The 55,090-nt window shown below is 68.0% G+C and carries 56 protein-coding genes (2 of these 56 only partly in view); 34 read left to right on the top strand and 22 right to left on the bottom strand.

What is annotated here, in order from left to right; translation table 11 throughout:
* Positions 1-10, top strand: the final stretch of a protein-coding gene (locus APZ15_RS32220) for a nuclear transport factor 2 family protein (RefSeq protein ID WP_370448695.1). The gene continues 317 nt to the left of window position 1, outside the view; only the last 10 of its 327 coding nucleotides appear in the window; its start codon lies off the left edge, out of view; the stop codon is at positions 8-10.
* A 58-nt stretch (positions 11-68) separates the two neighbouring features.
* On the opposite strand, the gene APZ15_RS32215 is transcribed toward APZ15_RS32220, so the two are convergent.
* Positions 69-1,004, bottom strand: coding sequence for a helix-turn-helix transcriptional regulator (locus APZ15_RS32215; protein WP_027791517.1), 936 nt, complete (start codon positions 1,002-1,004; stop codon positions 69-71).
* A gap of 87 nt (positions 1,005-1,091) precedes the next feature.
* Here APZ15_RS32215 and APZ15_RS32210 point away from each other — a divergent pair, with 87 nt between their 5' ends.
* From APZ15_RS32210 to APZ15_RS32200, 3 genes are all read left to right on the top strand, one after another.
* Positions 1,092-2,531, top strand: coding sequence for a cytochrome P450 (locus APZ15_RS32210; RefSeq protein WP_027791518.1), 1,440 nt, complete (start codon positions 1,092-1,094; stop codon positions 2,529-2,531).
* Positions 2,532-2,719: 188 nt separating this feature from the next.
* Positions 2,720-3,025 (top strand): Panthothenate synthetase, encoded by a 306-nt coding sequence (locus APZ15_RS32205; RefSeq protein WP_021159202.1) that lies wholly within the window; start codon positions 2,720-2,722, stop codon positions 3,023-3,025.
* Positions 3,026-3,038: 13 nt separating this feature from the next.
* Positions 3,039-3,221: a hypothetical protein gene (locus tag APZ15_RS32200; protein ID WP_027791519.1), complete on the top strand. Its 183-nt coding sequence runs from the start codon at positions 3,039-3,041 to the stop codon at positions 3,219-3,221.
* Positions 3,222-3,324: 103 nt separating this feature from the next.
* Here APZ15_RS32200 and APZ15_RS32195 read toward each other — a convergent pair whose 3' ends face one another.
* Positions 3,325-4,125, bottom strand: coding sequence for a helix-turn-helix transcriptional regulator (locus APZ15_RS32195; RefSeq protein WP_027791520.1), 801 nt, complete (start codon positions 4,123-4,125; stop codon positions 3,325-3,327).
* A gap of 124 nt (positions 4,126-4,249) precedes the next feature.
* Between APZ15_RS32195 and APZ15_RS32190 the strand changes: the two genes are divergently transcribed.
* Together APZ15_RS32190 and APZ15_RS32185 are read left to right on the top strand one after the other, a co-directional pair.
* The gene (locus tag APZ15_RS32190; RefSeq protein ID WP_027791521.1) at positions 4,250-5,656 is read left to right on the top strand and encodes an APC family permease; all 1,407 of its coding nucleotides are present in this window, start codon (positions 4,250-4,252) and stop codon (positions 5,654-5,656) included.
* 64 nt (positions 5,657-5,720) lie between these two features.
* Positions 5,721-6,830 carry a DmpA family aminopeptidase gene (locus APZ15_RS32185; RefSeq protein WP_027791522.1) on the top strand — a complete coding sequence of 370 codons (1,110 nt, stop codon included), beginning with the start codon at positions 5,721-5,723 and terminating at the stop codon, positions 6,828-6,830.
* A gap of 144 nt (positions 6,831-6,974) precedes the next feature.
* Here APZ15_RS32185 and APZ15_RS32180 read toward each other — a convergent pair whose 3' ends face one another.
* Both APZ15_RS32180 and APZ15_RS32175 read right to left on the bottom strand, forming a co-directional pair.
* Positions 6,975-7,187: a hypothetical protein gene (locus tag APZ15_RS32180; protein ID WP_027791523.1), complete on the bottom strand. Its 213-nt coding sequence runs from the start codon at positions 7,185-7,187 to the stop codon at positions 6,975-6,977.
* A 191-nt stretch (positions 7,188-7,378) separates the two neighbouring features.
* On the bottom strand, positions 7,379-9,562 hold the full coding sequence (locus APZ15_RS32175; protein WP_027791524.1) for an FUSC family protein: 2,184 nt from the start codon (positions 9,560-9,562) through the stop codon (positions 7,379-7,381).
* A 201-nt stretch (positions 9,563-9,763) separates the two neighbouring features.
* Here APZ15_RS32175 and APZ15_RS32170 point away from each other — a divergent pair, with 201 nt between their 5' ends.
* A complete protein-coding gene (locus tag APZ15_RS32170; RefSeq protein WP_027791525.1) occupies positions 9,764-10,711 on the top strand; it encodes a LysR family transcriptional regulator in 948 nt (315 codons plus the stop codon).
* A 142-nt stretch (positions 10,712-10,853) separates the two neighbouring features.
* On the opposite strand, the gene APZ15_RS32165 is transcribed toward APZ15_RS32170, so the two are convergent.
* The gene (locus APZ15_RS32165) at positions 10,854-11,156 is read right to left on the bottom strand and encodes a DUF4148 domain-containing protein (RefSeq protein ID WP_027791526.1); all 303 of its coding nucleotides are present in this window, start codon (positions 11,154-11,156) and stop codon (positions 10,854-10,856) included.
* Positions 11,157-11,370: 214 nt separating this feature from the next.
* Positions 11,371-12,513 (bottom strand): porin, encoded by a 1,143-nt coding sequence (locus APZ15_RS32160; RefSeq protein WP_027791527.1) that lies wholly within the window; start codon positions 12,511-12,513, stop codon positions 11,371-11,373.
* Positions 12,514-13,150: 637 nt separating this feature from the next.
* On the opposite strand from APZ15_RS32160, the gene APZ15_RS32155 reads away from it, so the two are divergent.
* The 4 genes from APZ15_RS32155 to APZ15_RS32140 all read left to right on the top strand — a co-directional run bounded on the left by APZ15_RS32155 (position 13,151) and on the right by APZ15_RS32140 (position 17,094).
* Complete coding sequence (locus APZ15_RS32155) at positions 13,151-14,485, top strand: chloride channel protein (RefSeq protein ID WP_027791528.1); 1,335 nt, start codon at positions 13,151-13,153, stop codon at positions 14,483-14,485.
* A gap of 302 nt (positions 14,486-14,787) precedes the next feature.
* Positions 14,788-15,225 (top strand): STM2901 family protein, encoded by a 438-nt coding sequence (locus APZ15_RS32150; RefSeq protein WP_027791529.1) that lies wholly within the window; start codon positions 14,788-14,790, stop codon positions 15,223-15,225.
* The gene (locus tag APZ15_RS32145; RefSeq protein WP_027791530.1) at positions 15,218-15,565 is read left to right on the top strand and encodes a DUF1493 family protein; all 348 of its coding nucleotides are present in this window, start codon (positions 15,218-15,220) and stop codon (positions 15,563-15,565) included. The genes APZ15_RS32150 and APZ15_RS32145 overlap by 8 nt, the downstream gene beginning before the upstream one ends.
* A 206-nt stretch (positions 15,566-15,771) precedes the next feature.
* Positions 15,772-17,094 carry a TIGR00366 family protein gene (locus APZ15_RS32140; protein WP_027791531.1) on the top strand — a complete coding sequence of 441 codons (1,323 nt, stop codon included), beginning with the start codon at positions 15,772-15,774 and terminating at the stop codon, positions 17,092-17,094.
* 58 nt (positions 17,095-17,152) lie between these two features.
* On the opposite strand, the gene APZ15_RS32135 is transcribed toward APZ15_RS32140, so the two are convergent.
* From APZ15_RS32135 to APZ15_RS32120, 4 genes are all read right to left on the bottom strand, one after another.
* Positions 17,153-18,481, bottom strand: coding sequence for an MFS transporter (locus APZ15_RS32135; protein ID WP_027791532.1), 1,329 nt, complete (start codon positions 18,479-18,481; stop codon positions 17,153-17,155).
* Between the two features lie 228 nt (positions 18,482-18,709).
* Positions 18,710-19,642, bottom strand: coding sequence for a 3,5-dioxohexanoate:acetyl-CoA acetone transferase (kce, locus tag APZ15_RS32130; RefSeq protein ID WP_021159186.1), 933 nt, complete (start codon positions 19,640-19,642; stop codon positions 18,710-18,712).
* A 35-nt stretch (positions 19,643-19,677) separates the two neighbouring features.
* Complete coding sequence (locus tag APZ15_RS32125; RefSeq protein WP_027791533.1) at positions 19,678-20,484, bottom strand: SDR family oxidoreductase; 807 nt, start codon at positions 20,482-20,484, stop codon at positions 19,678-19,680.
* 73 nt (positions 20,485-20,557) lie between these two features.
* Complete coding sequence (locus tag APZ15_RS32120; RefSeq protein WP_027791534.1) at positions 20,558-21,268, bottom strand: GntR family transcriptional regulator; 711 nt, start codon at positions 21,266-21,268, stop codon at positions 20,558-20,560.
* A 289-nt stretch (positions 21,269-21,557) separates the two neighbouring features.
* Between APZ15_RS32120 and APZ15_RS40200 the strand changes: the two genes are divergently transcribed.
* Both APZ15_RS40200 and APZ15_RS32115 read left to right on the top strand, forming a co-directional pair.
* Positions 21,558-22,058 carry a type VI secretion system amidase effector protein Tae4 gene (locus APZ15_RS40200; protein ID WP_080982028.1) on the top strand — a complete coding sequence of 167 codons (501 nt, stop codon included), beginning with the start codon at positions 21,558-21,560 and terminating at the stop codon, positions 22,056-22,058.
* The gene (locus APZ15_RS32115; RefSeq protein WP_027791535.1) at positions 22,055-22,507 is read left to right on the top strand and encodes a type VI secretion system amidase immunity protein Tai4; all 453 of its coding nucleotides are present in this window, start codon (positions 22,055-22,057) and stop codon (positions 22,505-22,507) included. Before APZ15_RS40200 ends, APZ15_RS32115 begins: the two co-directional genes overlap by 4 nt.
* Positions 22,508-22,561: 54 nt before the next feature.
* On the opposite strand, the gene APZ15_RS32110 is transcribed toward APZ15_RS32115, so the two are convergent.
* Positions 22,562-23,353, bottom strand: a complete 792-nt coding sequence (locus APZ15_RS32110; RefSeq protein WP_027791536.1) for an IclR family transcriptional regulator — start codon at positions 23,351-23,353, stop codon at positions 22,562-22,564.
* Between the two features lie 159 nt (positions 23,354-23,512).
* On the opposite strand from APZ15_RS32110, the gene APZ15_RS32105 reads away from it, so the two are divergent.
* The 5 genes from APZ15_RS32105 to APZ15_RS32085 all read left to right on the top strand — a co-directional run bounded on the left by APZ15_RS32105 (position 23,513) and on the right by APZ15_RS32085 (position 27,904).
* Entirely contained in the window at positions 23,513-24,289 is a 777-nt protein-coding gene (locus APZ15_RS32105; RefSeq protein WP_027791537.1) for an ABC transporter substrate-binding protein, read from the top strand.
* A gap of 88 nt (positions 24,290-24,377) precedes the next feature.
* A complete protein-coding gene (locus APZ15_RS32100; protein ID WP_027791538.1) occupies positions 24,378-25,034 on the top strand; it encodes an amino acid ABC transporter permease in 657 nt (218 codons plus the stop codon).
* Positions 25,031-25,786, top strand: coding sequence for an amino acid ABC transporter ATP-binding protein (locus tag APZ15_RS32095; RefSeq protein ID WP_027791539.1), 756 nt, complete (start codon positions 25,031-25,033; stop codon positions 25,784-25,786). Before APZ15_RS32100 ends, APZ15_RS32095 begins: the two co-directional genes overlap by 4 nt.
* The gene (locus APZ15_RS32090) at positions 25,783-27,093 is read left to right on the top strand and encodes an NAD(P)/FAD-dependent oxidoreductase (protein WP_027791540.1); all 1,311 of its coding nucleotides are present in this window, start codon (positions 25,783-25,785) and stop codon (positions 27,091-27,093) included. Before APZ15_RS32095 ends, APZ15_RS32090 begins: the two co-directional genes overlap by 4 nt.
* A 79-nt stretch (positions 27,094-27,172) precedes the next feature.
* A complete protein-coding gene (locus APZ15_RS32085; protein ID WP_027791541.1) occupies positions 27,173-27,904 on the top strand; it encodes a class I SAM-dependent methyltransferase in 732 nt (243 codons plus the stop codon).
* A gap of 36 nt (positions 27,905-27,940) precedes the next feature.
* Here the strand turns inward: APZ15_RS32085 and APZ15_RS32080 are convergent, their stop codons facing one another.
* Both APZ15_RS32080 and APZ15_RS32075 read right to left on the bottom strand, forming a co-directional pair.
* Positions 27,941-29,359, bottom strand: a complete 1,419-nt coding sequence (locus tag APZ15_RS32080; protein ID WP_027791542.1) for a cytochrome-c peroxidase — start codon at positions 29,357-29,359, stop codon at positions 27,941-27,943.
* A 103-nt stretch (positions 29,360-29,462) separates the two neighbouring features.
* Positions 29,463-31,136 (bottom strand): phospholipase C, encoded by a 1,674-nt coding sequence (locus tag APZ15_RS32075; protein WP_027791543.1) that lies wholly within the window; start codon positions 31,134-31,136, stop codon positions 29,463-29,465.
* A 357-nt stretch (positions 31,137-31,493) separates the two neighbouring features.
* On the opposite strand from APZ15_RS32075, the gene APZ15_RS32070 reads away from it, so the two are divergent.
* Positions 31,494-32,405: an EamA family transporter gene (locus APZ15_RS32070; RefSeq protein WP_049097555.1), complete on the top strand. Its 912-nt coding sequence runs from the start codon at positions 31,494-31,496 to the stop codon at positions 32,403-32,405.
* Positions 32,406-32,418: 13 nt separating this feature from the next.
* Here the strand turns inward: APZ15_RS32070 and APZ15_RS32065 are convergent, their stop codons facing one another.
* The gene (locus tag APZ15_RS32065; protein ID WP_021159174.1) at positions 32,419-32,892 is read right to left on the bottom strand and encodes an Lrp/AsnC family transcriptional regulator; all 474 of its coding nucleotides are present in this window, start codon (positions 32,890-32,892) and stop codon (positions 32,419-32,421) included.
* Positions 32,893-33,211: 319 nt separating this feature from the next.
* Here APZ15_RS32065 and APZ15_RS32060 point away from each other — a divergent pair, with 319 nt between their 5' ends.
* From APZ15_RS32060 to APZ15_RS32035, 6 genes are all read left to right on the top strand, one after another.
* Positions 33,212-34,597: an amino acid permease gene (locus tag APZ15_RS32060; RefSeq protein ID WP_021159173.1), complete on the top strand. Its 1,386-nt coding sequence runs from the start codon at positions 33,212-33,214 to the stop codon at positions 34,595-34,597.
* Between the two features lie 45 nt (positions 34,598-34,642).
* Positions 34,643-35,845, top strand: coding sequence for an amino acid aminotransferase (locus tag APZ15_RS32055; protein WP_027791545.1), 1,203 nt, complete (start codon positions 34,643-34,645; stop codon positions 35,843-35,845).
* Between the two features lie 164 nt (positions 35,846-36,009).
* On the top strand, positions 36,010-36,408 hold the full coding sequence (locus APZ15_RS32050; protein ID WP_021159171.1) for a DUF488 domain-containing protein: 399 nt from the start codon (positions 36,010-36,012) through the stop codon (positions 36,406-36,408).
* Between the two features lie 161 nt (positions 36,409-36,569).
* Positions 36,570-36,854 (top strand): DUF1488 family protein, encoded by a 285-nt coding sequence (locus APZ15_RS32045; RefSeq protein WP_027791546.1) that lies wholly within the window; start codon positions 36,570-36,572, stop codon positions 36,852-36,854.
* 22 nt (positions 36,855-36,876) lie between these two features.
* Complete coding sequence (locus APZ15_RS32040; protein WP_006479066.1) at positions 36,877-37,116, top strand: hypothetical protein; 240 nt, start codon at positions 36,877-36,879, stop codon at positions 37,114-37,116.
* A gap of 155 nt (positions 37,117-37,271) precedes the next feature.
* Complete coding sequence (locus APZ15_RS32035; RefSeq protein WP_027791547.1) at positions 37,272-37,622, top strand: hypothetical protein; 351 nt, start codon at positions 37,272-37,274, stop codon at positions 37,620-37,622.
* A 48-nt stretch (positions 37,623-37,670) separates the two neighbouring features.
* Here the strand turns inward: APZ15_RS32035 and APZ15_RS32030 are convergent, their stop codons facing one another.
* The 3 genes from APZ15_RS32030 to lhpI all read right to left on the bottom strand — a co-directional run bounded on the left by APZ15_RS32030 (position 37,671) and on the right by lhpI (position 39,974).
* Positions 37,671-38,450 (bottom strand): helix-turn-helix domain-containing protein, encoded by a 780-nt coding sequence (locus APZ15_RS32030; RefSeq protein ID WP_027791548.1) that lies wholly within the window; start codon positions 38,448-38,450, stop codon positions 37,671-37,673.
* A 16-nt stretch (positions 38,451-38,466) separates the two neighbouring features.
* Positions 38,467-38,871, bottom strand: coding sequence for a response regulator transcription factor (locus APZ15_RS32025; protein WP_027791549.1), 405 nt, complete (start codon positions 38,869-38,871; stop codon positions 38,467-38,469).
* 167 nt (positions 38,872-39,038) lie between these two features.
* Complete coding sequence (lhpI, locus tag APZ15_RS32020; RefSeq protein ID WP_027791550.1) at positions 39,039-39,974, bottom strand: bifunctional Delta(1)-pyrroline-2-carboxylate/Delta(1)-piperideine-2-carboxylate reductase; 936 nt, start codon at positions 39,972-39,974, stop codon at positions 39,039-39,041.
* Between the two features lie 263 nt (positions 39,975-40,237).
* On the opposite strand from lhpI, the gene APZ15_RS32015 reads away from it, so the two are divergent.
* The 6 genes from APZ15_RS32015 (at position 40,238) to APZ15_RS31990 (ending at position 47,569) form a co-directional block, all read left to right on the top strand.
* On the top strand, positions 40,238-40,975 hold the full coding sequence (locus tag APZ15_RS32015; protein WP_027791551.1) for a FadR/GntR family transcriptional regulator: 738 nt from the start codon (positions 40,238-40,240) through the stop codon (positions 40,973-40,975).
* 121 nt (positions 40,976-41,096) lie between these two features.
* Positions 41,097-42,218 carry a branched-chain amino acid ABC transporter substrate-binding protein gene (locus tag APZ15_RS32010; RefSeq protein ID WP_027791552.1) on the top strand — a complete coding sequence of 374 codons (1,122 nt, stop codon included), beginning with the start codon at positions 41,097-41,099 and terminating at the stop codon, positions 42,216-42,218.
* Positions 42,219-42,288: 70 nt separating this feature from the next.
* The gene (gene lhpH / locus APZ15_RS32005; protein WP_027791553.1) at positions 42,289-43,296 is read left to right on the top strand and encodes a trans-3-hydroxy-L-proline dehydratase; all 1,008 of its coding nucleotides are present in this window, start codon (positions 42,289-42,291) and stop codon (positions 43,294-43,296) included.
* Between the two features lie 173 nt (positions 43,297-43,469).
* Entirely contained in the window at positions 43,470-46,058 is a 2,589-nt protein-coding gene (locus APZ15_RS32000) for a penicillin-binding protein 1A (protein WP_027791554.1), read from the top strand.
* Between the two features lie 79 nt (positions 46,059-46,137).
* The gene (locus APZ15_RS31995; protein WP_027791555.1) at positions 46,138-47,019 is read left to right on the top strand and encodes a PilZ domain-containing protein; all 882 of its coding nucleotides are present in this window, start codon (positions 46,138-46,140) and stop codon (positions 47,017-47,019) included.
* 223 nt (positions 47,020-47,242) lie between these two features.
* Positions 47,243-47,569 (top strand): DUF4148 domain-containing protein, encoded by a 327-nt coding sequence (locus APZ15_RS31990; RefSeq protein ID WP_027791556.1) that lies wholly within the window; start codon positions 47,243-47,245, stop codon positions 47,567-47,569.
* Between the two features lie 135 nt (positions 47,570-47,704).
* Here APZ15_RS31990 and APZ15_RS31985 read toward each other — a convergent pair whose 3' ends face one another.
* The 3 genes from APZ15_RS31985 to APZ15_RS31975 are packed head-to-tail and all read right to left on the bottom strand — an operon-like array spanning position 47,705 to position 50,021.
* A complete protein-coding gene (locus tag APZ15_RS31985) occupies positions 47,705-48,598 on the bottom strand; it encodes a DMT family transporter (protein WP_049096640.1) in 894 nt (297 codons plus the stop codon).
* Positions 48,599-48,606: 8 nt separating this feature from the next.
* Positions 48,607-49,395, bottom strand: coding sequence for a DUF2182 domain-containing protein (locus APZ15_RS31980; protein WP_027791558.1), 789 nt, complete (start codon positions 49,393-49,395; stop codon positions 48,607-48,609).
* Between the two features lie 23 nt (positions 49,396-49,418).
* Entirely contained in the window at positions 49,419-50,021 is a 603-nt protein-coding gene (locus tag APZ15_RS31975; RefSeq protein ID WP_027791559.1) for a DUF1326 domain-containing protein, read from the bottom strand.
* A gap of 348 nt (positions 50,022-50,369) precedes the next feature.
* Here APZ15_RS31975 and APZ15_RS31970 point away from each other — a divergent pair, with 348 nt between their 5' ends.
* Complete coding sequence (locus APZ15_RS31970) at positions 50,370-50,774, top strand: lysozyme inhibitor LprI family protein (protein WP_021159155.1); 405 nt, start codon at positions 50,370-50,372, stop codon at positions 50,772-50,774.
* Positions 50,775-50,828: 54 nt separating this feature from the next.
* Here APZ15_RS31970 and APZ15_RS31965 read toward each other — a convergent pair whose 3' ends face one another.
* Together APZ15_RS31965 and APZ15_RS31960 are read right to left on the bottom strand one after the other, a co-directional pair.
* Entirely contained in the window at positions 50,829-51,476 is a 648-nt protein-coding gene (locus APZ15_RS31965) for a response regulator (protein WP_006483707.1), read from the bottom strand.
* Positions 51,473-53,581, bottom strand: a complete 2,109-nt coding sequence (locus tag APZ15_RS31960; RefSeq protein WP_027791560.1) for a PAS domain-containing sensor histidine kinase — start codon at positions 53,579-53,581, stop codon at positions 51,473-51,475. The genes APZ15_RS31965 and APZ15_RS31960 overlap by 4 nt, the downstream gene beginning before the upstream one ends.
* Positions 53,582-53,903: 322 nt before the next feature.
* Between APZ15_RS31960 and APZ15_RS31955 the strand changes: the two genes are divergently transcribed.
* Entirely contained in the window at positions 53,904-54,374 is a 471-nt protein-coding gene (locus APZ15_RS31955) for a universal stress protein (RefSeq protein ID WP_021159153.1), read from the top strand.
* Positions 54,375-54,751: 377 nt separating this feature from the next.
* On the top strand, positions 54,752-55,090 hold the 5' portion of the coding sequence (locus APZ15_RS31950) for a cupin domain-containing protein (RefSeq protein WP_027791561.1). It continues 168 nt past the right edge of the window; only the first 339 of its 507 coding nucleotides appear in the window; the start codon lies at positions 54,752-54,754; its stop codon lies off the right edge, out of view.

Raw genomic sequence — 55,090 nt, 5'->3', positions numbered from 1 at the left:
TTTCGGCTGAAACATGCCGCACGATGCGCGTGACGGCGGGTTCGTCGAACCACGCGGTTGAGCGCGGGTCACACCCACAGCCGGTACATCCAGAACGATTCGTCGTCGATGAAGCGCTGCGTGAATTCGCTCGGCGAGAATCCCGTGATGCGCTTGACCTCGCGGCTCAGGTGCGCCTGGTCGGCGAATCCTTCGTCGAGCGCGAGCGTCGCCCAGTTGAACGCGGTGCCGGCTTCGAACCGGTCGCGCGCCGCGAAGAACGCGCTTTCCGTCCTGACGAGCGCCTGCCATTCGCGCAGCGATCGGCCGCTGTAGGTCTTGATGCGCCGTTCGACCTGGCGCGGGCTGTGCGTGCCGCGCCACTCGCGCGCCTGCAGCGCGAGACGCTCGACCCAGCTGCGCCCTGCATTGCGAAGCGAAGACAGCGGCGTCGCGGGCCGCAGCGCCTGCCAGCGAGGCGCGAGATGGCGATCGATCGCCGCCAGCATGTCCGCGTCGCCATCCGCGCCGAGCAGTGCATCGAGCAGCGGGTGCCAGTCGCGGCCGAGGCACGCGTGTGCGTCGAGCACGCGGTCGTGGACGTCCGGCAGCGCGATGCCGAACAACGTCCGCGCGGCATCGGCGGTGAAACAGATCATGCCGATCAGCCCGCCCGTCGGCGCCCACGCGACGGTGGGGGCCGAATGGCTGCCCGACAGCGTCGCCGCCGCGCCGAAGGGGCGCCATCGCGGGCCGTCGGGGGCGGGTTCGATGAAGCCCACGTCGAGACCCCGGTACCACGACACGCAGACGAGCGGCGTGGCCGGAAAATGCGAAAGCCGTTGCGCGTCGCTCGACGCGACGCCGCGCGTGTCGGACAGAACGATCGCGACCACCGCGCCCTGCAGCGCGGCAGGCGCGGGGTGCAGCCGTGCATGCGGCAGCGGCCCGCCGCCCGCGACGCGAGGGGCGCGGGCAAGCGGATCGGGACATGACGGCGGAATCGATGGCGGGCCGGAGAACATGACGCCGCAGTATAGGGACGGGGCCAACGCGTGTCGATGTCGTTTGCGTTCAAGACCGCCGGCGCGCCGATGCGGAGAATCCGGCACATGAACACACGATCCTCTTCCCCATGTCCATTCCACGCGGGCACCGCTGCGCCGGCGCCCGTGCTTCACCCACCCGGCGTATGGCCGCCGGGGCCGCCCGTCGGCCTGACGGGTTGGGGGTTGCTGCGCACGATGTCGCGCGACCTGATCGGCGCGCTTGGCGACTGGCAGCGCACCTACGGCGACGTCGTGCACTTGCGCGTGTGGCCCGAGCATGCCGTGGTCGTGACCGATCCGGCGCTCGTGCGCGAGCTGCTGGTCACGCACCACGATGCGCTCGGGCGCTGGGAGCGCGCCATCCGCGTCTTCGCGGAGGTCCACGGCCAAAGCGTGCTGGTCGCCGAGGGCGATGCATGGCGCGACAAGCGGCAGGCGCTGCAGCCCGGCTTCATGCCGAAGCCGGTTCAGGCGTTCGTTCCGGCGATCGCGGCGACGGCCGGTCACGCCCTCGCGCAATGGCCCGCGCATGATCCGGAGTGGCCGATCGAAAGCGCGCTGACGTCGCTGGCGATGGACGTGATCATGCGCACGATGTTCTCCGATACGATCGGCGACGATGCGCGCGCGGCCGAAGAGGCGGTGCGCGCGGTGAGCGCCGCGGCGAACGCGGCGTTTTACCAGCCGGTGAACACGCCGAACTGGGTGCCGTGGAAGCGCCGCACGGCCCGCGCGATGGCGGTGCTGAAAGGGGTGATCGACCGGCAGCTGCATGCGCGCCTCGACCGGCCCGAGCGTACCTGGCCCGACGATCTGCTGTCACGCCTGTTGCGGCTGCATCGGGCCGATGCGCGGAAATGGCCGCTGCGGGCCGTGCACGACGAATGCGTGACGGCGTTCCTGGCCGGCCACGAGACGACCGCCGGGGCGCTGACCTGGTGGGCATGGTGCATGGCCGCGAATCCGGCCGTGCAAGCCGCCGCGCGCGACGAGGTGTCCCGCGTGCTGGGCGGTCGTGCGCCGTCCGCCGAGACGCGCGCGTCGTTGCGTTACCTGTCGCAGACGCTCGACGAAACGCTGCGCCTGTACCCGTCCGCGCCGATCCTGATCAGCCGTCGCGCAGCGCGGCCGATTGCGCTGGGCGCGTGGCAGTTTCCCGCGCGCACGCTGTTCATGCTGCCGCTGCAACTGATGCAGCGCGATCCTCGATGGTTCCCCGAGCCCGATACGTTCCGTCCCGAACGCTTCGGCGCCGATGCGCCGGCGTTGCCGCGCGGTGCCTACATGCCGTTCGGCACGGGCCCGCGCGTGTGCCTCGGGCAGCATCTGGCGATGACGGAGATGACGGTCGTGGCCGCCATGGTCCTGCAGCGCTACGTGCTGTCGGTGCCGCCCGGCATGGCGCCGCCGCGCGCGGTGCTGAACGTGACGCTGCGACCGCAGCGGGCGTTGCATCTGGCGATCGCGCCGACGGAGCTGGCGGCCGATACGGTCTCCGAATGACGGGGGCACGAGCGGCCGATTCAACGGGGCCTGCATCGCGCGAGCGCATGCCGTGCGCGCGATGCGGTGTCGTCGAATCGTCGGAATGTGAAGGCGTGCCGCCAACCGCTTTCGGCGCCACTGGCGCGGCATCGCGCAGCACCTATGCTTGAAGAGCCCAGGCCGGGTGACGCCCAAGGAGGATGGTCATGCGCATGCTTCTCAACATACGAATCCCTCACGAGCCGTTCAACACGCTGGTGCGGGACGGCAGCGTCGGCGACGTGATCTCGCGAATACTCGAAGCGGTCAAGCCGGAGGCCGTGTATTTCACGGAGCAGGGCGGCGGTCGCGGGGCGGTCGCGATCGTCAACGTGGATGACCCGTCGCAGATCCCCGCGCTCGCGGAGCCGTGGTTCCTGATGTTGAATGCCGACTGCGAGTTCCGCGTGGTGATGTTGCCGGACGATCTCCGGAACGCCGGGCTCGCGCAACTCGGCGCGAAGTGGCGGTAGCGGGGAGCCGCGCATGCGCATGCCGCTGCCCGAAGGCCGGGTGAGCGGCATCGCGCGGCGTTCGCGTGCCGGTTATCGCGCAGCCGGCGGCGGCTCGACGTTCGCCGCCTGCCTGTCCTTCGGTCGCAACAGCAACAGCAGGCCGCTCAGCGCCGCCGTGGCAACGCATACGAAAAAGAACCGTTCGTTCCATTGAATCTCGCATGTCGGATGCTGCGCCGCCGGCATTCCCGGCCGTGGCGTCGAGTTCCGGCAGGAACGTGAAGACCGCCGGTTGCCATCCGTCCGGATCGGGGCGGTCATCCGGCCGCGTCTTCCCCCAGCGCCTGGATGAAGCGCGAGAACAGCTCGGGCTGCGATGAAATCCCGAGCTTCGCGTACAGGTGCCGCCGGTGCACCTTCACCGTTTCCGGCGAAATCGCGAGCCGCTCGGCGATCGCCTTCGACGAGTTGCCGCGCAGCACCATTCTCGCGATCGACATCTCGCGATCGGTCAGCACGCCTGCGCCGAAGCGGGCGAGTGCCTGCTCGACCCGCGCGCCGAGATCGGCGTCGGGCGTCGCGCGTGCCGCGTCGCCCACCAGCCGCCAGTGCTGCCGGATCGCCGCGAGCACCCACGGCATCGCGGCCGTCAGCTTGCCGAGCGGCTCGACGTCGAAACGCGTGCTCGCGCCGAGCGACAGCGACAGCAGCATGTCGGCGCTCGGCCGCACGAGGATCTGGATCTCGTCGTCGCCCACCGCATCGCGGAAATAGCTGAGGAAATACTCGCTCTGCCGGAACAGGTCGGGTGCGACTTCCTCGAGCCGGTAACAGCCGTCGGCCAGCCCGTCGTGCGCGGCCTGCAGGAACGGGTCGAGCAGATACACGCCGTTCAGGTAGAGCGGCACGGGCGACGCGGCATCGGTGCCTCCCGTGTCGTATTCCTCGAGCACGAGCGGCACCCCGTCGGGGCCGATCGCGGTCGCGAGCGCATTGTCGAACGGCGCCATTTCATTGAGCAGCAGCACCAGGAAGCGCCAGAAGCGCGGCTGGCCGAGGTGATCGATTGCGCGGCCGAGCGCCTGGTGCATCGCGATTTCGGAAAAGAGACGATCCATACCACCACCGGAAGGGCGTAACACGAAGGGGGAATAGCGGTCCTGAAATTGGCTTCCTAGACTGCCACGCAATCAGTCGGGCCCGAGTATGGGCGTTCAAAAAAGTGCAGCACAGGAGAACGAGATGGCGATGATGTCGGAATCGACGGGCACGCTGCAAGCGGCGCCTGCAACGGAGGACGCGCCGCGCGCGCTGTCGCAGACGCTCAGTGTGCGCGACGCGGTGATGATCACCGTATCGGGCGTGACGCCCGCGAGCTCGATCTTCGTGATCGCGCCGTTCGCGATCCAGCAGGCCGGCAGCGGCGCCGTGCTGTCGTTCCTGCTCGGCGGCGTGCTCGCGCTCGCGTTCGCGCTCTGCTACGCGGAACTCAGCGCCGCGCACCGCAGCGCGGGCGGCGAGTACGTGATGGCCAAGCGCGTGTTCGGCACGCTGCCCGGCTACCTCACCTTCATCACGGTGCTGTCCGTCAGCGTGTTCATCCCGGCCGTGCTCGCGAGCGGCGCCGCGCCTTACCTGAACAGTGCGCTCGGCACGCACTTCAGCAACCAGTCGGTCGCGTTGACGATCGTGCTGCTCAGCTACCTGCTCGGCATGCTGAACATCAAGACGAACGCGTGGATCACGGGCGCGTTCCTGGTGGTCGAGATCGGCGTGCTGATGCTGATCGCGGGCCTCGGCTTCGGTTCCCCGCATCGCGGCGCCGACGCGCTGGTCGCGCCGGTCGTCGCGAGCGGCAACGCGCTCGTGCCCGCGACGCTGGCCGCGATCGTTCCGGCGATCGGCACGGCGATCTTCTGCTACAACGGCTTCGGATCGGCCGCGTATCTCGCGGAAGACCTGCGCGGCGGCAACCGCAACGTCGCGAAGGCGGTGATCTACTCGCTGCTCGTGATCCTCGTCGTCGAACTGATTCCGCTCACCGCGATCGTGCTCGGCGCGCCGTCGCTGACCGAGCTGACGAAGAGTGCCGACCCGATCGGCTATGTCGTGCGTTCGCTGAGCAACCCGGCGGTGTCGCGCGTGGTCAGCGGCGGGATCTTCCTGTCGGTGTTCAACGCGATCATCGCGATCGTGATCACGATGGGCCGGCTGCTGTACAGCAGCGGCCGGCACGCGCTCTGGTCGCGTACCTGCAACCGTGCCTTCTCGACGATCCACCCGCGTCTCGAATCGCCGTGGCTCGCGACCCTCGCGCTCGCGGTGCCGTCGGCGGGGCTCGTGTTCGTGTCGAGCCTCGACGAGCTGACCGCGTTCACGGTCGACCTGCTGCTGCTGATCTACCTGGTCGTCGGGCTGGCCGCGCTCGCGAGCCGGTTCGTGCGCCGCGACGTCGAGCATCATTACCGGATGCCGTTGTGGCCCGTGACGCCGCTCGTCGCGGTGGCGGGCGCCGCGTACACGCTCTACACGACGCTGGCCACAGCCACGAAACCGACCGACCTCATCATCATCGCCGGCCTGCTGATTGCCGCGCTCGCGATGTACGCGGTCTGGGCACGCCACAGCGAAGCGTTCCGCGCGCTCTGAGCGACGGATCGAAGCCTTGCCGTACCGAAACACCGAACCATTGAAAGACGGGAGGAATTGCATCATGCGCACGAGGGATCTCGGCATCCGCATCGGACTCGGCACGCCGGGCCGCTTCAACGCGATCACGGACGTTCCGGGCGTGCGGGTCGGACATTGCACGCTGAACGAGGAGAACGGCGACGCATCGATCCGCACCGGCGTCACCGTCATCGAGCCGCGCGCGGGTGCCGCGCACGATTCGCCCTGTTTCGCGGGCGTGCACGTGCTGAACGGCAACGGCGATGCAACGGGGCTCGAATGGATCCGCGAAGCCGGCCTGCTCACCACGCCGATCGCCTATACGAACACGCACAGCGTCGGCGCGGTGCGCGATGCACTCGTCGCGAACGAGCGCGAAGCGGCGGCGGGCCGCGTGTACTGGTGCATGCCGGTCGTGATGGAAACCTACGACGGCCTGCTGAACGACATCTGGGCGCAGCATGTGAGCGCCGCGCACGTGCAGCGCGCGCTGGCCGCCGCGCAGACGGGCCCGGTTGCGGAAGGCGGCGTGGGCGGCGGCACGGGCATGATCTGCCACGAGTTCAAGGGCGGCATCGGCACCGCATCGCGCGTGCTCGCGGCCGATGCGGGCGGCTGGACCGTCGGCGCGCTCGTCCAGGCGAACTACGGCGTGCGCGAGATGCTGCGCGTGGCCGGCTACCCGGTCGGCGAAGTGCTGCGGCACGTGCCTTCGCCGTTCCGCGCGCCGGACGCGCAAGGCGAGGCCGGGATGGGCTCGATCGTCGTGACGATCGCGACCGACGCGCCGTTGCTGCCTCATCAATGCACGCGGCTCGCGCAGCGTGCCAGTGTCGGGCTCGCGCGGGTCGGCGGCGGCACGGAGGATTCGAGCGGCGACATCTTCCTTGCGTTCGCAACGGGCAACGACGGCCTGCCGGCGGCGAACTACGGCAGCAAGGGGGCGCCGACCACCGGCGTGAAGATGGTCAACAACGACCATATTTCCGCGCTGTTCGTCGCGGCGGCGGAAGCGGTGGAGGAAGCGATCGTGAACGCGCTCGTCGCGGGCGGCGACGTCGAGTCGCGCGGTGCGCGGGTCGAAGGGCTGGGGCAGGCGCGCTTGCTGGATGCGTTGCGCGAGGTGGGCTGGCGGCCGGGGCGCGGCGCCTGAAACGGCATGCGCCGCTTCAATCGAAGCGGCGTGGGGCGGAGCGGCGATGCGGCGATCGGCCGGGCCGCGATCGGCCGGGCCGCCGCTCGCCCGCGCAGGTCATGCGGGCGGTGCGGGCCTGGCCGTGACGACGCGGCGTCATGCTCAGCTGCCGAAGTAGATGTTGCAGAAGCTGACGGGGCCGACGCAGGCGTTCGGGTCGTCCTGCTTCGATTGCGAACGATCGACGCGGCCGGCGGCCTTCACGGCTTCGACGCGGTTCGCCTGTTGCGGTGCGTCGTCTGCCGGTGCCGGCTGTGCGTGAGCGACAGCAGCGGTGAGCGACAGGGCAACGAGGGCGAGGTGCAGCGGCTTCATTTCGGTTTCTCCTGGGTGAGTGCCAGTCTCGCTGGCAGTGAGGAAACTATAGGCTCGCACTGCTTAAAGATTAATCACCGCGCCTGTAGAGCATATTTCCATCCGGAACAAGGATCCCGTTGCGCACGCACCGATCGTCAAGGGCGTCGATGGCATCGATGGCATCGATGGCATCGATGGCATCAATGGCATCAATGGCGATGCCGGTTGAACGGCGCGTCCTTGTCCAGCAGCGCGCTGCGCATGAAGTGCAGGCAGCCGACGATGCGCTGCATGCGGTGCCGCTCGTCGGGCACCGCATACCACGCCTGCAGCGCGTGCTGCGCGGCGCGGATCGCGAGATTCACCGATTTCAGCGTGCGTGCATGATGGCCGGGCGTCGGATCGTCGAAGAAGCGCGGCAGTTCGTGCAGCACCGCGTCGATCGAGCCGGTCCAGCGCAGCGTCTGCGGCGGTTTCGATGCGCGGAACGCGTTCATTTCGTCGCGCAGGTCGATCACCGCGTGGCCGACTTCGAGCGTCGACAGCATCCAGCGCAGCGCGTCGCGATGCTGCCGCGTGCGCCGCACGAGCAGCGTGCGCAGTTGCGCCATCAGGTCGTGGGTACTCGACTGGAAGCGCTGCGCGAGGCCGTCCGGCGCGCCTTCGCACGCCAGCGTGACCTGGCGGCGCAGGTCGTGCGCGATGCGGCCCGTGAGCCACGGCATGTGAGTCGGGAACACGACCGCGAACACGAGCGAGCACGCGAGCATCGCGATGACGACGGCCAGGCCGTTGTTGATCAGCACCTCGGGCGTATACGCGATCACGTTGTCCGGCCCCGCGAGCAGGCAGAAGAACACCGCGAAGCCGATCCCGTAACCGGACAATCCCGGCCGCATCGCGAGAAACGCGCCGACGCCGAGCACCGGCGCGAGCGCCGCGCACAGCAGCGGAAAGCCTTCGATGTTCGGATACACGTAGCACAGGAACAGGTAGCCGATGGCGGTCGCGAATGTCGCGCCGACGCTCATCTGCGCCACGAACTTCGGCGCGCGCGGCGACGTCGAGCTGAGCGCGCACGCGATCGCGGTGGCGGTCACGGCAAGCGGGCCGCTTGGCCATTCTGAGGCGATCCAGAACACGCTCATCGCACCGACGGCGACGACCGTGCGCAGGAACGCGAAGCCGACGAAGAACGTATTGGTCTTCACCGCGTAATGCGTGACCGAGCGCTCGAACGCATGGTCGTCCTGGTCGAGCGATGCATAGGTGTCGGCGTAGCCGAGGTATTCGCCGATGAAGCGGTACAGCAGCTCGATCGCGGTATCGAAGTCGAGCAGGCCGCCGGGCGCATGTTCCTCGATGTTTCGCCGCGAGGCGCGCGCGGCTTTCGGCAACGCGCTGTGGAAGCGGCGCAGATCGACCAGCGCACCGGCGGCCGGCGCGATGCCGCGCTGCCGCTCGTCGCGCAGCGCGGCGAAACGCTGCGCGAGCGCATCGACGTGCGGCGCGAGCGCATCGAGCACCGCGTCCGAGCCGTTCGCGCGCAGCCGCTTGACGAGCTGGTGCAGCGCATGCAGCCGCGTGCACGCGTTCATGAACTCGCTGTTCAGCCGCGCGAGCCGGCGGCTGCGCGCGCGAATGTGCGGGTCCTCGAACGATGCGAACGCGCGATTGGCCTCGAAGCCGACGATGTCGTCGACGAAATCCGCGAAGCGCCGCTCGAAATCGGCGCGCGCGACGTCGCCCGCGAGTGCGCCGGCCGTGAACGCCGCGAACGTCGCATGGCGGGTGCCCAGCGAGCGCATCAGCGCCTTCGCGGAGCTGAGCGGCAGGATCAGCGCGCTGACCGCGCCCGAGCAGGCGATGCCGAGCGCGACTTCCGCGGCGCGCGTGAGCGCGGACTGGAACAGCGTCTGCGGCGTCATCACGGCCGGCAGGCCGATCAGCGCGGCCGTATAGCCGGCGAGTACGAAGCCGTACCAGCGGAAGTGGCGGTTGCGCACCGCGAGTGCGATGCAGCTGCCGATCCACAGCGTGATGCCGGCCATGTACAGCTCGGGCTGCTGCGCGAACAGCCCGCCGAGCGCGAGCGCGGCGACGAGACCGGCCGCCGTGCCGAGCACGCGGTAGAAACTCTTCGCGAACACCATCCCCGACAGCGGCTGCATCAGCACGAACACGGTCGTCATCGCGGTGCGCGGCTGCGACATCTCCAGGCGCATCGCGATGCCCATCGCGAGCAGCGCCGCGAACACGGTTTTCGCGAGGTGCAGCCAGATCAGCCCGTCGCTCGCGGCCCAGTCGCGTGCCGCGTCGCCGAGTGGATCGAGCCATGTCCTCCATCGTGCCGGTTCGATGGAAGGTCGCTCGATCGCAGGTTGTGGCTTCATGAAAAGAGGGGGCCGGTACGGGGCCGGGCACGGTGCCACGGCACGTCCGAACGGGTCCGTTCGACTGGTGAGGCGCCGATTGTAGGAGCGCGGCGCCCGTGCATTAACGCAGCTGCGGGGAAACGATAGTTGCAGCCGGAGTAACAATCTGTCGCATCCGGTAGAGGAAAATAGCGGCTCCGCTACAGGTTGCTCACAGGAATGGATACCCTACAAAACATGCGGGTGTTTTCGCGTGTCGTCGAGACGGGCAGTTTCACTGCCGCCGCGCAATCGCTGAATTCGACGACGGGCGCGATGTCGCGCGCGGTGTCGGAGCTCGAGGCGCGCCTGCGTACCCGTCTGATGAATCGTTCGACGCGCCGTCTCGCACTCACGTCGGCCGGCGAAAGCTATCTGCGGCGCTGCCGCCAGATCCTCGCCGACGTCGACCGCGCGGAAGAAGAGGCGAGCTGCGCGCACGAACGGCCGGCCGGCGTGCTGCGCATGCACAGCTTCGCGAGCGTCGGCCATCACTATGTATTGCCCGCACTGACGCGCTATCACGCGCAGTTTCCGGACGTGTCGATCGAGCTGTCGCTGTCGCAGCGCATGCCCGACCTGTTCGACGGGACGAGCGACATGGCCGTCGTGACCGCGTCGTCGCTTCCCGATTCGGAACTCGTGTCGCACCTGCTCGGCTCGACCTTCAGCATCCTGTGCGCGTCGCCCGACTACGTGAAGCGCCACGGCGCGCCGGCCCGTCCGCAGGATCTCGCCGCGCACGCGTGCCTGACGCTGTGCACGCCGGCGTTCCCGACGCACGAATGGGTGCTCGAAGGGCCCGAGGGCGTCGAGCAGATCCACGTCGCGGGGCCGGTGCAGACCAATACGGCCGAATCGCTCGCGCTCGCGATACGCGACGGCATCGGGATCGGCATGCTGCCGCTTTACTCGGCGATCGACGCGCTGCGCGACGGCACGCTCGTGCGCGTGCTGCCCGCGCACATCCTGCAGAAGATGAACGTGTACGCGCTGTATCCGTCGCGCCGCTTCGTCGATGCGAAAGTGCGGACGTGGGTCGAGATGCTGCGTGCACAGGTGCCGGGGATGATCGCGCGCGACGTCGAGATGCTGAACGCGATCGACCGCGAACCGCAGGCCGCCTGAGCGGCCGACGCGTATCGGCGTATCGCCGGCTTCTTCTCTTCAGCCGGCTTCTTCTCTTTACGCGAATTTCGCCAACCACGCCAACGCGACTCGCCGCGCCCACGGTACATCGTCTCCGTGGGCGCGGCGCATCGTCATGACGTTACAGCGCGGGCTTTGCCGCCGTGCCCGATTCCGTTGCCGGCTCGCCGGCCGGGCCGTATGCGGCGCGCGCGGCCTTCTGTTGCGCGAGGCGCTTTTCGTGGAGCCGCTCCTGTGCCGCCAGGATGTCGTCCGGATAGTTGATGGATTCGCCGCGCGCCGGGTTGTAGCCGACCGATTCGAGGTCGCTCAGCTCCTGCAGCACTTGCGCGCGCGTGACGGGCGACTTTGCCGACTGGGCGAACGACAGGGCCGGTGCAGCGAGCAGGACGGCAGCGGCGGCGGTAACGACGAGCGATTTCACGAGGTTCTCCTGGGTACGGGGTGGGTGGCCGGCGCGACGCGCGATGCGCGCCCCCGACCTTCGCTGGCAGTCTACGCAGCGCCCGCGCGCGTAAAAACCCCGATTCCAGGCAGGCTGCCTTCCAGATGGAACAACATTGATGCGCCGCCCGCCGCGAACGAACCCGCATGCAGACGCAGGTGCGTGACCGTCGGGCGGCGATGCATCGCGTCGATCAGAAGCGCGTGCGCATGCCGATCGTGCCGACGATCTGGTTCGCGGTGCTCGATGCGCCGCCCGAGCCGTCGATGAACGCCCGGTAGCCGCGGCCCGATGCGTGCTGATACATCGCTTCCGCGTAGACGTCCGTGCGGCGCGACAGCTTGTAGACGGCCTGCAGGTCGACCTGGTGCCACTTCGGATCGGTGCCGTGCCTGCTGTCGGGGTTCGACACGCTGGCGTCCGTGTACACGTAGGCCGCGCCGAGACTGACGGCCGGCGTCACCGCATAGCGCACGTTCACGTCGTAGTTGTTGAACGCGACCTGGCCGGTCGAGCCGAACGAGCCCGTGTTGTCGTACTGCGAGCGCGTATAGACGAAGCCGACGGTGGCCGGGCCGAACCCGTAGCTGATGCCGCCGCCGTACGAACGCATGCGGTCCGAGCCGATCGACCAGCCGCCCTGGTTCAGGCTCTTCGCTTCGGCCGCGTCGGTCGCGCCCGGGCTCGCGCTCGTCGAGCCCTTCGTGCCGTTCATCTGCAGGTACGCGCCGGCCAGCTTCAACGGGCCGTTCGTGTAGCTCGCCGCGACGCTGTATGCGCGGTTCGCGCCGAAGCTGGTCGCGTTCGAGAACGCGTACATCGCGCCGACCTTGAAGCCCGCATACGTCTCGCTCGTGTACTTGACCGCGTTGTTGATGCGCAGCGAGTGGTTCAGGTTGTCGTTGTCGAACGGGTGCGCGAAGCTCGTGTCGCCGAGGTCGCCGGCCGTGGCGGACAGCGGCGCGACGAAATCGACCATCGTGTCGTACTGGCGGCCGAGCGTCAGCGTGCCATAGCCGCTCTGGCTCAGGCCGACGTACGCGTGGCGGCCGAACAGCTTGCCGTCCTGGCCGAGCCCGCCGTTGTTCACGTTGAAGCCGTTCTCGAGCACGAACAGCGCCTTCAGGCCGCCGCCGAGATCCTCGGTGCCGCGAAACCCGACGCGGCTGCCGTTGACGGTGCCGCTGTTCAGGCGCCACAGCGATGCGCCGTTGGCGTTGTTGGTGTAGACGATGCCGGCATCGATCAGGCCGTACAGCGTGACCGAGCTTTGTGCGTGAGCGAGCGGGGCGAACAGCGTGGCGGTGCATGCGCCGGCGACGAGGGTTTTTTTCAAGTGAGGCTCCTGCGTGTGGAAGGGGAACGAAAGTTCGGCGCAAGTATAGGAACGCAACCCGCGCGCAAGGCCGCCGGGGGCCGCGAGCGCACCTTTCCGGATCAGGCAAGAGTCGTTCACAAAACTGACACGACGCGCGGTGCGCGCGTGACGGTGGTGGTTTTTGCACGGTCGCACGCGGGCGGTATGTGTCCGTCGCGGGCGTGCTGTAGCGTCGGTGCAACATGAGCGGGGCGTGGCGCGGCGGTGGGTCGGTGCGACTGGCGCGCGGAGAATGGCTCGCCTGCATCCACGCTCGCGACCGGCATCACTCGCGTTCAAAGGCGGGCGCGTGCACACATTCCAGGCTCGTCAACCGGATCGCGCGACCTGCCGACTCGAAGCACTCGGCCGTTTTCACGAATACGCCGCAACGGGAAGGCGATCCTGCGGCGTGAACCGGAACGCATATCCGGTATCCGGGTTGAAGCGGACGGTGAACTTCGGGCTGCCTCGACCCGCCGGTCTTCATGTATTCATCGAATGCATGAGTCGATTCGAAAAATACGTTTGTCTCATGATTGTCGCCGGCCTACGATGCGGTCCTGACGACGGCGCGAGTGGCGCGCCGTCTTTTTCGATCCCATTCGCGAACCCCATGCGCCCCGATCTCCCGTCCGCCCCCGCATTCCCTTCGCCGGCCGCCACCCCGTTCGCGCGCATGGCCGTCGTCACGATCCTGACCGGCGTCGGCGCTGGCCTCGGCGGCATGCTGCTCGCGCTGCTGCTGCATGCGATCCAGCACGTCGCGTTCGGCTACAGCGTCGCGCACGTGATCGGCACCGAGAGTTTCCTCACCGGCGTGACCGGCGCCGATCCGCTGCGCCGGCTCGCGGTGCTGATCGTCTGCGGGATCGTCGCCGGCGGCGGCTGGTGGGCGCTGTACCGGTTTGGCCGACCGCTCATCAGCATCCGCCGCGCGGTGCGCGCGGCCGATCCGCGGATGCCGGTCGTCAGCACGACGATTCACGCGCTGCTGCAGATCGTCACCGTCGCGCTCGGCTCGCCGCTCGGCCGCGAAGTCGCCCCGCGCGAGATCGGATCGCTGCTGGCGGGGCAGCTTGCGCATCGTGCGGGGCTCACCCCCGACGATTGCCGGCTGATGGTCGCGTGCGGTGCGGGCGCGGGCCTCGCGGCCGTCTATAACGTGCCGCTCGGCGGCGCGATCTTCGTGCTCGAAGTGCTGCTCGGCACGTTCGAACTGCGTGCGCTGGTCGTGGCGGTCGCGACGTCGGCTATCGCGGCGGCCGTCGCGTGGATCGGCCTCGGCAACGAACACCAGTACACGGTGCCGCCGTTCGTGCTGAGCACGCCGCTGGTGGCATGGTCGATCGTCTGCGGGCCGCTGTTCGGCTTCGCCGCATACGGCTTCGTGCGGCTCACGACGCGCGCCCGGGCGAACGCGCCGAAAGACGGGCGGCTGCCCGTGCTCGCGCTGATCAACTTCGCGGTGATCGGCGTGCTCGCGATGCGGTTTCCGCAACTGCTCGGCAACGGCAAGGGCCCGGCGTCGCTGGGTTTCGACGGCACGCTGACGATCGGCCTCGCCGCCGCGCTGCTCGTGCTGAAGGTGCTGATCGAGGCCGGCAGCCTGCGGGCCGGCGCGGAAGGCGGCCTGCTGACACCGGGCCTCGCGAACGGTGCGCTGCTCGGCGTCGTGCTCGGCGGGCTGTGGAGCCTCGTGTGGCCGGGTGCGTCGATCGGCGCTTGCGCGCTCGTCGGCGCGACCGCGTTTCTCGCCGCGTCGATGCAGATGCCGATCACGGCGGTCTTGCTGCTGCTCGAGTTCACGCGCGCGGATCACGACAGTCTCGTGCCGATGCTGCTTGCCGTGGCCGGATCGCTCGTCGCGTATCGGGTGGCGCAACGGTGGAGTGAGGGGCGGGCGAAGGCGATGGAGGTGGTCAACGAGCGTGCGGTGGCGATGCGTTAATGCGCACATGCAGCCAGGAGGCGAACGACGTTTGCCTTTTTTGTCGCCAACAAATCACCGAAAGTTGACGATTTGTATCCGTTCCGAAGCAAGCTGTTGCCGCGGTGATCCACGCAGGACGATGAAGCCGATACGATCGGAGGCGCCAAGCGTGGGGCCGCTTTAGAGGAACGGCATCCCGTCGATCACCTGCGCCCGGATGCACGCGTGCAACAGTCATTGCTTCCCTGGGTCGGTTGTCCTTCCCGAGTCATTCACGATAGCGTTTTCCGCTCATTCAAATTCAAACGATCTGAGGGAAAATGTCGAATTCGTACAAGTACGGCGTTCATGACGGCTTGAGCCGCGAAGCGTTGCTTTTCCTGATCTTCATCGAAGAGACTGGCAAGGCGGCGGGTGTAGATGACGCGATCGGTATCGCGATGGTGTTGCTGGGCCAGCGCTTTATCCGCACGCGCGGCAAGTTCGCAAACGCCGTCAAGGGCACCTCGATCGCGTCGGTGGTTTCTCGTCGCTTGCTGCCGTACGAACTGAAGCATCGGATTTTGCCAACCGTTACGTCGTTCACGAGTCTTGTCATGTTGCGGATCAAGTTCACGCGGAATATCGGCGCTTTTGTCGGGCGCGCCATTCCAGGAGCAGGTTGGGTCCTCCTGGCAACGGATATCTCGCTGATCACTCATCGCACGATCGGCACGTACAACAGCATCGTGAAGCCCGAGGATCGTTTGTATGGCTGACGCCTGGAAAAACCTCGAAGCGTTCATTGCGACCGATATCGGCAAGCTGCCAGTCGGTCGGATCGAGCTCACGCGGGACACGGATCTCCATCACGATCTCGACATGGAGCCGGAGCACATCGATGCGTTCGTCCGGCGATGGGCCGTGACGTTTGACGTCGACTTGTCCATGTTCGACATCCACGATTACTACCCGTCGGCGAAGCTCGGCATCGGTTCGTTCCTTGCCACGGTCGTCAGATCGCCATTCAGCAACAAGGCGCGCGAAATCCTGGGCGGCCGGTCGCTCACACTCGGCATGATGGTCGAGGCGATGGAGCGCGGGCGCTGGGAGGCGTGACGAACGCAGTGCGTTGATCGAGGCTGCGAAGCGACGTAAGGGCTGCCTGTCATTTATCCCCGTTTTCCTGTCGATACGACCGCGCGATCGCGGCCCCCCGCATACCAAAGCGCGTCCGCCGGTTCTATGCAAGAATCCGCGCGTTTCCGCGCATCCACCCACAACGACACGCGCGGACGTCCCTATCAGGAAACGAGGAGCTCAAGTTGATCCAGCGCATTTCCCGCTTTTTCACGCAGGTGGTTCACCGCGTGTTGCCCGACCCGTTGATTTTCGCGATCCTGCTGACGATCGTCACGTTCGCGCTCGCGTTCGGCCTCACACCCAATACGCCCGCCCAACTCACGACGATGTGGGGTTCGGGTTTCTGGAACCTGCTCGCGTTCTCGATGCAGATGGTGATGATTCTCGTCACCGGTCACGCACTCGCGAGTTCGCCGCCCGTGAAGCGCATGCTCGTCGCGCTCGCGAGCACCGCGCGCACGCCGGGGCAGGGCGTGATGCTCGTCGCGTTCGTCGGCGCGCTCGCGTGCGCGATCAACTGGGGCTTCGGCCTCGTGCTCGGCGCGATGCTCGCGCGCGAAGTGGCGCGTCGCGTGGCCGGCAGCGATTACCGGCTGCTCGTCGCGTCCGCGTACATGGGCTTCCTGAGCTGGCACGGCGGATTGTCGGGTTCGGTCCCGCTCGTCGCGGCCACGAAGGGCAACCCGATGGAAAAGACCATCGGGCTGATTCCCGTGTCGCAGACGATCTTCACCGGCTACAACGCGTTCATCACGATCGGCCTGATCGTGATGCTGCCGTTCCTCGCGCGCCTGATGATGCCGAAGCCGGGCGACGTGGTCAGCGTCGATCCGGCGCTGCTGGCCGAACCGCCGAGCGTCGAGCGCCAGCTCGGGCCCGACGCGACGTTCGCGGAGCGGATGGAGGAGAGCCGTGCGTTGTCGGTGTTCGTCGCGGCGCTGTGTGCGGCGTTCCTCGTGCTGAAGTTCGTGCAGAAGGGCTTCGCACTCGACATCGACACCGTGAACCTCGCGTTCCTCGCGGCCGGCATCCTGCTGCACCGTACGCCGATGGCCTATGCGCGCGCGGTGGCCGGCGCGGCGCGCGGCGCGTCGGGGATCATGATCCAGTTCCCGTTCTACGCCGGCATCCAGGCGCTGATGGATCATTCGGGGCTCGCGGGCGTGATCACGAAGTGGTTCGTCGATATCGCGAACGTGCATACGTTCCCGCTGCTCGCGTTCCTGAGTTCCGCCGTGATCAATTTCGCGGTGCCGTCGGGCGGCGGCCACTGGGTCGTGCAGGGCCCGTTCGTGATGCCGGCGGCTCAGGCGCTCGGTGCCGATCTCGGCAAGGCGGCGATGGCGATCGCGTACGGCGAGGCCTGGACCAACATGGCGCAGCCGTTCTGGGCGCTGCCCGCGCTGGCGATTGCCGGGCTCGGGGTGCGCGACATCATGGGGTACTGCGTGACGACGCTGCTGTTCTCGGGCGTCGTGTTCGTCGCGGGGATGTATCTGTTCTGACCGCGTGAGGCGGGCGGGGCGGAGCCCGTCTCACGCCGGTCTGGTTCCAGACTGCCTTTCAGCCGCGCGACCGCACGTCGGCGCGCTCGTGCCCGTGACGCAACGCGAGGCTCGCGAATGCCGCGACGACGAGCGCGGCCGCCAGCAGCGTCAGCCCGTTCTTTGCATTGCCGGTCGCCTGTTCGATCGCGCCGACGACGGTGGGCCCGACGAAGCCGCCGAGCAGCCCGCACGTATTCACGAGCCCGAGCCCGCCGGCCAGCGCACTGCCGGCGAGCCGCGACGCCGGAAACGTGAACACGATCGACTGCACGACGAAGAACATCGACGCGGACACGCATACGCAGAGCAGGCCCGCCAACGGTGACGCATGCGCGGCACCGACCATCCCGGCCGCCATGATCGCGAGCCCCGCGCACAGCATCCGCCGCGAATGACGCGACTCGCGTGCGAAGCGCGGCAGCGTCCCGGCCCCGAGCGCGGCGGCGAGCCAGGGCAGCGACGTCAGCAACCCGACCGCGACCGGCGACAGACGTCCCGACGCGCCGATGATCCCCGGCAGGAAGAAGATCACCGTGTAGATGGTCAACTGGTGGCAGAAGTACACGAAGATCGCGAGCCAGATCTGCGGGTCGCGCAATGCGGCGCCGAACGCGTGGCCGCCGTGCGCGGCGACGCCCGCGTCCTGTTCGGCGGCCAGCTTGCGCTCGAGCGCGCGGCCGGTTTCCGGGGCGAGCCACGGCGCGGCGCTCGGACGGTCCGGCAAGCGTGTCCACACGACGAACGCGAGCAGGATCGCCGGAATGCCTTCGACGACGAACAGCCATTGCCAGCCGTGGAAACCGAGCGTGCCGTCGAGTTCGATCAGCGCACCGGCCAGCGGCCCGCCGACGATATTCGCAATGCACACGCCGAGCAGGAAATAGCCGGTGGCGCGTGCACGCTCCTCCCGGCCGAACCAGTACGTCAGATACAGCATCACGCCGGGAAACAGGCCGGCTTCGGCCACGCCGAGCAGCAGGCGCATCACGTAGAACGATGTCTCGCCGCGGACGAACGCCATCGCGATCGACAGCGCGCCCCACGTGATCATGATCCGCGTGATCCAGAAGCGCGCGCCGACGCGATGCATGATCAGGTTGCTCGGGATCTCGAAGAGCGCGTAGGTGAGAAAGAACAGCCCCGCGCCGAGCCCGTACGCGGCCGATGAGATGCCGAGATCGACGCCCATCGAATGTTTGGCGAACGCGATGTTGGTGCGGTCGAGAAAGCTGATCACATACGCGGCGATCAGCAGCGGCATGAGTTTGCGGAACAGCAGCCGGTTCAGCGACGCGTTCGCGTCGGTCGCGGTGGACGACAGGGCCTGAGCGTGATGAGTGGACATGCGGACGACTCCGGTAAGGGCGAACCGGCGCGCACGGCAAGCACGGCGCGCCGCGTTCGGCAAATGCCGCTGCGCGGCAGGCAGCGGATGGGCAGTCGACGGAGCCGCGCCGGCGGCGCTCGAACGGAGCGGGGCGATGAAGGGCGTCCTGGCGCCGGCCGGTTCGGGCCGGCGCCTTGTCACTGCGCTTGCGGATGCGGATGCGGGTGTCGGGGGGCGACCCGGCGATCAGAAATTCACGGCGTCGCCGCCCTTGAGCGCGAGCATCGCGCGCGCCTCGGCCGGCGTTGCGATCTCGAGCGACAGGCCTTCGAGCACCTGACGCATTTTCAGGACTTGCGCGGCGCTCGATTCCGCGAGCTTGCCGGGCGCGATCCACAGCGAATCCTCGAGCCCGACGCGCACGTTCGCGCCTTGCGCGGCGCCGATCGTCGCGAGCGGAATCTGGTTGCGGCCCGCGCCGAGGATCGACCACACGTAATCGCTGCCGAACAGGCGGTCGGCCGTCCGGCGCATGTGCATCAGGTCTTCCGGGTGCGCGCCGATCCCGCCGAGCAGGCCGAACACGCTTTGCACGAAGAACGGCGGTTTCGCGAGCCCGCGATCGACGAAGTGCGCGAGGTTGTACAGATGCGAGATGTCGTAGCACTCGAATTCGAACCGCGTGCCGTTCGCGCCGCAGCGCGTGAGGATCGTCTCGATGTCCGCGAACGTATTCTTGAACACGAGATCGCGGCTTTTCTCGAGATGTTCGCGCTCCCACGGATGCTTCAGCTCGCGGAAGCGCTCGAGCATCGGGTACAGCCCGAAGTTCATCGAGCCCATGTTCAACGACGCGACCTCGGGCTGGAAATGCAGCGCGGGCTGCAGCCGTTCGTCGACCGTCATGTGCGGGCTGCCGCCCGACGTGAGGTTGATCACCGCGTCGGTCTGCGCCTTGATGCGAGGCAGGAATTCGGCGAACACGGCCGGATCCTGTGTCGGCTTGCCGTCGGACGGGTTGCGTGCGTGCAGGTGCAGGATCGCCGCGCCGGCCCGTGCGGCCGCGACCGCGGCCGTTTCGATTTCGTGCGGTGTGACAGGCAGGTACGGCGACATCGACGGCGTATGGATCGCGCCGGTCGGCGCACAGGTGATGATGACTTTACGAGCGTTTGCCACGGATGGATTCCTTTCGATGAACGATGCAGGACGCGTCAGAGCACTTCGACGTTGCCGCAGACGGAGATCGCCTGCCCTGTGATGCCATGCCCGCCCGGCGAGCACAGGAACAGCGCGGTCGCGGCGATCTCGGCCGGATCGGTCATGCGCCGCAGCGAGATCTTCTCGAGATAGCGCTTCTCCATGTCGTCGTAGCCGATGCCGAGCTGCTGCGCGCGCGCCTCGATCACGCGGCGCATCCGCGGGCCGCGCACGATGCCGGGCTGGATCGCGTTCACGCGGATGCCGAGCGGCCCGAGTTCGATCGCGAGGCTCTTCACGAGGCCGACCACCGCCCATTTGGTGGCCGCATACGGCGTGCGGAACGCATAGCCCAGCCGGCCGGCGACCGACGACAGTGCAATGATCGCGCCGCCGTGTTTCGACTCGCGCAGCAGCGGCACCGCGCGGCGCGCGAACTGGAATTGCGCGTTCAGGTTGATCGCGACGGTTTGTTCCCACTGCACGGGGTCGATTTCGTCGATGCCGCCGGTCGGGCCGGCGATACCCGCGTTGTTGACCAGCACGTCGAGGCCGCCGAGCCCGGTCGACACGTCGGCGAACACGCGCTCGACGGCGGCCGGGTCGGATACATCGGCCAGCGTCGCGCTGATCGCGCCGGCCGCGGCGCGCGGCGGCCGGTCGGCGAGCGCCGCGATCGCGGCTTGCGAGGCGTCGCACACGTGCACGCGCGCGCCGCATTCGGCGAACGCGTCGGCGATTTCGAGACCGATGCCCGACGCGCCGCCCGTCACGAGGACGCGCAGGCCGTCATAGGGTTTCAGCAGGTCGGAAGCTGTCATGCCGGGTTGTCTCCATCGTTGGTGTAGTCGGATTGCGGCCGATCGCGATTCGGCGGGTCGAGGCGGGCGGCGGCTACGGTTTCGCGTTCACGGTCCGCGGTGTCTGTTCGGCCCGCAGCGTCTCGGCGAGATCGTGCGCGGCGCCGCCGATGTCGAGCGCGATGCCGGCCCGCACGCCCGCGCCGTCGCGTCGCTCGAGTGCATCGACGATGGCACGGTGCGCATCCATCGAGCGCCGCATGTGCGGAATGTCGAGCGCGACCATGTTGAGGAACGGGCCGACACGCATCCACAGGTTCTCGACGATCGCGAGCGTGTTTTCGCTGGCGCCGTGCGCGTAGATCGCGCTGTGGAACGCGAAATTGCTTTGCAGGTAGGCGCGCGAGCGGCCGGCCTCGACGTGTGCCTGCATCGTCTCGCAGGTCTTGCGCACGACCGCGATCTGCGCGTCGTTCATCCGGGCGCACGCGCGCTCGGCGATGCAGCCTTCGAGGGCGATCCGCACGTCGCGCAGTTCGTCGAGCATGTCGAGCGTCATCGGCGGAACGACGAGCGCCCGGTTCGGGCCGTCGACCAGCGCGCGCTCGGCGCGCAACCGCGTGAGCGCGGCACGCACCGGCATCGTCGACGAGCCGACTGCCTCGGCGACGCTGCGCAGGCTCAGCGCCTGGCCGGGCGCGAAACGGCCGCTCATCAGCGCTTCGCGCAGTTGCTGGTAGACCTTGTCGGCCATCGTTTCCTGTTCGATGGCTTTCAGTGCGGGCGGGACGATACGAGGCGCCAAGGCGGGGTTCTCCTGGGATTGATCTGCGATCTGTGATCACACTTGCGATGTGCGAAGTGTTGACGATCGGAGGAACCGAGTCAAGGCGAACGGGATCGGGGAAAACGAGGGGGTGAAGCAGAAGAAGGATCGGCGTCCGGCAAACTGGAATTATTACAAAAAACTTTCAAATCGCTCATCATAACGCCCTGATTCGATGGATTCGAAGGTTCTCGGAGCACATGAGCCGTAGCGAGTCTTCGATGCGTTTGCCCTCGAGTCGAATTCATTTCAACAACAAGGAGCCAAAGTGAAACGACCATCATTTGCCGTTGCATGGGCGGCATCTCAGCGAATCTACGACCCGGCAAATTCCGGTGAGCGCGTTGCGAAAGTGATAGGTGGATATGTCGAGAGGAACGTCAACAATCCGAATCCGACAGAGCGATGGAGCAATACTTGCGCGGTGAGGATGAGTTATATCCTGGGTGAAGCCGGTATGGTGATACCGAGAATCCCCGAGCAAACGGTATCGGGCAGAGACAATCGGCAATACTTTTTTCGTGTCCGGGACTTGATTCGTTTTCTCGAGCAACGCTGGGGGAAGGCTGAGGGCGTCAAATACCCGCCGTCGAACGGAGGGCCGCTTGCGGGTCGGCAGGGCGTCATCCTGTTCGAGGTGTCGGGGTGGAGCGATGCACAGGGCCACGCCACGCTGTTCAATGGGCGGACGTGTTACGACCATTGTTACTTCAACGAACCGGGCGCGCGGTATCGTACCGATCGCGCAAATTTTTGGAGCCTGTCATGAGGGGAGTCCGGATCGCTGCCGCGTTAGTGTGCATCGCGTTTCAACCGGCGATGGTCGTGGCGAAGGACGCCGCACAAGCGGCGCCTGAGGCAGGCTCACGAACTTATCTCCAGAACTTCAAGGACATGGTGCTCGCGGAATGTCTGGCTACCGCATACAAGCAGGCGCCCGGCGCGAGCAAGGACATCGGCAGCAGCACCAGCGCGTTGCGTGACTGGACCTACTACGACATGGAACGTGCGCCGGACGTGATCCACGCGCTGGTCGCGAAGTATCTGGCCCGTGACTATCGAAATCCGGTTGTCGAATCTGAGGTCAGGGATGTGAAGTTCGACTTCCTGAAATGCATCGATCTGTATCACGGCAAGGAACTGGACGTTGCAGCGAAGCAACTCGTATCGCGCCCGAACCGTACCTATCGGACCGAGCATTCGCCCAAGCCACAGTAGCGATCGAACGCCGTTGCGCAATGCAACGGCACGCCGTGTGCCATTTCGCCGACGCTATTCAAGCGTCCGGATCGAATTGCTGATCCCGCGCGCGCAGTCGATCACCGCCGGCGCGAGCTTGCGGCGCGCGTCATCGAACGTCCAGCGGCTCGTCGGCGCGACCACGTGCACGGCCGCGACCGGCTGCCCCTGACTGCCGAGCACGGGCGCCGCGATCGACATGTCCCCGATGAACAGTTCTTCCTGGTTGGTCGCGTAGCCTTCCCGTCGCGCGCTGTCGAGCAGCGCGACGAGATCGTCGAGCGCCGTGACCGTGCGCGGCGTATGCGGCGTGCGCGCCATGTCGTCGAGCCGCGCGCGTGCTTCTTCCGGCGCCAACGCGCTCAGGAACGCGCGGCCGCTGCCGGTGCAGTACATCGGGATGCGGCTGCCGATCGGCATGTGAATCGGCACGAACTTGGTCGACACGAAACGCGCGACGTACACCATTTCGTCCTCGTCCGGCTCGGTGAGGTTGGTGGTTTCGCCGGTCAGGTTCGTGAGCTCGGACAGGAACGGATTCGCGACGTCGATCAACGTGTCGGCGGCGAGATAGTTGAAGCCGATCCGCATCACGTGCGGCGTGAGCTGGTAACGCCGCGTGACCGGATGCTTGCGGATGTAGCCGAGCTTCTCGAGCGTATAGACCATCCGCTGCGCGGAGCTTTTCGTCATCCCCGCCGCGTCGGCCACCTCCGCCAGCGTCATCGTGCGCCGTTTCGCGCTGAACGCGCGCAGCACGTTCAGCCCTTTTTCCAGCGACTGGTTGAACAGCAGATCGTTTGTTTGGTCGGGCGACGTTTCCATGGCGAGGAGCGGAATCGATTCGATATCGCATCATAGCGTATCGAATATCGATACGCAAAAATCTATTTGCGATGTTTTTGATTCGTTTTAAGATCGGGCCATCGTCGCAGTGTCGATCAGCGACCGGCCGGCGCCCGGATTATTCGAGAAGGAGTCACCATGGTTCCGTTCATCAAGCGGTTCGGCGCACTGGCCGCCGGTTTCGCCACCTGTATTGCCCTCTCCACGGCATCGGCGGGTGCCGTTGCGGCCGAGCCGACGCTGAAGGTCGGCGCGACGGCCACCGGCGTGCCGTTCACGTTTCTCGACGTCAAGAGCAATTCGATCCAGGGGATGATGGTCGATGCGATCACGGCAGCCGGGAAGTCGGCCGGGTTTCGCGTCGACGTGCAGCAGACCGTGTTCTCGGCGCTGATCCCGTCGCTCACCACGCAGAAGATCGACATCATCTCGGCCGCGATGCTGAAGACGCCGGCGCGCCAGCAGGTCGTCGATTTCTCCGACACCGTCTACTCATTCGGCGAAGGCCTGATCGTGAAGGCCGACGACCCGGGCCGCTATACGTCGATGGACGATTTCAAGGACCAGGTGGTCGGCGCGCAGGTCGGCACGGCGTTCGTCGATGCGCTCAACAAGAAGGGCATCTTCAAGGAAGTCCGGACCTACGATTCGATCGCCGACATCATGCGCGACGTCGCGCTCGGGCGCATCAAGGCCGGCTTCGCCGACCAGCCGATCGTCGCGTACCAGATCGAACACGGCGTCAATCGCCAGGTGCGGCTCGTGCCGGAATACCAGAGCGTCGTGAAGGGGCAGGTGTGCTTCATCGTGCGTAAGGGTGACACTGCGACGCTCGAACAGCTCAACGGCGCGATCCGCAAGATGAAGAGCGACGGCACGCTGCAGCAGATCCTGCAGAAGTGGCACATGAGCTGAGCGTCGGCATTCGATTCCCGACCGGCATCGCCCGCGCGTCGCGGGCATTCCCGGCGGCGGGCCGTCCGGCCGTCGCATAGGAGGCCTCATGTTTTTCCAGAATGCGATCGATTTCCTGCCGATCCTGCTGAAGGGCGCGGTGGTCACGATCGAGATCACCGCATGCGCGTTCGTGCTCAGCTCGGTGCTCGGGCTGATCTTTGCGCTGCTGAAGGTGTCGCGCAATCGTGCCGTCTCGACGGCCGGCAGCACGATCGTCAACGTGATCCGCGGGCTGCCGATCATCGTGCAGCTGTTTTACATGTACTTCGTGCTGCCTGATCTCGGCGTGCAACTGTCGGCATTCCAGGCTGGCGTGCTCGGTCTCGGCATCGCGTATTCGGCGTATCAGGCCGAGAACTTCCGCGCGGGCATCGAGGCGATCGACCGCGGCCAGATCGAGGCCGCGCACGCGATCGGCATGCGCGGGCCGATGATCATGCGGCGCGTGGTGCTGCCGCAGGCGTTCCGCATCGCGCTGCCGCCGTACGGCAACACGCTGGTGATGTTGCTGAAGGATTCGTCGGTCGCGTCGACGATCACGGTCGCCGAGATCACGCGCGCCGGCCAGCTGATCGCGTCGTCGACGTTCCAGAACATGAGCGTCTACACGCTCGTCGCGCTGCTGTATCTCGCGCTCGGCCTGCCGCTGATGTTCGGCGTGAACCGGCTCGGCAAGCGGCTCGCACTGAGGAGGGGCGCATGATCCGGATCGATGCCATCCATAAACGGTTTCAGCAGCACGCGGTGCTGAAGGGCGTGAGCCTCGACGTGCAGGCGGGTGAAGTCGTGTGCCTGATCGGGCCGTCCGGTTCCGGCAAGTCGACCGTGCTGCGCTGTATCAACGGCTTCGAGACCTACGACGAAGGGTCGATCACGATCGACGGCGTGAAGGTCGACGCGCATTCGAAGCGGATCCACGAACTGCGGATGCGGGTTGGCATGGTGTTCCAGCGCTTCAACCTGTTCGCGCACCGCACGGCGCTCGAGAACGTGATGGAAGGGCCCGTGCACGTGCGGCGCATGCCGGCGGCGCAGGCACGCGAGCAGGCGCGTGCGCTGCTCGACAAGGTCGGGCTTTCGCACCGGATGAACGCGTATCCGTCGGAACTGTCGGGCGGCCAGCAGCAGCGCGTCGCGATCGCACGCGCGCTCGCGATGGCGCCGCAGGCGATCCTGTTCGACGAGCCGACGTCGGCGCTCGACCCCGAGCTCGTCGGCGAAGTGCTCGGCGTGATGCGCGGGCTCGCCCGCGACGGGATGACCATGGTGGTCGTCACGCACGAAATGGCATTCGCACGCGAGGTGGCCGATCGCGTGTGCTTCCTGCACGACGGCACGATCTGCGAAAGCGGACCGGCGCGCGACGTGCTCACGCAGCCGACCCATCCCCGCACGCAGGAATTCCTGCGCCGCCTGCTGGCGTCGGACGGCGCCGACCACCCGGATCGAACATGAGCGCAACGAACGCGGCACCCGGACGGCCCGACGCGCAGTGGCCGGATTCGCTGTGGGCGGCAACCGCCGCGCCGGCGCCCGATACGCCCGCGCTCGACGCGTCCGTGTCGTGCGACGTGGCGATCGTCGGCGCGGGCTTCACGGGCCTGTCGACCGCACTTCATCTGGCCGAACGCGGCGTCGACGTCCGCGTGATCGACGGCGCGCAGCCGGGCTGGGGCGCATCGGGCCGCAACGGCGGGCAGGTGATTCCCGGGCTGAAATACGACCCCGACGAACTGGTACGCCGGTTCGGCGACGAGGCCGGCGAACAGCTTGCCGGCATCGTCGGCGGCGCGGCCGACACGGTGTTCGACCTGATCGCGCGGTACGGAATCGACTGCGATGCGCGTCGCGCCGGCTGGATCCAGCCGGCGCCGACCGCCGCGATGCTCGACACGGTCGCACGTCGGGCGCAGCAATGGGCCGCGCGCGGCGCGCCGGTCGACGTGCTTGGCCGCGACGACGTCGCGCGTCGGCTCGGCACGCCGGCGTATGCGGGCGGCTGGATCGATCGCCGCGCCGGCAGCGTGCAGCCGCTCGGTTATACGCGCGGCCTCGTGCGCGCGGCGCAGGCGAGCGGGGCGGTCGTGCATGGGTCGACCCGCGCCGTCGGGCTGACGCGCGCCGACGGCCGCTGGCGGATCGCGACGTCCGGCGGCGCGACGCTGTCGGCCGAACGCGTCGTGATCGCGACCAACGGCTACACGGACGGGCTGTGGCCCGGCTTGCGCCAGTCGGTGATCGCCGCGAACAGTTTCATCGTCGCGACGGAACCGCTCGCGCCGGCGCTTGGCCGCGACATCCTCGTCGGCGGCGAGGTTGCATCGGATGCGCGGCGTCTGCTGCTGTACTTCCGCCGTGACGCGGCCGGGCGCCTGCTGATGGGCGGCCGCGGCCCGTTCGCCGACCCGCGCGCGCCGAGCGACTGGCGCCACCTCGAACGCGCGACGGCGCTGCTGTATCCGCAACTGAAGGGCGTCCGGTTCGAATACCGCTGGGCGGGGCGCGTCGCGATCACCGCGGATTTCCTGCCGCACGTGCACGAGCCCGCGCCGGGCGTGACGATCGCGCTCGGCTACAACGGCCGCGGCATCGCGATGGCGACGACGCTCGGCAAGCACCTGGCCGCGCACCTGTCGGGCGATGCGCAACTGCCGCTGCCGTTCCGGGTCACGCCGATCCGCCCGATCCCGTTGCACGGGTTGCAGCGCTTCTATATCGCGGCCGGGGTCGCGTGGTATCGGTTGCTCGACAGCCTGTCCTGACGCCGGCGCGAGGCCAGGTCGCCAGCCGCCGTCGGATCGGGCAGAATCGGCCTGCCCAGTCTCCACCGACGGATGCCGCATGACCGACCCGAACGAACCGTCCGCCCGCCGCGTGTATGCGAGCTTCGCGCAACGCTACGCGGACATCGCGCCGACCAAGGCGCACAACGCGCTTTACGAGCGGCCGGCTACGATGGCGCTGCTCGGCGACGTCGACGGCCTGACGGTGCTCGACGCCGGCTGCGGGCCCGGCATCTGCAGCGAGCACCTCGCGCGCCACGGTGCGACCGTCCACGCGTTCGACATCACGCCCGAGATGGTCGCGCTCGCGAAGGCGCGTTGCGCGGGGCTCGCGGTCGACGTCGCGGAGGGCGATCTCGCGGCGCGGCTCGACTGGCTGCCCGACCACGCTTTCGACAAGATCCTGTGCTCGCTCGCGTTCGACTACGTGCGCGATCTGACGCCGACGCTGCGCGAATTCAGACGCGTCGCGCGGCCGGGCGCGACGCTGGTGTTCTCGATGGCGCATCCGATGCGCGACTGGATGGACGAACGCACGCGTGGGGACGGCACGTACTTCGATACGAGCCGTTTCGGCTTCCATTGGTCGGGCTTCGGCGAACCGAAACCCTATGTCGAGGCCTGGCGCCGGCCGCTCGCCGACATCCTGAATGCGCTCGCCGACGCCGGCTGGCGTCTCGACCGTTTCGTCGAACCGACACCGCTACCCGAGATGAAGGCCGTATCGGAGCGGCTTCATGCGGAGCTGTCGCTGGCGCCGGCCTTCCTGTGCATCCGTGCTCGTCGCTGACGAACACGGCGCGAACGGCAATCGACAGCCGGCCTGTCAGCGCGCCGGCTCGTCGTTCAACGTTCCCAGAAACGCTTCGATATCCCTGATGTCCTGCGCCGTCATCGCAGGCTTGTCGCCCGGCTTGCGATCGAACGGCGCATCGGTCACGTCGACGTTCGCGCGGTATTTCGGCGGAATGTCGTCGTACTCGTCGACCTTGCCGTCCGCGCCGCGCGAATAGAACTTCTGCGGCGAGATGCTGCGCTCGTTGTAGAACGCCATCACCTGGTCGAGCGTGTGGAACACGCCGTTGTGGAAGAACACATGGCGCGTCGCCGAGTTGCGCAGCGTCGGCGTGAGGAACATCCCGCAATACTGCGTCTGGTCCTTCAGGTCGTCGCGGAACGGCCCGCACACGCCGAGATCGTGAAACGCCGGGTTGCGGTTCTGCGCGAGCTGCTGGTTGCGCGGCACACCGAGCGCCTCGTACTGGTAGTCGGTAAACATCGGCGGCAATCCGTCCTTGCCGGGCTTCGACAGGTGGCAGCCCGCGCAATTCGCCTTGTCCGGGTTGTTGAACAGGCGTAGCCCCCGCAGTTCGGCACGAGTCAGCCGAGCACGGCCTTCGAGCCAGCGATCGTACTTGCTGTTGTACGGGTGGAACGACGGATCCTCCACCTGGTAGCGCGCGATCGCGAACATCGCTTCCGATACCGCGAGCTGCGGGCTGTCGAACACGCGTGCGCCGAACAGTTGCTCGAGCTGGGCGCGGTGCGACGACTGCGCGAGCTTGCGCGCGACGTCGTCGATGCTCGCGTTCGCCATCTCGACCGGATTCAGCAGCGGGCCGAATGCCTGCTGCTGCAGCGTATCGGCGCGGCCATCCCAGAACATCCCGCCCTGCGGCACGAGTTGCGGCGCGGCCGACGTGCCGGCCACCTTCTGCGCCTTCACCACGCCGGCAGCCGAAGCGGCCTGCTGCGCGACGCTCGGTGCGGCGTCGTTTTCACCGGCGTCGGGGCCGATGCTGAAGTTCGGCTGGCGGTACAGGTACATCAATGACGGCGGCGGGCGATAACCCTGCTGCGTCATCGCGAGGCCGCCCGGCTGCACGTCGAGCGCGTTCGGCGGGCCGTACGCGTGATCGGGGCTGTGGCACGACGCGCACGACTGCTTGCCCGACGCGGACAGCGACGGGTCGGCGAACAGCGCGCGCCCGAGCTGCGCGACTGTCGACAGCGGCTGCGCGGCGGGCCGCTGCAGCACGACCGGATGCGGGTTCGCCCCCGTCCAGTCGGCGACGACGGTGCCGATCGCCGCCGGTACCTGCGCGGGAAACGCGATCGCGAACGCGCCGTAGCCGAGCACGGCGGCGCCGATCGCGAATGCCGCGCGGCGCAGAAGGCGGGAAGGGGCGCGCGGCGCGGCGGTGCCGGAGGCGTCGGGAGACGGGAACGCGGGGCGAGCTGTCATGCTGTCGGTCGGGAATCGGGCGCCGCACGAAGCGGCGCGTTGAACGGAACAAACGGAAACGGCCGGCGCGTGAGGCGCCGGCCATGCGGTCATGCAATACCGGTCAGATCGCCGGTGCCGCGCTCAATGCGGTGCCGAGCGTCGGGTCGAGGTACAGCGGCGTCGTGTTCGGCTTCGACGAGAAGTCGAACAGCGCGCGCAGGTCGCCCGCCGTCGCATCGAACGAACCGCCGCCGATGCGCTGGCCGCCCAGCCAGTTGTCCTCGATGAAGCGCACGACGGACGACTGGTCGAGCATCGTGTGGTCGACGTAGTTCTGCTTCGCGTACGGCGAGATCACGATCAGCGGAATGCGCACGCCCGGGCCGCAGCGGCCGTTCACGGTCGAGCCGTTCACGCCGGTGGTGCCGCCCGTGCCGCACTTGCCGTTGCCGTTGACCTGGTCGACCGGATCGGACGACGCGCGCGTCGGTGCCGTGTACACGTGGTCGTACCAGCCGTCCGAGTCGTCATAGGTGACGATCACGGCCGTGTTCTGCCAGTCCGGCTGCTGCTGCAGGAAGTTGACGACCTTCGTCACGAACGCCTGCTCGTCGAGCGGATCCGAATAGCCGGCGTGCGCATCCTGTGCGGCCGGGGCCTTCAGGTAGCTGACCGACGGGAAGTTGCCGGCCTTCACGGCGGCGAAGAAGTCGTCCGTGTCGTACTGGTGGTTCGCGGGTTCGGCGGTCTTGCCGTCGGTCTGGAAGCTCGAGCCGATCGCCGCGACCGAGCTCGGGCGCGTGTGCTGCGGGTTCGCGGTCGACGCGTAGTACTGGAACCAGTTGTGGTGCGGGATGTAGTCGGCCGTCGCGGCGTTCACGGCGGTCGCGACCGTGCTGCGCGCGCAGCCCGTCGTGCCGTTGCCGTTCGTCGTCGACAGGTTGAAGCCGCCCATGAAGCCGCCCCACGTGATCTTCGCGCCGTTCAGCAGGTCGCCGATGTTCTTGCCCGTCATCATCGCCTGGTCGGTCGTGCTCGAGCACACGTCGAAGCCCGGGTCGACGTCGTTGATCATCGTGAGGCCGCCCTGGCCGTCATTGATGTAGTACGAGCTGGACGCGAGCGTCGAAGGCTGCTTCGACGTCTTGACGATCTGCATCCCGTTGGTCTGGCCGGACACGACGTTCAGCGCGCCGGGCGTCGACGGGCCGTAGACCGTCGTGAACGTGTTGTCGCTCATCGCGAAGCGCTGGGCGTAATTCCACAGCGCGGTCACGGTGTTGCCGTCGAAGTAGCCCATCACCTGGCCCTTCGTGCCGAATGCGCCGGCGCCGCCGGACGAGCCCTTGCCGGTGTATTTCGGGAACAGGTCGGCGAGGCCGTTGTCCTCGGCCTGCTGTTCGGCCGTGTACGCGTGGTTCTGGTCGGCGGTCGCGGCCTGCGTGCGGTCGAGGCGGAACGGGTTCGCCGCGTCGGTGCCGTTGGCCGTGTTCGTGAAGTTCGGGTTCGCGGTGAGCAGCGTGCCCGTCAGCCCGTTCGGCGTCGGCGTGCCGGCTTTAGCGGTGAACGCCGGTTCGCCCGACGGGTTCGTCGCGTTCGGGTAGGTGCCGAAGTAGTGGTCGAACGAGATGTTTTCGCCATAGATCACGACGACATGCTTGATCGGCGTGGCGGTCTGCAGCGCATCCTGCGACGACACGGCAGGCGTCGACGTGGGATCGTCGCTGCCGCCGCAGGCGAACAGCGCCAGCGCCGCGGCTGCGCAGGCGGTGACGAGCAAGGCTTGACGGAACATCGGGAAACTCCAGGTAAGGTCTTCGATGGTGGAGAGCGGCCCCGTCGCCGTGTCGGTTCGGCGCGGAGCTCGTGAGAGAGCACGCGCATTGAAACAGTCCCGTATGAAGATATGGGGACGGAGTGGTTTCGCGCCGATTGCGCTGCGGTATCGATTTCATTACGCCGGGGCGCGAACCGAAAGAGAACGGAAAGGGGCGGACCGCCTGCCACCTTCGCGTCACATTCCGCGGCGGGCGGGGCGATTGCCGCGGATGCCTCACGGGGCGGGCGGGACAGGCGAAACGGCATGGCAGCGCGGGGGCACAGGACGCTGCGCAGCGCAGGTTTTTTGACAACCGGATGACGTATTCATACGATGAACGCCCTGCGGCGACGATTTCGCGTGGCCGACCGTCAGCGAGTACGCATCGTGCCGATCCCCGTTCTGTTTGCCGTTCTGTGTGCCGCGTTCCTGCATGCGTCATGGAATGCGCTCGTCCGCAGCAGCGGCGACCGGCTGCGGTCGGCCACCGTGCTGCAGATCGCCATCGGGCTGTTCGCGCTGCTGTTCCTGCCGGCCGCCGCGCCGATCACGCCCGCGAGCTGGCTCTGCGTCGTCGCATCGGCCGTGCTCCACGTCGTCTATACGCTGCTGCTGGTGCGCGCGTACGAGCACGGCGACCTGACCGTCGCGTATCCGGTCGCGCGCGGCACCGCGCCGCTGCTCGTCACGCTCGGCGCGGCGGTGTTTGCGGGCGAGCACCTGAATGCCGGCGCGCAATGCGGGCTCGTGCTGATCTGCGCGGGCATCCTGGCGATCGGCCTGGAGCGCGGGCGCGACGCGAAGCACCGGATGATGCAGGTTCTGCCGACCGCGTTCGCGACCGGCGTGTCGATCGCGGCCTACAGCGTGGTCGACGGAATCGGCGTGCGGGAAAGCGGCAACACGGTCGGCTATACCGCGTGGATGTTCGTGCTGACGGGCGCGATGATGGCCGCGTACTACCGGCTGCGGGCGGGGCCGTTACGGCTGACGCAGGATGTCGGCGAAACGGCGAAGGCTGCGTGCGGCGGCGTGTTCGCGGCGCTCGCGTACGGCATCGTGATCTGGGCGATGGATCGCGCGCCGATGGGGCCGGTGTCGGCGCTGCGGGAAACGAGCGTGGTGTTCGCGGCGCTGATCGCTCGCGTATATCTTGGCGAGCGGCTGACGCCGCGCCGGGCGGCCGGTTGCCTGGTGATCGCGGCGGGGGCGTTGCTGATCAGTGCGTTCGAGGCAGTGAGGTAAGCGGCCCGGTGCTTCAGCCTTCCACCGGCATCGCGCTCGTGCACTTGATCTCGTCGAGGCACACGCTCGAATGCACGCCGCTCACGCCGGGAATGCGCATCAGCGTCTCGAGCAGGAACGTGGACAGCCCCTTCAGGTCACGCGCGACGACTTTCAGCACGTAGTCGATATCGCCCGTCACTGAAAAACACTCCTGGATCTGCGCGAGATCCGACACGAGTTTCTGGAACTTCGACAGGTCGCGGATATGCCCGCGCTCCATCGTCACGTGCACGAAGGCGGTGACGCCAAAACCGAGCGTATCGGGGCACAGCCGGGTTTCGTAGCGGCGGATCGCGCCGATTTCCTCCAGCCGCCGGTGGCGGCGCAGTGTCTGCGCGGGCGACAGGCCGACCGCCTTCGCCAGATCGAGGTTCGACGCGCGGCCGTTCTCCTGCAGGATCGCGAGCAAGTGGCGATCGAGGCGATCCAGAACCGGTTCATGCATTTTTATTTCCTCATCCGTCTCCTGGGTGCAATCTTATCTCATAATGTAGGGTTTGCATGAGCGGGTTACGAAACCCGATTTCGCCGTCGCGACGCTAAACTGACGCCGGATTTTCGTGTGCGATCGCAGCAAGGCGGGCGCGGCGACGGTCGGCGGCCGGTCTGGCGGGGACGCCGACGCGAATCGGGCGCCGCCACGCGAAGATTGCAGTCCCCAACCCGGCGGCTCCACGAACGGCCCCGGCACAGCAAAACAGCGCCCGGCACACCGAGGCGCGCCGCACCCCGCTTCAGGCGGAGGCGGACAGAGTGGAGAAGACATGGTTTCTGGAAACGAGAGCGACGGCCTGAAGCGCGGGCTGAAGAACCGGCACATCCAGCTGATTGCGCTCGGCGGCGCGCTCGGCACGGGGCTGTTCCTCGGTATCGCGCAGACGATCAAGATGGCGGGCCCGTCCGTGCTGCTCGGTTACGCGGTGGCCGGCATCGTCGCGTTCTTCATCATGCGCCAGCTCGGCGAGATGGTCGTCGACGAGCCCGTCGCCGGCTCGTTCAGCTACTTCGCCAACAAGTACGTCGGCCACTTCACCGGCTTCCTGTCGGGCTGGAACTACTGGGTGCTGTACATCCTCGTCAGCATGGCCGAGCTGTCGGCCGTCGGGATCTACGTGCAGTACTGGTGGCCCGGCGTGCCGACCTGGGTGTCGGCGCTGGTGTTCTTCGTCGCGATCAACCTGCTCAACCTGGCGAGCGTGAAGTCGTACGGCGAGACGGAATTCTGGTTCTCGATCATCAAGGTCGCCGCGATCGTCGGCATGATCGGCTTCGGCGGCTGGCTGCTCGCGAGCGGCCATGCAGGCCCGGAGGCGAGCGTCCGGAACCTGTGGCAGCACGGCGGCTTCTTCCCGAACGGCGTGTCGGGGCTCGTGATGTCGATGGCCGCCATCATGTTCTCGTTCGGCGGGCTGGAGTTGATCGGCATCACCGCGGCCGAGGCCGACGATCCGAAGCGCAGCATTCCGCGCGCGACCAACCAGGTGATCTACCGGATCCTGATTTTCTACATCGGCGCGCTCGCCGTGCTGCTGTCGCTGTATCCGTGGGAAAAGGTCGTCACCGGCGGTAGCCCGTTCGTGCTGATCTTCCACGCGCTGAGCAGCAACCTGGTGGCCAACGTGCTGAACGTGGTCGTGCTGACGGCCGCGCTGTCGGTCTACAACAGCGGCGTGTACAGCAACAGCCGGATGCTGTTCGGCCTCGCGCAGCAGGGCAATGCGCCGAAGGTGCTGTGCTCGGTGAACAAGCGCGGCATTCCGCTCGCCGCGCTCGGCGCGTCGGCGCTCGCGACCGGCGTGTGCGTGCTGGTCAACTACTTCATGCCGGGCAAGGCGTTCGAGGTGCTGATGGGCCTCGTCGTGTCGGCGCTGATCATCAACTGGGCGATGATCACGCTGATCCACCTGAAGTTCCGCCAGGCGAAGCGTGCGGCCCGGGAGGAGACTTCCTTCCGCAGTCTGGGCTATCCTTTCACGAATTACCTGTGCCTGGCATTCATGGCCGGCATTCTCGTCGTGATGTACCTGACGCCGGATCTCCGCCTGTCGGTGTACCTGATCCCGGTATGGCTCGCGGTGCTCGCGGTCGGGTATCGCTTCCGTCAGAAGAATGCAGGCTATGCGGTGCACGACGGCGCATCCGCACGCTGACGCAGGCCGGCCCGATCATTCTTCCAAACGAGACAGACTCAAGCCATGTTCGAACACATCGACGCGTACCCGGGCGACCCGATCCTGACGCTCAACGAGAACTTCCAGAAAGATCCGCGCGACCAGAAGGTCAACCTGAGCATCGGCATCTACTTCGACGCCGAAGGCCGGATTCCGGTGATGGGCGCCGTGCGCGAAGCCGAAACCGCGCTGCAGCGCGACCTCGGCGCGAAGCCGTACCTGCCGATGGTCGGCCTCGCCGCGTATCGCGACGCCGTGCAGGCGCTCGTGTTCGGCGCCGATCACCCGGCCCGCGCGGCCGGCCGCATCGCGACGCTGCAGACGCTCGGCGGCTCCGGCGCACTGAAGGTGGGCGCCGATTTCCTGAAGCGCTATTTCCCGGATTCGCAGGTGTGGCTCAGCGATCCGAGCTGGGAAAACCACCGCTTCATCTTCGAACGCGCCGGCTTCACGGTGAACACGTATCCGTACTACGACGAGGCGACGGGCGGCCTGAAGTTCGACGCGATGCTCGCGGCGATCGACGCGCTGCCGGCGCGCAGCATCGTGCTGCTGCACGCGTGCTGCCATAACCCGACCGGCGTCGATCTCGACGAAGGCCAGTGGGAGAAGCTGATCGACGTGATCGAGGCGCGCGGGCTGCTGCCGTTCGTCGACATGGCCTACCAGGGCTTCGGCGCGGGCCTCGACGCGGACGCGTTCGCGGTGCGCGAACTGGCCCGCCGCGGCGTGCCGGCGCTGGTCGCAAACTCGTTCTCGAAGAACTTCTCGCTGTACGGCGAACGCGTGGGCGGCCTGAGCGTCGTCTGCGAGGATGCCGCCGCGGCCGACCGCGTGCTCGGCCAGCTGGCCGGTGCCGTGCGCTCGAACTACAGCAACCCGCAGACCTACGGCGCGAAGGTCGTGGCCACCGTGCTCGGTACGCCGGCACTGCGCAAGCAGTGGGAAGAGGAACTGGCGGCGATGTGCCGCCGCATCGCGCGGATGCGCCAGTCGATCCATGACGGCCTGCGCGACCACGTCAGCGGCGAGGCACTGACGCGCTACGTGAAGCAGCGCGGCATGTTCACGTACACGGGCCTGACCGAATCGCAGGTCGACGCGCTGCGCGAAGTGCACGGCGTGTACATCCTGCGTTCGGGCCGGATGTGCGTCGCGGGCCTGAACGACTCGAACGTCGCCATCGTCGCCGATGCGATCGGCAAGGTGCTGAAGAGCGGCGTCTGATCGCGGCGCGCCCCGGCGCGCAACGCGGCTGGCCGAACCGGCTGTCTCCCGCAAGGGGGCAGCCGGTTTTTCTTTGTGCGGCTGCAATGTCCGCCACCCGGCTGACGGGGGCGCAGGCGCGGCGGTACGATCACGCAATCGGACGCAACACGAACAGGAGCGACATGGGCATCCGGATCATCCAGCTCGGCACGCCGCGCGCGGCCGGCGAGGGCCTGCGGATCGGCACGGTGCGGCGGCCGCCGCGCGGCGTGCCGAAGGCGGAATTCGCGTCGCGCAACTACTATGATGTATGGCTGCCGACGTTGTCTCCGAGCCCGGAACTCGTCGCGCAGGCGCAGGCCGCCGAAACGGACGCCGAATGGAACGCGTTCCGGCGTCACTTCCGCGCGGAGATGGCGCATGGCGACGCGCCGAAGGTGCTCGACCTGCTGGCGGCGCTGTCGGCGACCACCGCGTTCTCGATCGGCTGCTATTGCGATGACGAACGCCATTGCCACCGCAGCGTGCTGCGCGAACTGCTCGCGGAACGCGGCGCGACGATCGAGCCCGACGCGGGTTGAATGTGGGTTGAAGGCGGGTTGAAAGCGAGCGAGGGGGCGTCGCGCAGTCGCGGCCGGCACGCTGCCGCGCCGTCCATCGTGCAGCGCAGCGAACCCGTTGACGTGGGTCAAGCGTGGAGGCGCGCGCGCCACTATGCTCTTGTCATGGAGCCATCACGACGATGACAGGCGGACAGATGCAGATTGCCTTCCCGCCGGAACCGCCCGAATATTGCGCACGCGACCTGGTCGTGGCGTTTTCGGCGCTGGTCGACGGACGTTGCGTGCAGTGCGCGGTCACGGCCGAGGCGCTGGAAGATCATTTCGGCGCGCCGTCGCTGCTCGAACGCGACCTGCTGGCCGCATTCGAAGCGCACCGGTCGGCAATCGAGGCGATGGCGCGACGCATGCTCGAGGAAATCGGCGGCCGGCCGGTGCTGTTGCACAGCGGCCACTTCCGGCTCTGAGACGGATACAGCAGGAGGGTGCATGACACTGCAGGGCAACATTCACGAACGCGACTGGTCCGTCGAAGTCGAGACGCGCCCGTGCGAATCGGGCGAATTCCGCTGCCGCGTGTCGGTCGAGCATGGCGCCGGCGCCGCGCGCTTTCACCATACGTTCGAGCACAGCCATGCGTATCCGACCGAGCGTGAGGCGATGATCGAAGGGCTGCGGGCAGGCATGACATGGATCGAGATGAAGGCGTCGCAGACCTTCAACGTATGAACGATCCCGCGCCGACGAAGGCGCGGGCAGACTATCGGCCGGGCAGCGATCGAAGAAATCGCGCCGTGCCACGGGCAACACGTGCCGCCGCATGTCGATGCGGGCGGCATATGCAAGGCGGTCGACGAGCGGGCGGCCCCGTCAGGAGACACGACATGGGCGTGGGCATGCAGATCGCCTGCCATGGATTCGCGGGTACCGCCGCGATCGAAGCCGAAGCCGGCGCGCTGCTGGTGCGGCTCGAGCGCTTCCGCGCGCTGATCGACGGCTGCCACCTCGCCATCGAATCGCGTGCCGCCGCCGATGGCGCGCGCCGGTACGACGTGCGGCTCGACCTCGTGATGCGCGACACGTCGCTCTGGCTGCTGCCGGCGTGTGTCGGCGACGACATGGACGACACGCTGCGCCGCGCGTTCATGCAGGCCGAACAGGCGCTGATCGCATGCCAGGCGGGCGGTGCAAGGGTGGGGCTGCGCGATGCGGCGGCAGGCAGCGCGGCGCAATGAGGCATCGCACGCGATGCCGCGCCGGCGGCCGGGCGCCGGCGCGCCCGGTCAGACCCGGGCGAGCGCTTGCGAGTCGATGATGCGCACGCGCTTGCCGCGCGTTTCGACCAGCGCTTCGCGATGGAACCGCGAGAACATCCGGCTGACGGTTTCGAGCTTCATCCCGAGATAGCAGCCGATTTCCTCGCGCGTCATCCGCAGGTTGAATTCCGTCGCCGAATAGCCGCGCGCCTCGAAGCGTGACGACAGGTTCAGCAGGAATTGCGCGACGCGCTGTTCGGCCGACATCGTGCCGAGCAGCAGCATCTGGCTCGATTCGCGGACGATCTCGCTGCTCAGCATCTGGTAGAGGAAGTGCTGCATCGGCTTGATCTCGCGGCACGCCGCTTCGAGCGCGCCGAACGGGATGATGCACACGACGCTGTCTTCGAGCGCGATCGCGTCGCAGCAGTGCTGGCCGCTGCCGATGCCGTCCATCCCGAGCGTTTCACCGGCAATCTGGAAGCCCGTCACGTGCTCGCGGCCGTCGCGATGCATCATCACCGTCTTGAACGAACCCGCGCGCACCGCGTAGATGCTCTGGAACGGATCGTCGGTGCGGAACAGCGCATCGCCCTGGCGCACCTGCCGGGTCGTGCAGATGATCGCGTCGAGGCGGCCGTATTCGGCGGCCGTCAGTTGCGGCGGCAGGCACATCGAGCGCATCGCGCACGCCGAGCAGCGCGCGGCGGGATGCTTGGCGGCGTCGGCACGCGTGACCGCGCGAAGCGAAATCGTCGGCCGGGGCGTGATGGATACGTCGGCGGCGCAGGCGGTGGCTGTGGACATGAGTCACTCCGGCTCGTCAGGGGCGGTGCACGCGAGCGTGCACCAGGGATTCGATGACGCGGCATGCGGCGTCGAATTCGACGGTCTTGTCGAAGAAGTAGTCGGCTCCGGCCGACGCGCATGCCTCTCTGAATGCCGGCGCCGAGTGATTCGTCAGCACGATCGTGACGATGCGCGGCGCGGCCTTCGACAGCGTCCCGATCAGGTCGAGGCCGCTGCCGTCCGCCAGCCGCAGGTCGACGATCACGACATCCGCCTGGCTGCTGCGGATGTGCGTCCACGCGTCCTGGCCGTCTTCCGCCTCGCCCACGACGGCGACACCGCGGATCGCGCCGACGAGCAGCGCGATCCGCTGTCGGACGGCGACGGCGTGATCGACGAGAAACACCCGGAGCGCGGCGGGCAACTGGCTGGCATTCATGCCGGCAGTATCGTGTTGCGCCGCCGAAAATGAAATCGGCCGAATTGGAAGTTGATGTAGGCCGCGGCGACGCGTTGTAGGGCGATTCCTACAACGCGTACGGGAAACCGCCGGAGCGGCCCCGGTGTGACGTGCCGCCTGTGGGGCAGGCGGGTCGTGCTGCCGGATCAGCCGGCCCGGCGCGCGTCGAGCGCATCGCGCGCGGTTCGGCACGCGGCCAGATCCCACGCCGCACAGCCGACGCTCTTGAACAGCAGCGGCCCGGTGCGGTCGAATGCGCCGCCCAGCACGTCGGCGAGCGACGCGACCTGCTGCCAGTCGACCTGCGCGACGATCAGGTCGCCGGCTTCGTGGCGGGCGCCGGCCGGATCGTCGACGACCAGCCGGCTGGCACGCACGGTATTCGCGTCGATTTCCGCGGCATCCGCGGTGAACGCGCCGACGCCGACCACGAGCCGGCCTTCGCGCGCGGCTTCGCGGTAGACGGGCGTGCGGCTCGTCGTCAGCGTCACGACGACGTCGATCGCATCGGGAACCGCGTCGCCGTCGAGCGGTGCGAGATGCGGCGCGTGCGCGCGGTGCGCGGCGCAGAATGCCGCCGCGCTGTCGGCGCGATTGCCGCGCACGTGCAGGCGCGCGTCGGGAAAGATCGCCGCGAGCGCTTCCGCGTGATTGGCCGCCTGCTTGCCGGTGCCGATCAACAGGATGTCGCGCGGCGCGGCGCCGTGCAGCGCCTGGATGCCGAGCGCGGTGATGGCCGCCGTGCGGCGTCCGGTGACCGTCGGGCCGTCGAGCGCGAAGCGCATTTCGCCGGTGGTCGCGTCGTACGCGGTCACCTGGCCGAGGATCGTCGGCAGCCCGCGCGCGCCGTTGCCCGGGCACACGTTCACGAGCTTGTGGGTCGCGAGGTCACGCGCGCTCGACGGCATCGACAGCATCACGCCGCCGGCCTGCAGCGGCACGACCAGGCGCTCGGGGCTGACGATTTCGCCCGCCGCATAGTCGGCGACGGCCTGCCTGAGCGTGGCGAGCAGCGCCGGGTAGTCGAGCAGCGCGGCCGTGTCGGCCGCATCGAAAACGGGAATCGGGGAAAGCGCGGTCATCGTGTACGTCGCATGCGTCGGTGAGCGTGGACGACGGGCGCATGCCGCGCCCGCCACAAATCTGCCGGATACCATGACACAGGGCAGTGTGGATCGAATCTATACCACTTGCTGGCCCGTCTGCAACCCAGAAAATAAAGCGCCTTGCCGGTTTTGGTTCTAATATCTGTCCAGAAGGGCCGCCATGGCCTCGATGCCGGCGCGCTCCGGTATAGTGCGAACCCATTCCAGATTCACGCCCGCGACCGGGCAGGAGCTACACGATGATGTCCGCGCGTCCCGACTCACTCGAAGGCGGTTTCAAGCCGATGCAGATCTACGAGCAGGTGGCCGAGAAGATCCGCGACGAGATCCGCGCGGGGCGCTACGCCGCCGAGTCGCGGCTGCCGTCCGAGCGCGAGCTCGCGGGGCTGTTCCAGGTCGGCCGGCCGGCCGTGCGCGAAGCGCTCGGCGCGCTGCAGAACGAAGGGCTCGTGTTCACGAAGCGCAATTCGGGCACCTACGTCGTCGCGGCGCCGCTCGACGTGCTCGCGCAGCGCGGCGACACGCACGAGGCGTCCGAAGCCGATTTCAGCCCGACGTCGACGCTCGACGTGCGGTTGATCCTCGAGCCGGCGATCGCGCGCCTCGCGGCCGCGCACGGCCGGGCCGACCCCGGCGCCGAACGCTACCTGGCGCAGATGGAAACCATTACCGACGTCGACGATCCGCATCAGCGGGCGCTGTGGAACGAGAGCGACCGGTTGTTCCACCGGCAACTCGCGTTGATGACGGGCGACGCGCTGATCGTGAAGATCGCGGACGAAGTCGCGAAGACGATGGATCAGCCGCTGTGGAAGCGGCTGAAGGACGACGGCATCTACGACGCGGGCCGGATCCGGCTCTACGTGTCCGAGCATCGGCTGATCTACGAGGCGATCGTGTCGGGCGACGCCGATGCGGCGGCGTTCTATGTCGAACAGCACATCCGCCGCGTGCGGCGCGACATCGCGCCGAAGTGACCGCGCCGAAATCGTTCTGGTCTGAAAAATGACCAGAATCGAACACTTTATTTTGAAATTGCTTGCGCAGTGACCACGCGTGTCCTACATTGGTTTCACACAAAACCAATCAGGAGACATCATGCGATACCTCGTTACCGCGCTTTCGGTGGCCATCGCCGCCGGCGCGCTGACTTCCGCGCACGCGCAGGAAGTCGTGATGATCGGCCATTCGGCGCCGCTGACCGGCCCGCAGGCCGCGAACGGCAAGGACAATGAAAACGGCGCGCGCCTGGCCGTCGACGAACTCAACAAGGCCGGCATCAAGGTCGCCGGCAAGACCGTCACGTTCAAACTGGTTTCCGACGACGACCAGGCCGACCCGAAAGCGGGCGTGCAGGTGGCGCAGAACCTCGTCGACAAGGGCGTCGTCGCGGTGCTCGGCCCGTACAACTCGGGCGTCGCGATTCCCGCATCGCGCGTGTACTCGAATGCCGGCGTGCCGATGCTGCCGGTCGCATCGAACCCGGCGCTGACCAAGCAGGGCTTCAAGAACATCTTCCGGATCGGCGCGAGCGACGAGCAGCTCGGCGGCACGATGGCCACGTTCGCCGCGAAGACGCTGAACGCGAAAACCGCCGCCGTGATCGACGATCGCACCGCGTACGGGCAGGGCGTCGCCGAGCAGTTCATGAACGTCGCGAAGGCGAACGGGATCAGGATCGTCGACCAGGAATTCACGAACTCGTCGGCCACCGATTTCCTCGGCATCCTCACCAAGATCAAGGCCAGCAACCCCGACGTGATCTTCCTCGGCGGCTATGCGGCGCAGGGCGCGCCGATGGCCAAGCAGATGAAGCAGCGCGGCCTGCGCGCGAAGCTGCTCGGCGGCGACGGCATCTGCTCGGCCGACATGGGCAAGGTCGCGGGCGACGCGGCATCGATCGTCTACTGCGCGCAGGGCGGCGTCGCGCTCGAGAAGACGGCGGCCGGCCGCGAATTCCTGAAGAAGTACCACGACACGTATCACACCGATACGCAGGTCTACGGCGTGAACTACTACGACGGGATGAAGCTGCTCGCCGACGCGATGGTCAAGGCCGGTACGACCACCGACAAGGCGAAGCTGATCGCGCAGCTCGCGAAGTCGAACTACGCGGGCGTCGCGGGCACCTATTCGTTCGACGCGAACGGCGACCTGAAGGGCGCGCCGACGACCGTCTACGTGATCCGCAACGGCCTGCCGGAACCGTACGCGAAGTAAGCGCCGCACCAAGCCTGTCACCGGACGGCGGCGCGACCGCCGTCCTTCGTTTCCACGCATCCGATCGACCATGAAAATTTCCCGATCCCTTTCCACCGTCGAAGTGCATACGGGCGGCGAAGCGTTCCGCATCGTCACGAGCGGGCTGCCGAGACTGCCGGGCGACACGATCGTCCAGCGTCGCGCGTGGCTCAAGGAGAACGCCGACGAGATCCGCCGCGCGCTGATGTTCGAACCGCGCGGCCACGCCGACATGTACGGCGGCTACCTCACCGAGCCGGTGTCGCCGACTGCCGATTTCGGCGTGATCTTCGTGCACAACGAAGGCTACAGCGACCATTGCGGACACGGCGTGATCGCGCTGTCGACCGCCGCCGTCGAGCTCGGCTGGGTGCAGCGCACGGTGCCGGAAACGCGGGTCGGCATCGACGCGCCGTGCGGCTTCATCGAGGCTTTCGTGAAGTGGGACGGCGAGCATGCGGGGCCGGTGCGCTTCGTCAACGTGCCGTCGTTCATCTGGCAACGCGACGTGTCGGTCGAGACGCCGTCGTTCGGCACCGTGACCGGCGACATCGCGTACGGCGGCGCGTTCTATTTCTACGTCGACGGCGCGCCGTTCGACCTGCCGGTGCGCGAAGCGGCGGTGGAAAGGCTGATCCGCTTCGGCGCTGAAGTGAAGGCCGCCGCGAACGCGAAATACCCGGTCGTGCATCCGGAGATTCCGGAAATCAACCACATCTACGGCACGATCATCGCGAACGCGCCGCGCCATCCGGGCTCGACGCAGGCGAACTGCTGCGTGTTCGCGGATCGCGAGGTCGACCGCTCGCCGACGGGCTCCGGCACCGGCGGCCGGGTCGCGCAGCTCTACCAGCGCGGGTTGCTCGCGGCCGGCGACACGCTCGTCAACGAATCGATCGTCGGCACGGTCTTCAAGGGGCGCGTGCTGCGCGAAACGACGGTCGGCGGCATGCCCGCCGTGATTCCGGAAGTGGAAGGCAGCGCGCATATCTGCGGGTTCGCGAACTGGATCGTCGACGAGCGCGATCCGATGACCTACGGTTTTCTCGTGCGCTGAGTCGCCGCGCCGATCGGCCGCGCGTTGCGCGGCTTCCCGTTTGTCGTACCAGGCTTGGCGCGTCGTTCCCGTGAGGGAGCGCGCGCCTTTTTTGCGTGTGAACCGGCGCCCGGCCGCCCGTGCAGGCGGGCGCGACGCCGTCGCGGTTCGGCGGGCCGCGCGAGTTTGGTACGATGCACCCTTTTCAGCCGAGCTCCACCCGCGTGAATCGCCGAAACGTGTCGTCAGTGCGTGACTTCTGTGCCAGATGGGTCGCGCGCGCCCAACCCGTCGCGGCTGCCGCCGTCGCGCGGGTCAAGCCTCTCGCCGCCGTTGCGTGGCACCACCTGCGTCATCCGACGCGCCGCGGCGTGCTGCTCGCGGGCGCCGCCGTGCCGGCGCTGTTCGTGGTGTACGTGGTCGTGCTCATCCCGTTTACGCCGGGCATCGGCGACATCCGCAAGGCGCGTGTCGACCAGCCCGCGCAGGTGCTATCCGCCGACGGCAAGCTGCTGGCCGAATTCAAGCCGTCGAACCGGGAATGGGTGCCGCTCAAGCAGATCTCGCCGCACATGGTCGACGCACTGATCGCGACCGAGGATCACCGCTTCTACGAGCATCACGGCCTCGACTGGAAGCGCACGGCATCGGCCGCGCTCCATACGTTCTCGGGCAGCCGCCAGGGCGGCTCGACGATCACGCAGCAGCTCGCGCGCAACCTGTATCCGGACGAAATCGGCCGCGCGCCGACGCTCACGCGCAAGGTGAAGGAGGCGATCACCGCGCTGAAGATCGAGGCCGTCTACAGCAAGGACCAGATCCTCGAGACCTACCTGAACACGGTGCCGTTCCTGTACAACGCGTACGGCGTCGAGATGGCCGCGCGCACCTATTTCGACAAGTCCGCCGACGAGCTCGACGTGCTCGACAGCGCGACGCTCGTCGGGATGCTGAAGGGCAACAGCTACTACAACCCGGTGCTGAACCCCGAGCGCGCGCTGCAGCGGCGCAATACGGTGCTCGGCCAGATGGTGAAGTACGGCAAGCTGTCGCCCGCGCAGTTCGCGCAATTGCAGCGCCGGCCGTTGCGGATCGATTTCGAGCGCCAGAAGGAGCCGCCCGGGCCGGCGCCGCATTTCGCGCAGCAACTCCGCAAATGGCTGATCGCGTGGGCCGACCGCAACGACTACAACATCTACGCGGACGGGCTGATCGTGCGCACGACGATCGACTCGCGGCTGCAGCAGATGGCGACGCAGGCGCTCACGCTGCAGGGCAACCAGTTGCAGGGCATCGCGAACAACGCGTGGAGCGGCCGCGACGGCTGCGGCACCGACAACGAGGTATTCCGCACCTTCATGCGCGAGTCGCCCGAGTACAAGGCCGCGCAGGACGCCGGCAAGGACGACGCGGCCGCGATGAAGCTGCTCGCGGCCGACCGCGGCTTCATGCGTGCGCTGTGCAAGACCAAGACCGACGTGCAGGCCGGCTTCCTCGCGATCGACCCGCGCAACGGGCAGATCCGCGCGTGGGTCGGCAGCCGCGACTTCACCAGCGAGCCGTTCGACCACGTCGCGCAGGCGCGGCGCCAGCCGGGCTCGACGTTCAAGCCGTTCGTCTATGGCGTCGCGTTCGCGAACGGGATGAAACCGGACGACACGTTCATCGACCAGCCGGTCGAGATCCCGTTGAAGGGCGGCGAGATCTGGCGGCCGAACGACGACGTGCCGCCGACGGGCAAGCCGATGACGCTGCGCGACGCGGTCGCGCTGTCGCGCAACCGGATCACCGCGCAGGTGATGGAGAAGGTCGGGCCGGCCTCCGTCGCCAGGCTCGCGCGCGACATGGGCGTGCGGGAAAGCCCGCTCGAACGCGTGCCGTCGCTCGCGCTCGGCACGAGCCCGGTCACGCTGAAGGAAATGGTCGCGTCGTACGCGACGGTCGCGAACGGCGGGCTGTATGTCGAACCGCAGATGGTGACGCGCATCGAGAACCGCCAGGGCGACGTGCTCGCCGAGTACGCGCCTGCGCCGCCCGAGCGCGCGCTCGACGCCGAAACCGACAAGACGCTGCTCAGCGTGATGCGCGACGTCGTGACGCGGGGCACGGGCGGCAGCATCCGCACGCGCTTCGGGATTCGCGGCGACGTGGCCGGCAAGACGGGCACGACGCAGGACAACGCGGACGGCTGGTTCATCCTGATGCAGCCCGGCCTCGTTGCCGGCGCGTGGGTCGGTTTCGACGACGGCCGCGTGACGTTGCGCAGCGATTACTGGGGGCAGGGCGCGCACAGCGCGCTGCCGATCGTCGGCGATTTCTTCCAGCGTGCGCAGCGCGCCCGGATCGTCGACACGAAGGCGAAATTCGATACCGAGCCGTCGCCGGGCTGGTTCGCGTCGCTGCGCGAGCGCGTGACGGACCTGTTCGACACATGGTTCCCGCCCAAGCCTGAGAAGGCTCCCGCGCCGGTCAGGACGCAGCGGGTGGAGCGCGCGCCCGAGGCTGACACCGGCACGGAATCGGCCGCCTCGGCCGCCTCCGCGCCGGAAGCGGCATCGGGTGGCATCGTCGAGGAATGGGTACCGGCGTCCGAAGTGGCCGCGTCGGCTGCCGCGCTGTCGGCCGGCGCTTCGCAACCGCAGCCTGCTCAGCCGCCAGCGGGGACGAGCACGCCAGGCGGCGGCAGTTCGGGCCTCGGTGCTGCGCCGGCCGCCGCCCCTTCGGCTGCACCGGCCCAGCCGCCCGTGCCGGCCGCTCCCGACGCGAGCGGCGCGTCGCAGTAACGGAGCCGTTCAGATTTCGCGCGCGGCTGCCGTAATCATGGTGTCACGACAGCTCGCGCGGTCGCTCCGCGCCTCTCCGATGAGGCTATCTTCCGACTACGTCGCGCTCGCGCGCGACGATCTCGCCGCCGGTGTTCCGCTCGCCTTCGATCTCTACGATGCCGACGGCGCCGCGCTGCTGCCGGCGGGCACGACGCTGCGCGATGCCGCGCAGCATGCATTCCTGTTCGACCATTTCCGGCCGGTACGCCGGCGCGACGACACCGAAGCCGTAGCCGAAACCGAAACCGCGCCGCGCGTGCCCGACGCGGTGCCGCATGCCACGCGAATGGGGTTGTCGGCGGGCGCCGCGATCGGCATCCGCCGCCGGGTCGGCACGACTCGCGGGTTGCAGCGCTACCGGCTGATCGGCATTGCCGCCTCGGGTGCGCTGTTCGTCGAGCCGCAGCCGGCGGCCGCGTTCGACTTCGCGAGTGGCGACGACATCGAGGCGGTGGCCATCGGCCGCGCCGCGGTGTCGCGTTTCGGTGCGACGGTGGAATCGGTGCACGAGGCCGGCGGCGCGCGGTTTCTGGTCCTGTCGCCGCCGGGTTTCGTCGACCGCCTGCGCACACGCGCGGAGCCGCGCGTGCCGGTGCGGATCGCCGCCTGCTGCGCAGGCGGAGCGGAGGGCGCGGAAGGCATCGGGATGGTGCACGACATCAGCGTGAGCGGGCTATCGATTGCCGTCGACCGGCCGATTGCCGCCATCGGCGAGCCCTTGCGCGTGCTGCTGCCGTACGCAACGGGCGGCCGGGTCGAACTGCTGGCGCTCGACGGCACGGTGCGGGCCGTCCATGCCGACCCGGCGGCGCCCGCGCTGACGCTGCATCACGCGGCGTTCGGCGAGACCGGCGCCGACGACCTGATTCGCCTCAAGGCGCTGCTGTTCGACCGGCTGATGGCGTCGTCGGGGCGCTGATGCCCGGCGGGGCACGCCGGGTACCGTATCGCGGCATTCGGTGCGCGAACGCCGATAATCGTCTGACGATTCAGTGAATTCCGCGACGATTGTATGTTTTCCGTCAACAGTGAATTCGTGATTTAAGTATTTACCCTGATAGGGCCGCCTCCTAGACTTCTACTCATGCGCAACGACCCCGAGTCCGAAGCGCCTGACAAAACAATCCTGGAGGTAACGCATCATGAAATCGCTGATCAAGGCAGTTGCACTGGCCGCCCTGGTGGCCGCACCGGTCGTTTCGTTCGCCCAGAGCCAGCAGCCGCTGACGCGCGCGCAAGTGCGCGCCGAGCTGGTCCAGCTCGAAAAGGCCGGTTACAACCCGAACGACTGGATCAATTACCCGGAAAACATCCAGGCCGCGCAGGCAAAGATCGCCGCCGCACAGAACACCGGCGCGCAAGCCGATGCAACGGGCTACGGCTCGAACCCTGTCGGGACGTCGCAGTCGGGTCAGCGCGTGCTCGTGCCGACCGCCGCCGACCGTTCGTCGGTGTACTTCGGCCACTAAGCCTGGCAGCGCCCGCAAGGGCGCCCGGCGCTTGCCGTCTCTTCCGAAACCCGCGCACGGTGTCCGTGTGCGGGTTTTGCATTTTGGCTGCCTGATTCGTCGGGGCGGGCGCGAGCGCGTTGCGCCCGATGCGCATCAGCGGCGGCTGCCCGCCTGGCGCGCCCGGGTCGCGAGCACGGCCGCGACACCGCCGAGGATCGCGGCCGATGCGAGCGCGAGCCGCCAGGTCGGCTGTTCCGACAGGAACAGCACGGCGCCGCATGCAGCGATGGGGGGAACGGAGAGCTGGACCGCCGCGGCGCGCATCGCCGTGAGGTGCCGCAGCGCGGCGTACCAGAGCACGTAGCCGAGGCCCGAGGTCAGCGCGCCGGAAAGCACGGCGAGTACGGCGCCGGCCGGCGTGACGTGAAAGCGGGCGGCGAGTGCGACGCTCAGCGCGAGCGCCAGCGGCGCGGCGCGCAGGAAATTGCCTGCGGTCGCCGCGACCGGATCGACGGGCCGACGGCCGCGTATCGAATAGATTCCCCATGCGATGCCCGCGGCCGTCATCAGCGCGGCGCCGCGCGGCGTCGGCGCGGCGAGCCCGGGCGACACGAGATACACCAGTCCGCCGAGCGCCGCGCCGAACCCGGCCCAGCCGGTCGCGGCAAACCGTTCGCCGGCGTGCCATCCCGCCGCAAACATCGTCAGTTGCACCGCGCCGAACAGGATCAGCGCGCCGGTGGCCGCGCTGACGGTCAGATACGCAAACGAGAAGCACGCAACGTACACGAACAGCATCGCCGCGGCGGGCCAGTCCGCAGGCGGGGCGGGCCGCCGCGCCCCCGCGCGCGCGACGATCGCGAGCATCAGCGCGCCGGATACGAGACGCAGGCTGCCGAAGCTGGCCGCGTCGATTCGTCCGGCCTGCAGCGCGAGCCGGCACAGCAGCGAATTCGACGCGAACGCGAGCATCGCGATCGACGTCAGCACGGCGACGCGCATGCCCGGTCGGACATGCAGCGCGAACGTGGAGGCAAGCGGTCGCATCGCGGGCCTCACGCGTGGCTGGCAACGATCAGCACGGCCGCACCGAACAACGCGGCGCCAAGCGGCGCGGTGAGTGCCTGGCCCCAGGCCGCATTCTTCTCGAGTGCCATCAACGCGGCGAGCGCCAGCATCCAGCCGAGACTGCCGGCGCCGACGACGAACATCAGCAGCATCAGCGCCCAGCAGCAGCCGACGCAAAAGAGCCCGTGGCTGACGCCGAGCGCAAACGCGTGACGCATCGGCGTGCGGCCACGCCAGCGGCTGATCACGAAACTGAATGGCGTGCGGCAACGATCGAGACAGTGCGTCTTCAGTCCGCTGAACTGGAACGCGCCCGCGAGCGCGAAGACGGCCGCGCCGATCAGCCAGCCGCGCCACGCGAGCGCCGGCACGCGCGCGACACCTGCCAGCACCAGCCCGTGCAGGCCGTGCGCGACGAGGCCGAAACCGCTCCACGTGGCGACGTAGCCGATGCCGACGAGCGCGAGCAGGCGCGTCTGGTCGGGGCGGCTCGCGACGACGCGGGCGAACGCATCGAACAGCGACAACGTCGTCGGCAGCATCATCGCGAGGATCATCAGCGTCCAGCCGGCCGCGTCGAACGCGGCCGGCAACCACAGCGTGCCGCCCGGCAGCGCGCGGCACAGCGCGCTGAACGGTGCGGACAATGCGCTGTCGCCGTGGTCGAGGTAGCGCCCGTACGGGCTGCGCGTCCATGCCCACAGCGTGAGCCACGCGAACGCGACGAGACTCGCGAGCACGAGCGGAAACAGGCGCCGATGCAGCGAAGCAGCCATGGCCGTGGGCGTGCGATCGCGCTTCACGCGTCGAACAGGAACGTGCTCTGCAGCGCGTTGTGATTCTTCAGATCGACGTCGATGCCGATCGCCGCGTTCTTCGACCGGTAGACCGGCGCCTTGCCGACGAACACCGGTGCGCCGGGTACCGTCGAGAACACGGTGTCGGTCAGCGTCGTCTGCGCGCCGCTCGGGCCGAGATACGGCTCGAGTTCCGCGTGATAGTCGGTGCCGATCGACAGTGTGCCGCGCGCCCCTTCGACGTTGAAGGCGATGGGGGCGCGTTCGATCGACACGACCGTGCCGATCAGTTTCGCGAGTTCGGCGATCGGGCCGCCGGCCTGGCCGGTGTAGACCTTCAGCAGCGCCTGCTCCTGCACGTCGGATGCCGTGTCGCTGACGTAGATCGCGGCCGTCCAGTTGCCTTGCAGGATGTTGCCCGGCACGCGGCACACGGCGGCGATCGTGTTGCCGCTCACGTCGACGCCGTCGACGGTGCCCTTGTCGACATGCCATGCGACGATCGTGTCGCAGACGCCGAAATCCGGGTCCTCGCCGATCCAGCACGGGCAGAGTACGCGACAGTTGCAGACCTCGAGCAGACGGCCTTCCAGGTGATAGCTCATGATTCCCTCCAGGGAGCGACGGCGATAGCACGTTGGGCCGGGTGGAGGAACCTGACTGACGAGTCGTCACCCCGCTCGGCGATGCGAACGCGAAATGCGCTGAGGAATGCGCGGAAGCGGAGACGGGATGGATGCGATAGCGCGGGCCTGAAGCGGCGTATCGATTTTCCAGTGTAGGTGCGCGGGGCCGATATGCAAGCCGTCGCGGGCGCTGCGATGCCGGCTGACAAGCCGGCGCGCGTGCGCTAGCATCGCGATCGGTATCGCCGCCGCACGGCGGCCGATGCGCGACAGCACGACAGGCCCGGCACCGGGTTCCACGACTTCAACGAACAACAAGGAGCATCCATGCGTGTCTTGACCGGTTTGCTGTGCGCACTGGCGCTGGCGGCGAACGTCGCCCATGCGCAGGCGAATTGTGCCGACGCGACGGACCAGGCGGCGATGACGGCGTGCGCCGATCGCGCGTACAGGAAATCCGACGGGGAACTGAACCGGATCTACCAGGCCGTCACCGCGCGCCTGCGCGATGCGCGGCCGCTCGCCGACAAGCTCGTGAACGCGCAGCGTGCGTGGATCGCGTATCGCGATGCCGAATGCAGCTTCTCCAGCGCGAACGCCGAGGGCGGCAGCGCGTATCCGATGGTCGTGTCGACCTGCCTCGACGATCTGACGAAAGCGCGCACCGAAACGCTGAAGGGCTATCTGTCGTGCGAGGAAGGCGATCTCGCGTGCCCGGTGCCTGCGAAGTAGGCGTGGTGAGCCGCCCGCGGCCGGGCGGCGCACGCCATCCGCTGCCAGACGTCGCTAGACGTCGTCCGTTTCGTCGAGCAGCTTGTGCCGCATCGCGTAGCGCACCAGCGCCGCTTCGTGCGGCATCTGCATCTTTTCCAGGATCCGCGTCTTGTACGTGCTGACCGTCTTCGCGCTCACGCACAGCGCGTTGGCGATCTCGGTCAGCGTCTGGCCCGCCGCGATCCGCCGGAACACGTCGAATTCGCGATCGGACAGCCGCTGGTGCGGCAACGTCTCGGCCGGCTCGTTCAGGCTCTGCGCGAACTGCTCGGCCATCGCGAGGCTCACGTAGACGCCGCCCGACGCCACCTTCGTGACCGCGCCGACCAGCTCGGCGCTCGCGCTTTCCTTCGTCAGATACCCCGACGCGCCGGCACGGAACGCGCGCACCGCGTACTGCTGCTCCGCGTGCATGGTCAGCACGAGCACGCGCAGCGCAGGCTTCTCGTCCTTGATCTGCTTGATCAGTTCGACGCCGTTGCGGCCCGGCATCGACAGGTCGAGCACGAGCACCTGGGCGGGCGTGGCGCGCACGAGCGCGATCGTCGACGGGCCGTCGCAGGCTTCGCCCGCCACTTCGAACCCGGTGGCGTTCTGGAGGATATGCCGCAGACCGTCGCGTACGAGCGTATGGTCGTCGGCGATGAGCACCTTGATCATGTGATGAGCGTTTCCTGTTGTACGGTGCTGAGCGGGAGTGCGACGGTGATCGAGAAACCGCGCGCGAGCGCGGTGTCGATCGTCACGGTGCCGCCCAGCATGTGGGCGCGTTCGCGAATGCCGATCAGGCCGAACGATTTGTCTTCGTGGGCCGGGCCGCCGGGTGCCGAGCCGCGGCCGTTGTCCGCGACGCGCAACACGCAGAAGCCTTCCTCCACGTCGAGCCGCAGCGCGACGCGCGTCGCATCCGCATGGCGCGCGACGTTCGTCAGCGCTTCCTGGACGATCCGGAACAACGTGGTCGCGCCCGCGCTGGTGAACGTGAGGCCGCCCGTTTCGATGTGCCGCTCGACGTCGATCCCGTAGCGGTTCGTGAAATCGTTCGCGAGCCATTCGATCGCCGGCACGAGGCCGAGATCGTCGAGCATCACGGGCCGCAGGTCGGCCGCGATGCGCCGCACCGATGCGACCGTCGCATCGATCAGCCGCCGCATGCCCTGCAGGTGCGACAGCACGCCCGCGTCGGGCAGCGCGCGGCCGGGCATGCGCAGTTGCTGCTCGACCACCGACAGATCCATCTTCAGCGCGGTGAGCTGCTGGCCGAGGTCGTCATGCAGTTCGCGCGCGATGCGGGTCTTTTCCTCTTCGCGCACGTTCTGCAGGTTCGCCGACAGTTCGCGCAACTCCTCGCGCGACAGCTTCAGCGCATTCTCCGCGCGCAGCCGCTCGGTGATGTCGCGCAGCATGACCGTGTAGAGCTTGCCCGACGCGTCGCGGATCTGCGAGATCGATGCCTCGATCGGGAACTCCTCGCCGTTGGCGCGCAGCCCGAACAGCACCCGCTGGCGGCCCATCTGACGTTCGGACACGCCCGTCACGCCGAACTGGTCGACGTGCTTCGCGTGCGCGGCGCGGAACCGTTCGGGGATGAAGCGCGACAGCGGCGCGCCGATCGCTTCCATCGCGGACACACCGAACACCTGCTCGGCCATCGGATTGAAGATCACGACCGTCTGCTTCTCGTCGATCGTGATGATCGCTTCCATCGACGAACGGATGATGCCCATCATCCGCGCCTCGTTGAGGATGCCGCGGCTGCTCGCACCGGAATCGGCGGCACCGGTGCGGCGCAGCAGTGCGTGGACGAGCATCGCGAACGCGATCGACGCGATCAGCCCGGCGGCGAGCACGGTGCCGGCCGCGCGTTGCGCGCCGGTTGCGCTCGGGCGGCCGTCCGCGGAATAGGCGAGCGCCAGCACGGTGCCGCCGAAGTTCAGCTCGTCGGTGCGCCGCATCAGGTCGGGCGATGCCGACGCCTCGTCGGTCGTCGTTTCGACGCTGACGATCGCACGCCGGTCGCCGCCGGCGGTCATCGACACGTCGATTCCGCGTTCCGCGTCGAGCGCGCGCTCGATCAGGCGACGCGGGCTCAACGCCGCGAACAGCACCCCGTCGGCGGAGGCTTCGCGCGTGCCGGACGGCGGGGCGGCCGCATGCGGCGACGCGGCGACCGGCACGAACAGCGTGAAGGTGCGGGCGTCGCGGGATGTGTCGTCGTCGGCCGGGTGGACGCCGAGCGCGATGTCGCCGGTCTGCAGCGCGCGCGCGAGCGGCGCCGCGTCGGAGGCGCCGAAGCGCACGACGGGCGAATTCGACGCCGGCGCGCTGAGCACCGCGGTCGCGAGCGTGCCGGCCGGCATCGGGTTCGTGCCGGCGAGTGCGGTGCGGGTCGCGGGCGGCAGCGGCGCATAGCCGATCTGGCGAACCGGCGAGCGGCCGCTGTCGAGGTCGAGCGTGTCCACGTACCGGCGCCACTGCTCGGGCGTCATGTCCGGGACGAGGCTGAACGCGCCGCGCGCGCCTGCGAGCACGGCAACGCCGGACTGCAGCTCGTGGCGGAGCATGGCCGTCACGTGCGACGTGCGGCGTTCGAAACGCGTATGGACGGCGCCTTGCCACTGCTCGCGCACGAGCAGCGCGACGCCGAGCGACAGCGCCGCGCCGGCGCACAGCGCAACGACGCCGGCCGCGAGCGGCTGGCGTAACATGATCTGGAGGCGCGTGGGCCCTCGGGCGTCACGCGTCGGGGTTCCACTGGCGGTCATTCGATGGCCATTCTGTTGTCGGGGGCCGCCCCGTGGCACGGGGGCAGCGCAGCAAAACCGGGCAAAACTCGCACCGGCTGCACGCAACGTCTAATTTCAAGATGAAATTGTGCGCGATTTACACGTTTTTTGTAATGGGGTCACTAGAAATTGCGGCAAACGGCGTGAAGCAGCGGGTGCGCCGGCCGCACTTGACGCGCATCAACGGGCGCGTCGGCACGTGGGGCAGACTGTTCGGCAGGCCAGCCGGCACCGGGCCGGGTGGCGATAACGGGCCGCCGTCGCGCGACGCGCGAGGCGTGCCCGGTCGGAGGGACGGACCATGTACAAGCGGATTTTCGTCGGGCTCGACGGCAGCCCGAGCGCGCGTCTCGCGCTGAACGAGGCGATCCGGATCGCGGCGGCGTCAGGCGGTGAAGTCACCTGCGCGTATGTCGTCGAGCACCGGCCGCAGCTCGTCGACGTCGATGCGGGTTTCGCGGCCGAGCGCGATGGCGATGCGGCCGCGACCGATGCCGCGACACCGGTGCTCGACGCTGCGAAAGCGGTGCTCGCCCAGGAGCACGTGCCGGGCACCGTGCGCGCGCTCGACGCCTACGGCGAGGATGTCGCCACCGTGCTGATGCGCACGGCGGCCGAAACTGATGCCGACCTGATCGTGATGGGCACGAGCGGGCGGCACGGCCTGCGCAGGCTGCTGCTCGGCAGCGTCGCCGAATCGCTGCTGCGCGCGGCCGACCGGCCCGTGCTGCTGGTGCGGCACAGCGAGCCGGGCGCGCCGTCGGCAGCGTGACGTACGCGGGGCGCGGTGCCGACGCATGGGCGGCCGCGGGCGGCGGCTGTCGCGCGGATCCGCCGGATGACGGCCTGACGAATCGGAAACGCGCGACGCGCCGGCCGACGCTCGGCGTGTGAACGCGACGGCCGTTTCCGTCGCACCGGCCGGGCGAGGGCGGTACACCCGATGCGCCCCATGGGCGCAATCGCGTGCCCATGGTTGCATCCCGATGCGCAGTTCTGGCAGCATCGGCCGGTGTCCGCTTGTTCGCCGCGCGCATGGCCGCGGCGTTCGACCCAGCGGCATCCGGCGGCATGCGGTCGCGTTCGCGACGGGCGAAGCGATCCGGTGCGCCGGGTGTCCGGTTCCTTACCTTACCGACGTCATCCGCCATGCCGATTTCCGCTACCGACCTGATTCGCCAGTTCGACCTGCAGCCGCACCCCGAGGGCGGCTATTTCCGCGAAACCTACCGTGCGACCGATTCGGTCGTGCGTCCCGCCGACGGCGCGCCGCGCGCCGCGTCGACGGCGATCTACTACCTGTTGTGCGACGGCGCTTACTCGTCGTGGCATCGAATCCGTTCCGACGAAGTCTGGCATTTCTATGCGGGCGATCCGATCGAGGTATGGGTGCTCGACGAGCGCGACGGGTTGACGATCCACCGGCTGGGCAACCCGCTCACGCATCCGGGCACCGTGTTCCAGGCGGTCGTGCGGGCCGGGAGCTGG

It is taken from the genome of Burkholderia cepacia ATCC 25416, assembly GCF_001411495.1.
GTDB classification, from domain to species: domain Bacteria; phylum Pseudomonadota; class Gammaproteobacteria; order Burkholderiales; family Burkholderiaceae; genus Burkholderia; species Burkholderia cepacia.
Note: the sequence above shows the minus strand (reverse complement) of the source record. Positions and strands in the feature narration are given on the sequence as shown.

Excerpts from the sequence above, each read along its gene's own strand:
- APZ15_RS32000 (WP_027791554.1), top strand. The coding sequence starts at position 43,470 with ATGCACCCTTTTCAGCCGAGCTCCACCCGCGTGAATCGCCGAAACGTG.
- APZ15_RS32015 (WP_027791551.1), top strand. The coding sequence starts at position 40,238 with ATGATGTCCGCGCGTCCCGACTCACTCGAAGGCGGTTTCAAGCCGATG.
- APZ15_RS32180 (WP_027791523.1), bottom strand. The coding sequence starts at position 7,187 with ATGAAGCCGCTGCACCTCGCCCTCGTTGCCCTGTCGCTCACCGCTGCT.
- APZ15_RS32155 (WP_027791528.1), top strand. The coding sequence starts at position 13,151 with ATGCGCCCCGATCTCCCGTCCGCCCCCGCATTCCCTTCGCCGGCCGCC.
- APZ15_RS31995 (WP_027791555.1), top strand. The coding sequence starts at position 46,138 with ATGAGGCTATCTTCCGACTACGTCGCGCTCGCGCGCGACGATCTCGCC.
- APZ15_RS31980 (WP_027791558.1), bottom strand. The coding sequence starts at position 49,395 with ATGGCTGCTTCGCTGCATCGGCGCCTGTTTCCGCTCGTGCTCGCGAGT.
- lhpI (WP_027791550.1), bottom strand. The coding sequence starts at position 39,974 with ATGACCGCGCTTTCCCCGATTCCCGTTTTCGATGCGGCCGACACGGCC.
- APZ15_RS31960 (WP_027791560.1), bottom strand. The coding sequence starts at position 53,581 with ATGACCGCCAGTGGAACCCCGACGCGTGACGCCCGAGGGCCCACGCGC.
- lhpH (WP_027791553.1), top strand. The coding sequence starts at position 42,289 with ATGAAAATTTCCCGATCCCTTTCCACCGTCGAAGTGCATACGGGCGGC.
- APZ15_RS32110 (WP_027791536.1), bottom strand. The coding sequence starts at position 23,353 with ATGGAAACGTCGCCCGACCAAACAAACGATCTGCTGTTCAACCAGTCG.
- APZ15_RS32085 (WP_027791541.1), top strand. The coding sequence starts at position 27,173 with ATGACCGACCCGAACGAACCGTCCGCCCGCCGCGTGTATGCGAGCTTC.
- APZ15_RS32070 (WP_049097555.1), top strand. The coding sequence starts at position 31,494 with ATGAACGCCCTGCGGCGACGATTTCGCGTGGCCGACCGTCAGCGAGTA.
- APZ15_RS32065 (WP_021159174.1), bottom strand. The coding sequence starts at position 32,892 with ATGCATGAACCGGTTCTGGATCGCCTCGATCGCCACTTGCTCGCGATC.
- APZ15_RS32200 (WP_027791519.1), top strand. The coding sequence starts at position 3,039 with ATGCGCATGCCGCTGCCCGAAGGCCGGGTGAGCGGCATCGCGCGGCGT.
- APZ15_RS32075 (WP_027791543.1), bottom strand. The coding sequence starts at position 31,136 with ATGTTCCGTCAAGCCTTGCTCGTCACCGCCTGCGCAGCCGCGGCGCTG.
- APZ15_RS32145 (WP_027791530.1), top strand. The coding sequence starts at position 15,218 with ATGGCTGACGCCTGGAAAAACCTCGAAGCGTTCATTGCGACCGATATC.
- APZ15_RS32040 (WP_006479066.1), top strand. The coding sequence starts at position 36,877 with ATGACACTGCAGGGCAACATTCACGAACGCGACTGGTCCGTCGAAGTC.
- APZ15_RS32150 (WP_027791529.1), top strand. The coding sequence starts at position 14,788 with ATGTCGAATTCGTACAAGTACGGCGTTCATGACGGCTTGAGCCGCGAA.
- APZ15_RS32185 (WP_027791522.1), top strand. The coding sequence starts at position 5,721 with ATGCGCACGAGGGATCTCGGCATCCGCATCGGACTCGGCACGCCGGGC.
- APZ15_RS31975 (WP_027791559.1), bottom strand. The coding sequence starts at position 50,021 with ATGAGCTATCACCTGGAAGGCCGTCTGCTCGAGGTCTGCAACTGTCGC.
- APZ15_RS32135 (WP_027791532.1), bottom strand. The coding sequence starts at position 18,481 with ATGTCCACTCATCACGCTCAGGCCCTGTCGTCCACCGCGACCGACGCG.
- APZ15_RS32170 (WP_027791525.1), top strand. The coding sequence starts at position 9,764 with ATGGATACCCTACAAAACATGCGGGTGTTTTCGCGTGTCGTCGAGACG.
- APZ15_RS32060 (WP_021159173.1), top strand. The coding sequence starts at position 33,212 with ATGGTTTCTGGAAACGAGAGCGACGGCCTGAAGCGCGGGCTGAAGAAC.
- APZ15_RS32010 (WP_027791552.1), top strand. The coding sequence starts at position 41,097 with ATGCGATACCTCGTTACCGCGCTTTCGGTGGCCATCGCCGCCGGCGCG.
- APZ15_RS32175 (WP_027791524.1), bottom strand. The coding sequence starts at position 9,562 with ATGAAGCCACAACCTGCGATCGAGCGACCTTCCATCGAACCGGCACGA.
- APZ15_RS32210 (WP_027791518.1), top strand. The coding sequence starts at position 1,092 with ATGAACACACGATCCTCTTCCCCATGTCCATTCCACGCGGGCACCGCT.
- APZ15_RS32090 (WP_027791540.1), top strand. The coding sequence starts at position 25,783 with ATGAGCGCAACGAACGCGGCACCCGGACGGCCCGACGCGCAGTGGCCG.
- APZ15_RS32025 (WP_027791549.1), bottom strand. The coding sequence starts at position 38,871 with ATGAATGCCAGCCAGTTGCCCGCCGCGCTCCGGGTGTTTCTCGTCGAT.
- APZ15_RS32115 (WP_027791535.1), top strand. The coding sequence starts at position 22,055 with ATGAGGGGAGTCCGGATCGCTGCCGCGTTAGTGTGCATCGCGTTTCAA.
- APZ15_RS32035 (WP_027791547.1), top strand. The coding sequence starts at position 37,272 with ATGGGCGTGGGCATGCAGATCGCCTGCCATGGATTCGCGGGTACCGCC.
- APZ15_RS32080 (WP_027791542.1), bottom strand. The coding sequence starts at position 29,359 with ATGACAGCTCGCCCCGCGTTCCCGTCTCCCGACGCCTCCGGCACCGCC.
- APZ15_RS32030 (WP_027791548.1), bottom strand. The coding sequence starts at position 38,450 with ATGTCCACAGCCACCGCCTGCGCCGCCGACGTATCCATCACGCCCCGG.
- APZ15_RS32195 (WP_027791520.1), bottom strand. The coding sequence starts at position 4,125 with ATGGATCGTCTCTTTTCCGAAATCGCGATGCACCAGGCGCTCGGCCGC.
- APZ15_RS32055 (WP_027791545.1), top strand. The coding sequence starts at position 34,643 with ATGTTCGAACACATCGACGCGTACCCGGGCGACCCGATCCTGACGCTC.
- APZ15_RS31955 (WP_021159153.1), top strand. The coding sequence starts at position 53,904 with ATGTACAAGCGGATTTTCGTCGGGCTCGACGGCAGCCCGAGCGCGCGT.
- APZ15_RS32215 (WP_027791517.1), bottom strand. The coding sequence starts at position 1,004 with ATGTTCTCCGGCCCGCCATCGATTCCGCCGTCATGTCCCGATCCGCTT.
- APZ15_RS32050 (WP_021159171.1), top strand. The coding sequence starts at position 36,010 with ATGGGCATCCGGATCATCCAGCTCGGCACGCCGCGCGCGGCCGGCGAG.
- APZ15_RS31970 (WP_021159155.1), top strand. The coding sequence starts at position 50,370 with ATGCGTGTCTTGACCGGTTTGCTGTGCGCACTGGCGCTGGCGGCGAAC.
- APZ15_RS31965 (WP_006483707.1), bottom strand. The coding sequence starts at position 51,476 with ATGATCAAGGTGCTCATCGCCGACGACCATACGCTCGTACGCGACGGT.
- APZ15_RS32105 (WP_027791537.1), top strand. The coding sequence starts at position 23,513 with ATGGTTCCGTTCATCAAGCGGTTCGGCGCACTGGCCGCCGGTTTCGCC.
- APZ15_RS31985 (WP_049096640.1), bottom strand. The coding sequence starts at position 48,598 with ATGCGACCGCTTGCCTCCACGTTCGCGCTGCATGTCCGACCGGGCATG.
- APZ15_RS31990 (WP_027791556.1), top strand. The coding sequence starts at position 47,243 with ATGAAATCGCTGATCAAGGCAGTTGCACTGGCCGCCCTGGTGGCCGCA.
- APZ15_RS32125 (WP_027791533.1), bottom strand. The coding sequence starts at position 20,484 with ATGACAGCTTCCGACCTGCTGAAACCCTATGACGGCCTGCGCGTCCTC.
- APZ15_RS32045 (WP_027791546.1), top strand. The coding sequence starts at position 36,570 with ATGACAGGCGGACAGATGCAGATTGCCTTCCCGCCGGAACCGCCCGAA.
- APZ15_RS32100 (WP_027791538.1), top strand. The coding sequence starts at position 24,378 with ATGTTTTTCCAGAATGCGATCGATTTCCTGCCGATCCTGCTGAAGGGC.
- APZ15_RS32190 (WP_027791521.1), top strand. The coding sequence starts at position 4,250 with ATGGCGATGATGTCGGAATCGACGGGCACGCTGCAAGCGGCGCCTGCA.
- APZ15_RS32205 (WP_021159202.1), top strand. The coding sequence starts at position 2,720 with ATGCGCATGCTTCTCAACATACGAATCCCTCACGAGCCGTTCAACACG.
- APZ15_RS32095 (WP_027791539.1), top strand. The coding sequence starts at position 25,031 with ATGATCCGGATCGATGCCATCCATAAACGGTTTCAGCAGCACGCGGTG.